The sequence below is a fragment of the Streptomyces sp. NPDC005866 genome, assembly GCF_040629895.1.
Lineage (GTDB): Bacteria > Actinomycetota > Actinomycetes > Streptomycetales > Streptomycetaceae > Streptomyces.
On the sequence record NZ_JBEXWP010000003.1, the window covers coordinates 1 to 55,979 of the forward strand.

At 70.8% G+C, this 55,979-nt stretch carries 53 protein-coding genes and 3 pseudogenes (1 of these 56 running past the window's edge); 14 read left to right on the forward strand and 42 right to left on the reverse strand.

Annotated elements, in window-relative coordinates:
• Nucleotides 1–200 precede the first annotated feature (200 nt).
• The gene (locus ABZ396_RS04655) at nt 201–1,484 is read right to left on the reverse strand and encodes an adenylosuccinate synthase (RefSeq protein WP_358920233.1); all 1,284 of its coding nucleotides are present in this window, start codon (nt 1,482–1,484) and stop codon (nt 201–203) included.
• 197 nt (nt 1,485–1,681) lie between these two features.
• Here ABZ396_RS04655 and ABZ396_RS04660 point away from each other — a divergent pair, with 197 nt between their 5' ends.
• Both ABZ396_RS04660 and ABZ396_RS04665 read left to right on the forward strand, forming a co-directional pair.
• A complete protein-coding gene (locus tag ABZ396_RS04660; protein WP_358920235.1) occupies nt 1,682–2,509 on the forward strand; it encodes a diacylglycerol kinase in 828 nt (275 codons plus the stop codon).
• A gap of 178 nt (nt 2,510–2,687) precedes the next feature.
• Nucleotides 2,688–3,041: pseudogene (locus ABZ396_RS04665) on the forward strand (ABC transporter permease); the annotation flags it as partial.
• A 10-nt stretch (nt 3,042–3,051) separates the two neighbouring features.
• Here ABZ396_RS04665 and ABZ396_RS04670 read toward each other — a convergent pair.
• From ABZ396_RS04670 to ABZ396_RS04725, 12 genes are all read right to left on the reverse strand, one after another.
• Nucleotides 3,052–3,645 (reverse strand): Uma2 family endonuclease, encoded by a 594-nt coding sequence (locus ABZ396_RS04670; RefSeq protein WP_358920237.1) that lies wholly within the window; start codon nt 3,643–3,645, stop codon nt 3,052–3,054.
• A gap of 87 nt (nt 3,646–3,732) precedes the next feature.
• Nucleotides 3,733–4,938 (reverse strand): cytochrome P450, encoded by a 1,206-nt coding sequence (locus tag ABZ396_RS04675; protein ID WP_358920238.1) that lies wholly within the window; start codon nt 4,936–4,938, stop codon nt 3,733–3,735.
• Nucleotides 4,939–4,989: 51 nt separating this feature from the next.
• A complete protein-coding gene (locus tag ABZ396_RS04680) occupies nt 4,990–5,475 on the reverse strand; it encodes an RICIN domain-containing protein (RefSeq protein ID WP_359183857.1) in 486 nt (161 codons plus the stop codon).
• Nucleotides 5,476–5,740: 265 nt separating this feature from the next.
• A complete protein-coding gene (locus ABZ396_RS04685; protein WP_358920242.1) occupies nt 5,741–6,406 on the reverse strand; it encodes a response regulator transcription factor in 666 nt (221 codons plus the stop codon).
• The gene (locus tag ABZ396_RS04690) at nt 6,403–7,740 is read right to left on the reverse strand and encodes a histidine kinase (RefSeq protein ID WP_358920412.1); all 1,338 of its coding nucleotides are present in this window, start codon (nt 7,738–7,740) and stop codon (nt 6,403–6,405) included. The genes ABZ396_RS04685 and ABZ396_RS04690 overlap by 4 nt, the downstream gene beginning before the upstream one ends.
• Nucleotides 7,741–7,887: 147 nt before the next feature.
• Nucleotides 7,888–8,586, reverse strand: coding sequence for a response regulator transcription factor (locus ABZ396_RS04695; RefSeq protein WP_358920244.1), 699 nt, complete (start codon nt 8,584–8,586; stop codon nt 7,888–7,890).
• The gene (locus ABZ396_RS04700) at nt 8,573–9,976 is read right to left on the reverse strand and encodes a sensor histidine kinase (RefSeq protein WP_358920246.1); all 1,404 of its coding nucleotides are present in this window, start codon (nt 9,974–9,976) and stop codon (nt 8,573–8,575) included. Before ABZ396_RS04700 ends, ABZ396_RS04695 begins: the two co-directional genes overlap by 14 nt.
• Complete coding sequence (locus tag ABZ396_RS04705) at nt 9,969–11,177, reverse strand: acyltransferase (protein ID WP_358920248.1); 1,209 nt, start codon at nt 11,175–11,177, stop codon at nt 9,969–9,971. The genes ABZ396_RS04700 and ABZ396_RS04705 overlap by 8 nt, the downstream gene beginning before the upstream one ends.
• Complete coding sequence (locus tag ABZ396_RS04710) at nt 11,170–12,138, reverse strand: alpha/beta hydrolase (RefSeq protein ID WP_358920250.1); 969 nt, start codon at nt 12,136–12,138, stop codon at nt 11,170–11,172. The genes ABZ396_RS04705 and ABZ396_RS04710 overlap by 8 nt, the downstream gene beginning before the upstream one ends.
• 206 nt (nt 12,139–12,344) lie before the next feature.
• On the reverse strand, nt 12,345–13,220 hold the full coding sequence (locus tag ABZ396_RS04715) for an alpha/beta hydrolase (protein ID WP_358920252.1): 876 nt from the start codon (nt 13,218–13,220) through the stop codon (nt 12,345–12,347).
• 233 nt (nt 13,221–13,453) lie between these two features.
• Complete coding sequence (gene kynU / locus ABZ396_RS04720; protein WP_358920254.1) at nt 13,454–14,677, reverse strand: kynureninase; 1,224 nt, start codon at nt 14,675–14,677, stop codon at nt 13,454–13,456.
• Complete coding sequence (locus ABZ396_RS04725; RefSeq protein WP_358920256.1) at nt 14,670–15,518, reverse strand: tryptophan 2,3-dioxygenase family protein; 849 nt, start codon at nt 15,516–15,518, stop codon at nt 14,670–14,672. Before ABZ396_RS04725 ends, kynU begins: the two co-directional genes overlap by 8 nt.
• A 261-nt stretch (nt 15,519–15,779) precedes the next feature.
• On the opposite strand from ABZ396_RS04725, the gene ABZ396_RS04730 reads away from it, so the two are divergent.
• On the forward strand, nt 15,780–16,199 hold the full coding sequence (locus ABZ396_RS04730; protein ID WP_358920258.1) for a DUF3151 domain-containing protein: 420 nt from the start codon (nt 15,780–15,782) through the stop codon (nt 16,197–16,199).
• Nucleotides 16,200–16,235: 36 nt separating this feature from the next.
• Here the strand turns inward: ABZ396_RS04730 and ABZ396_RS04735 are convergent, their stop codons facing one another.
• The 9 genes from ABZ396_RS04735 to ABZ396_RS04775 all read right to left on the reverse strand — a co-directional run bounded on the left by ABZ396_RS04735 (nt 16,236) and on the right by ABZ396_RS04775 (nt 25,539).
• Entirely contained in the window at nt 16,236–17,675 is a 1,440-nt protein-coding gene (locus ABZ396_RS04735) for an MFS transporter (RefSeq protein WP_358920260.1), read from the reverse strand.
• Between the two features lie 73 nt (nt 17,676–17,748).
• A complete protein-coding gene (gene fbaA, locus ABZ396_RS04740; RefSeq protein WP_358920261.1) occupies nt 17,749–18,780 on the reverse strand; it encodes a class II fructose-bisphosphate aldolase in 1,032 nt (343 codons plus the stop codon).
• A gap of 162 nt (nt 18,781–18,942) precedes the next feature.
• Nucleotides 18,943–19,491 carry an orotate phosphoribosyltransferase gene (gene pyrE / locus ABZ396_RS04745; protein WP_358920263.1) on the reverse strand — a complete coding sequence of 183 codons (549 nt, stop codon included), beginning with the start codon at nt 19,489–19,491 and terminating at the stop codon, nt 18,943–18,945.
• 10 nt (nt 19,492–19,501) lie between these two features.
• The gene (locus ABZ396_RS04750) at nt 19,502–20,290 is read right to left on the reverse strand and encodes an aldose 1-epimerase (protein WP_358920265.1); all 789 of its coding nucleotides are present in this window, start codon (nt 20,288–20,290) and stop codon (nt 19,502–19,504) included.
• 125 nt (nt 20,291–20,415) lie between these two features.
• Nucleotides 20,416–21,138, reverse strand: a complete 723-nt coding sequence (locus ABZ396_RS04755) for an SRPBCC domain-containing protein (protein ID WP_358920267.1) — start codon at nt 21,136–21,138, stop codon at nt 20,416–20,418.
• A 316-nt stretch (nt 21,139–21,454) separates the two neighbouring features.
• A complete protein-coding gene (locus ABZ396_RS04760; protein WP_358920269.1) occupies nt 21,455–23,089 on the reverse strand; it encodes a polyamine aminopropyltransferase in 1,635 nt (544 codons plus the stop codon).
• Nucleotides 23,090–23,174: 85 nt separating this feature from the next.
• On the reverse strand, nt 23,175–23,705 hold the full coding sequence (locus tag ABZ396_RS04765; protein WP_358920271.1) for a DUF2617 family protein: 531 nt from the start codon (nt 23,703–23,705) through the stop codon (nt 23,175–23,177).
• A 389-nt stretch (nt 23,706–24,094) separates the two neighbouring features.
• Nucleotides 24,095–24,379: a hypothetical protein gene (locus tag ABZ396_RS04770; protein ID WP_358920273.1), complete on the reverse strand. Its 285-nt coding sequence runs from the start codon at nt 24,377–24,379 to the stop codon at nt 24,095–24,097.
• 236 nt (nt 24,380–24,615) lie between these two features.
• Complete coding sequence (locus ABZ396_RS04775; RefSeq protein ID WP_358920275.1) at nt 24,616–25,539, reverse strand: ABC transporter substrate-binding protein; 924 nt, start codon at nt 25,537–25,539, stop codon at nt 24,616–24,618.
• A 164-nt stretch (nt 25,540–25,703) separates the two neighbouring features.
• Between ABZ396_RS04775 and ABZ396_RS04780 the strand changes: the two genes are divergently transcribed.
• Complete coding sequence (locus ABZ396_RS04780) at nt 25,704–26,891, forward strand: pyridoxal phosphate-dependent aminotransferase (RefSeq protein WP_358920277.1); 1,188 nt, start codon at nt 25,704–25,706, stop codon at nt 26,889–26,891.
• Between the two features lie 21 nt (nt 26,892–26,912).
• On the opposite strand, the gene ABZ396_RS04785 is transcribed toward ABZ396_RS04780, so the two are convergent.
• Complete coding sequence (locus tag ABZ396_RS04785) at nt 26,913–27,506, reverse strand: DUF402 domain-containing protein (RefSeq protein WP_358920279.1); 594 nt, start codon at nt 27,504–27,506, stop codon at nt 26,913–26,915.
• Between the two features lie 276 nt (nt 27,507–27,782).
• On the opposite strand from ABZ396_RS04785, the gene ABZ396_RS04790 reads away from it, so the two are divergent.
• Complete coding sequence (locus tag ABZ396_RS04790; protein WP_358920414.1) at nt 27,783–28,847, forward strand: hypothetical protein; 1,065 nt, start codon at nt 27,783–27,785, stop codon at nt 28,845–28,847.
• Nucleotides 28,848–28,853: 6 nt separating this feature from the next.
• Here the strand turns inward: ABZ396_RS04790 and ABZ396_RS04795 are convergent, their stop codons facing one another.
• The 3 genes from ABZ396_RS04795 to ABZ396_RS04805 all read right to left on the reverse strand — a co-directional run bounded on the left by ABZ396_RS04795 (nt 28,854) and on the right by ABZ396_RS04805 (nt 32,873).
• The gene (locus ABZ396_RS04795) at nt 28,854–29,384 is read right to left on the reverse strand and encodes a YbjN domain-containing protein (protein ID WP_358920281.1); all 531 of its coding nucleotides are present in this window, start codon (nt 29,382–29,384) and stop codon (nt 28,854–28,856) included.
• A gap of 102 nt (nt 29,385–29,486) precedes the next feature.
• The gene (gene clpB / locus ABZ396_RS04800) at nt 29,487–32,132 is read right to left on the reverse strand and encodes an ATP-dependent chaperone ClpB (RefSeq protein ID WP_358920283.1); all 2,646 of its coding nucleotides are present in this window, start codon (nt 32,130–32,132) and stop codon (nt 29,487–29,489) included.
• Between the two features lie 444 nt (nt 32,133–32,576).
• Nucleotides 32,577–32,873 (reverse strand): (2Fe-2S)-binding protein, encoded by a 297-nt coding sequence (locus ABZ396_RS04805; RefSeq protein ID WP_358920416.1) that lies wholly within the window; start codon nt 32,871–32,873, stop codon nt 32,577–32,579.
• Between the two features lie 334 nt (nt 32,874–33,207).
• Here ABZ396_RS04805 and ABZ396_RS04810 point away from each other — a divergent pair, with 334 nt between their 5' ends.
• The 3 genes from ABZ396_RS04810 to ABZ396_RS04820 are packed head-to-tail and all read left to right on the forward strand — an operon-like array spanning nt 33,208 to nt 36,211.
• On the forward strand, nt 33,208–34,239 hold the full coding sequence (locus ABZ396_RS04810) for a helix-turn-helix transcriptional regulator (protein WP_358920285.1): 1,032 nt from the start codon (nt 33,208–33,210) through the stop codon (nt 34,237–34,239).
• Entirely contained in the window at nt 34,236–35,234 is a 999-nt protein-coding gene (locus ABZ396_RS04815) for a helix-turn-helix transcriptional regulator (RefSeq protein WP_358920287.1), read from the forward strand. The genes ABZ396_RS04810 and ABZ396_RS04815 overlap by 4 nt, the downstream gene beginning before the upstream one ends.
• Nucleotides 35,231–36,211 (forward strand): helix-turn-helix transcriptional regulator, encoded by a 981-nt coding sequence (locus tag ABZ396_RS04820; protein WP_358920288.1) that lies wholly within the window; start codon nt 35,231–35,233, stop codon nt 36,209–36,211. Before ABZ396_RS04815 ends, ABZ396_RS04820 begins: the two co-directional genes overlap by 4 nt.
• Here ABZ396_RS04820 and ABZ396_RS04825 read toward each other — a convergent pair.
• A pseudogene (locus ABZ396_RS04825) lies at nt 36,174–37,224 on the reverse strand (helix-turn-helix transcriptional regulator). The gene ABZ396_RS04820 and the pseudogene ABZ396_RS04825 overlap by 38 nt on opposite strands.
• A 391-nt stretch (nt 37,225–37,615) precedes the next feature.
• Here ABZ396_RS04825 and ABZ396_RS04830 point away from each other — a divergent pair.
• Together ABZ396_RS04830 and ABZ396_RS04835 are read left to right on the forward strand one after the other, a co-directional pair.
• Nucleotides 37,616–37,770 (forward strand): annotated as a pseudogene (locus tag ABZ396_RS04830) (circularly permuted type 2 ATP-grasp protein); the annotation flags it as partial.
• 427 nt (nt 37,771–38,197) lie between these two features.
• Nucleotides 38,198–38,326: a circularly permuted type 2 ATP-grasp protein gene (locus ABZ396_RS04835; RefSeq protein ID WP_358920290.1), complete on the forward strand. Its 129-nt coding sequence runs from the start codon at nt 38,198–38,200 to the stop codon at nt 38,324–38,326.
• 319 nt (nt 38,327–38,645) lie between these two features.
• Here ABZ396_RS04835 and ABZ396_RS04840 read toward each other — a convergent pair whose 3' ends face one another.
• From ABZ396_RS04840 to ABZ396_RS04865, 6 genes are all read right to left on the reverse strand, one after another.
• The gene (locus tag ABZ396_RS04840) at nt 38,646–39,758 is read right to left on the reverse strand and encodes a substrate-binding domain-containing protein (RefSeq protein ID WP_358920292.1); all 1,113 of its coding nucleotides are present in this window, start codon (nt 39,756–39,758) and stop codon (nt 38,646–38,648) included.
• A 320-nt stretch (nt 39,759–40,078) separates the two neighbouring features.
• Nucleotides 40,079–40,525, reverse strand: coding sequence for a helix-turn-helix domain-containing protein (locus ABZ396_RS04845; protein ID WP_358920294.1), 447 nt, complete (start codon nt 40,523–40,525; stop codon nt 40,079–40,081).
• 5 nt (nt 40,526–40,530) lie between these two features.
• The gene (gene dnaJ, locus ABZ396_RS04850) at nt 40,531–41,703 is read right to left on the reverse strand and encodes a molecular chaperone DnaJ (RefSeq protein WP_358920296.1); all 1,173 of its coding nucleotides are present in this window, start codon (nt 41,701–41,703) and stop codon (nt 40,531–40,533) included.
• Between the two features lie 45 nt (nt 41,704–41,748).
• Nucleotides 41,749–42,405 (reverse strand): nucleotide exchange factor GrpE, encoded by a 657-nt coding sequence (grpE, locus tag ABZ396_RS04855; protein ID WP_358920298.1) that lies wholly within the window; start codon nt 42,403–42,405, stop codon nt 41,749–41,751.
• The gene (gene dnaK / locus ABZ396_RS04860) at nt 42,402–44,243 is read right to left on the reverse strand and encodes a molecular chaperone DnaK (protein WP_358920300.1); all 1,842 of its coding nucleotides are present in this window, start codon (nt 44,241–44,243) and stop codon (nt 42,402–42,404) included. Before dnaK ends, grpE begins: the two co-directional genes overlap by 4 nt.
• 93 nt (nt 44,244–44,336) lie before the next feature.
• Complete coding sequence (locus ABZ396_RS04865; RefSeq protein ID WP_358920302.1) at nt 44,337–45,356, reverse strand: MraY family glycosyltransferase; 1,020 nt, start codon at nt 45,354–45,356, stop codon at nt 44,337–44,339.
• Nucleotides 45,357–45,589: 233 nt separating this feature from the next.
• On the opposite strand from ABZ396_RS04865, the gene ABZ396_RS04870 reads away from it, so the two are divergent.
• Entirely contained in the window at nt 45,590–47,872 is a 2,283-nt protein-coding gene (locus ABZ396_RS04870) for a (Fe-S)-binding protein (protein ID WP_358920304.1), read from the forward strand.
• Between the two features lie 82 nt (nt 47,873–47,954).
• On the opposite strand, the gene ABZ396_RS04875 is transcribed toward ABZ396_RS04870, so the two are convergent.
• Nucleotides 47,955–48,170: a DUF4177 domain-containing protein gene (locus ABZ396_RS04875; protein WP_352222334.1), complete on the reverse strand. Its 216-nt coding sequence runs from the start codon at nt 48,168–48,170 to the stop codon at nt 47,955–47,957.
• A gap of 116 nt (nt 48,171–48,286) precedes the next feature.
• On the reverse strand, nt 48,287–48,904 hold the full coding sequence (locus ABZ396_RS04880) for a TetR/AcrR family transcriptional regulator (protein WP_358920306.1): 618 nt from the start codon (nt 48,902–48,904) through the stop codon (nt 48,287–48,289).
• A gap of 109 nt (nt 48,905–49,013) precedes the next feature.
• Between ABZ396_RS04880 and ABZ396_RS04885 the strand changes: the two genes are divergently transcribed.
• The gene (locus ABZ396_RS04885; RefSeq protein WP_358920308.1) at nt 49,014–49,784 is read left to right on the forward strand and encodes an SDR family oxidoreductase; all 771 of its coding nucleotides are present in this window, start codon (nt 49,014–49,016) and stop codon (nt 49,782–49,784) included.
• A 127-nt stretch (nt 49,785–49,911) separates the two neighbouring features.
• On the opposite strand, the gene ABZ396_RS04890 is transcribed toward ABZ396_RS04885, so the two are convergent.
• Nucleotides 49,912–50,826, reverse strand: coding sequence for an AraC family transcriptional regulator (locus ABZ396_RS04890; protein ID WP_358920310.1), 915 nt, complete (start codon nt 50,824–50,826; stop codon nt 49,912–49,914).
• 409 nt (nt 50,827–51,235) lie between these two features.
• On the opposite strand from ABZ396_RS04890, the gene ABZ396_RS04895 reads away from it, so the two are divergent.
• Nucleotides 51,236–51,415 (forward strand): hypothetical protein, encoded by a 180-nt coding sequence (locus ABZ396_RS04895; RefSeq protein WP_358920312.1) that lies wholly within the window; start codon nt 51,236–51,238, stop codon nt 51,413–51,415.
• 240 nt (nt 51,416–51,655) lie between these two features.
• On the opposite strand, the gene ABZ396_RS04900 is transcribed toward ABZ396_RS04895, so the two are convergent.
• The 4 genes from ABZ396_RS04900 to ABZ396_RS04915 are packed head-to-tail and all read right to left on the reverse strand — an operon-like array spanning nt 51,656 to nt 54,197.
• On the reverse strand, nt 51,656–52,702 hold the full coding sequence (locus tag ABZ396_RS04900) for an iron-containing redox enzyme family protein (RefSeq protein WP_358920314.1): 1,047 nt from the start codon (nt 52,700–52,702) through the stop codon (nt 51,656–51,658).
• A complete protein-coding gene (locus ABZ396_RS04905) occupies nt 52,699–52,920 on the reverse strand; it encodes a CDGSH iron-sulfur domain-containing protein (protein WP_358920315.1) in 222 nt (73 codons plus the stop codon). Before ABZ396_RS04905 ends, ABZ396_RS04900 begins: the two co-directional genes overlap by 4 nt.
• On the reverse strand, nt 52,904–53,584 hold the full coding sequence (locus tag ABZ396_RS04910) for a HemK2/MTQ2 family protein methyltransferase (protein WP_358920317.1): 681 nt from the start codon (nt 53,582–53,584) through the stop codon (nt 52,904–52,906). Before ABZ396_RS04910 ends, ABZ396_RS04905 begins: the two co-directional genes overlap by 17 nt.
• Nucleotides 53,585–53,594: 10 nt before the next feature.
• The gene (locus ABZ396_RS04915) at nt 53,595–54,197 is read right to left on the reverse strand and encodes a flavodoxin family protein (protein ID WP_358920319.1); all 603 of its coding nucleotides are present in this window, start codon (nt 54,195–54,197) and stop codon (nt 53,595–53,597) included.
• A 406-nt stretch (nt 54,198–54,603) separates the two neighbouring features.
• On the opposite strand from ABZ396_RS04915, the gene ABZ396_RS04920 reads away from it, so the two are divergent.
• The gene (locus ABZ396_RS04920) at nt 54,604–55,086 is read left to right on the forward strand and encodes a flavin reductase family protein (RefSeq protein ID WP_358920321.1); all 483 of its coding nucleotides are present in this window, start codon (nt 54,604–54,606) and stop codon (nt 55,084–55,086) included.
• 60 nt (nt 55,087–55,146) lie between these two features.
• On the opposite strand, the gene ABZ396_RS04925 is transcribed toward ABZ396_RS04920, so the two are convergent.
• Together ABZ396_RS04925 and ABZ396_RS04930 are read right to left on the reverse strand one after the other, a co-directional pair.
• Nucleotides 55,147–55,548 (reverse strand): hypothetical protein, encoded by a 402-nt coding sequence (locus tag ABZ396_RS04925; protein WP_358920323.1) that lies wholly within the window; start codon nt 55,546–55,548, stop codon nt 55,147–55,149.
• A gap of 263 nt (nt 55,549–55,811) precedes the next feature.
• Nucleotides 55,812–55,979, reverse strand: partial view of a metallophosphoesterase gene (locus ABZ396_RS04930; protein ID WP_358920325.1) — the end only. The gene runs 816 nt beyond the window's last position; the window shows 168 of its 984 coding nt (coding positions 817–984); the start codon falls outside the window, past its right edge; it ends in the stop codon at nt 55,812–55,814.

Here is a 55,979-nt window from a genome sequence, read left to right on the forward strand (position 1 = left end):
CCGCGATCTGGCACAACAACGCAACCAACGCACCGATCACCCGGTCACTGATCGCCTACGACCACTGACCGGACATCGGACTTACTCGTCTAGGGGCTCCGTCCGCCGAGGATCTCGTTGTGAACGTCGCCGCCGCCACACGTGACCGCGCCCCCGGTACGGCTTGACCGGAGGCGCGGTGGACGGACTAGCGGGCAGCTCTACAGGAACGAGTTGATCTCGATCGTCTCGTCGCGGCCCGGGCCCACGCCGATCGCGGAGATCGGGGCGCCGGACATCTCCTCCAGTGCCTTGACGTAGTTCTGCGCGTTCTTCGGGAGGTCGGCGAAGGACTTGGCCTTGGTGATGTCCTCGGACCAGCCGGGCAGGGTCTCGTAGACGGGCTTCGCGTGGTGGAAGTCGGTCTGGGAGTAGGGGAGTTCCTCGACGCGCTTGCCGTCGATCTCGTATGCCACGCAGACCGGGATCTGCTCCCAGCCGGTGAGGACGTCCAGCTTGGTGAGGAAGAAGTCGGTCAGGCCGTTCACGCGGGTCGCGTAGCGGGCGATCACCGCGTCGAACCAGCCGCAGCGGCGGTCCCGGCCGGTGGTGACACCCCGCTCGCCGCCGATCCGGCGCAGCGCCTCGCCGTCCTCGTCGAAGAGCTCGGTCGGGAACGGGCCGGCGCCGACGCGGGTCGTGTACGCCTTCAGGATGCCGATGACCCGGCTGATCTTCGTCGGGCCCACGCCGGAGCCGGTGCAGGCACCGCCCGCGGTCGGGTTCGAGGAGGTGACGAAGGGATACGTGCCGTGGTCGATGTCCAGGAGCGTGCCCTGCCCGCCCTCGAAGAGGACGACCTTGTCCTCCTCCAGGGCCTGGTTGAGGACCAGGACCGTGTCGGAGACGTACGGGGCGAGCTTGTCCGCGTAGCCCAGCAGTTCCTCGACCACCTGGTCCACGGCGATCGCGCGCCGGTTGTACAGCTTGGTGAGGATCTGGTTCTTGACCTCGAGGGCCGCCTCGACCTTCTGGGTCAGGATCGACTCGTCGTACAGGTCCTGGACCCGGATGCCGACGCGGTTGATCTTGTCCGCGTAGGTCGGGCCGATACCGCGCCCGGTGGTGCCGATCTTCCGCTTTCCGAGGAAGCGTTCCGTCACCTTGTCGACGGTGACGTTGTACGGCGTGATGATGTGCGCGTTTCCGCTGATGAGGAGCTTGGACGTGTCGACGCCACGCTCGTTCAGACCGCTCAGCTCGGAGAGCAGGACCGACGGGTCGACGACGACGCCGTTTCCGATGACGGGAACACAAGTAGGCGAGAGGATTCCGGAAGGGAGGAGGTGGAGCGCATACTTCTGGTCGCCGACGACGACCGTGTGGCCGGCGTTGTTGCCACCCTGGTAACGCACCACGTAGTCGACGGATCCGCCTAGCAGGTCCGTCGCCTTTCCCTTGCCTTCGTCACCCCACTGAGCACCGAGCAGCACAAGTGCGGGCACGCGCGTACACCCCTTCCGGGCGGGGCATGTCCAAGGTCAGAGGCGTACGCGTAAGGTTCGGCGCCGCGTACCACCGCGACCGTCTTTGGCCGCACAACCGTCGGACCGGATGCCCCGGAATAGACGAAGCCCCTGGCGCAATAGCGCAAGGGGCTCTTGCACAGTGATGCTACCCGAGGAAGCGAGGCACGACCGAGGTGGCGACATTCGCGAGGTCCGATCAGCTGCTGGTGATCATCGATCCGGCGGCACGGCAAACGGACGGTGAATCCGTCCGGATCGCGAAAGACGTGCTCAGCGCGGGTGCGACCACGAAGGTGTGTCTGCCGGACGGCCCCGAGGAATTCGTCCGCGCGCTGGAGCGGCGCGGCTCGCGGCGGCCGGTGGTGGTGGGTGACGACGCCGCGCTGATCCGCGCGGTGACCTTTCTGCACCGGCAGCGGGAGCTGGCCGAATGTGTGCTGTCCGTGGTCCCGGTGGGGGGCGCGCTGAGCGTCGCGCACGCACTGGGGGTGCCCACCGGTGCCGTGGCGGCGGCGCGGGCGGTTCTGGACGGGGTGGAGCGGCGCCTGGACCTGCTGGTCGACGACAGCGACGGGGTGGTGCTGGGCGTGCTGCGGATCCCGCCGGTGGCGGCGATGCCGGAGGCTGCGCAGCCCGTTCCGGGGTGGTTGCGGCCGTACCAGACCCTGGTACGGTCCCTGGCCGCCCGCCCGGCCCAGGTCGTGCCGCGCCCCGGTCCTGCTCGGCTGCGGGTCGAGGTCGACGGGGAGACGGTGGTGGACCTGGACCAGCCGGTGGAGGGGATCTCGGTGATCCCGGGCGGCCGGGACGGGCTGGCCGAGGTGGAGGTGCGTCCGCTGTCGGTGGGCGCGGAGGCGACCCCGGTACGGGCCGCCGGGCGGACGGTGACGGTGACGGGGACGGACTTCCGGTACCGGGCCGACGTGGGCGTGACGGGTCCGGTACGGCGGCGGACCTGGCGGGTGGTGGAGGGGGCGTGGGGGCTCACGGTGCCGGGCTGAGCCGGCCCACCCCGCCGGATCCAGCACCCCTCCCTAATGGTCTGGTTGACACACCCCGACGATGGCGGCGATCGTCGCCCAGCTGACGGAGAGCGCCCGCCTGGCGAGGGGCCTGACGTCGGCGGTCCTGGGCGCGGCCTTCGTGCTGCGCGCGGCGGCCGACTCCGATACGACGGACGGCTCGGGCTTCGCCGTCGGCTACGGCAAGGAGACGGGCCCGATCCTCGGCGCGTGCCTGGTGCAGCTCCCGGCGGTCTGGGTGATCGGCGGTCTGACGCTGCTGCTGTACGGCGTCGCACCTCGCCTGGCCCCGGCGGCCTGGGGAGTGGCGGTGGCGGTCCTGCTGATCGGCTGGGTGGGCCCGGCCCTGGACGCCCCCCAACTCGTCCTGGACCTCTCCCCCTTCGGCCACCTGCCCAAGCTGCCGGGCGTGGGGATGGAGTGGGGGCCGGTGACGATCCTGCTGGGGCTCGCCGTGCTGCTGGCAAGCAGCGGGCTGGCGGGGTTGCGGAGGCGGGACCTGACCAGCTGAGGGTTGCCTCTCAGTCGACGTACTGCTTGAGGTCCTCGGTGTTGAGTTCGATGCCGACGGGGTCGGGGAGGACCGCCTGGCCGCCGAGCCGGACCACGTGGATGTCCCGGTACCCGTCCTCCAGGTCTGGGTCGCTGTGCACGAGGATCGAGAGGTTGTCGCGGTCGATCAGCAAGTAGACCGGGACACCGGCCTCGGCGTAGGCGCGGGGTTTCTCGACCCGATCCCGCTTATGGGTGTCCGAGTCGTGCGAGGTGATTTCGACGACCATCAGCACTCCACGGGTTTCGGCCCAGTCTCCCTGTCCCGCGAAGTGCCCCACCGGTGCCAGTACGCCGTCGGGACGGGCCCGCCCCTTGCGGTACGCCTCCACTTTCAGCCCCTGTGTCGGGTTGAGGTCCAGCTCCGGCCGGGCCTGCATGCACTGGCGGATCAGCCACATGATGATCGAGCCGTGGTTGCCGTCCGTCACCTTCTTGACCCCGATCCGTCCATCGATGAACTCGAAGCTGACGGTGTCGTCAACACGCTCGGCGAATTCCGCGATCCGCTCGAACACGTCCACCGGCATCTGGGACGAGGTGCGCTCTGCCATAACCGTCATCGTGCCTCCCTTCGCAGGCAGGCACCAGCTTGGTGAACCGCTGAGGCGCATATGCCGGATCACCCTTCTGATCATCCGAACGGGTGGTCACCCCACCTCGACGCTCAGCCCCTCCAGCCCCCTGATAACGAAGTTCGGCTTCCGCCGCGGCTCCGCCGCCGGACTCAGCGTCGGAGCCCGTTCCAGCAGGGCCGTCATGGAGGCCGCCAGCTCGATACGGGCGAGCGGGGCGCCGATGCAGTAGTGGATGCCTGCGCTGAAGGAGATGTGGGGGTTGTCGCGACGGGTCAGATCGAGTTCCCCGGGATCGTGGAACACGTCGGGGTCGTGGTTGGCGGAGCCGAAGAGCATCGCGATCTCCGCGCCCCTCGGGATCGTCGTGCCGTCGATCTCGATCTCGTCCAGCACCCAGCGTTCGAAGAGCTGGAGCGGAGTGTCGTAGCGCATCAACTCCTCCACGGCGGTGGGGACCAGGGAGTGGTCGGCGCGGAGGGCGGCGAGCTGGGCGGGGTTGCGGAAGAGGGCGTACCAGCCGTTGACCGTGGCGTTGACGGTCGCCTCATGGCCGGCGTTGAGGAGCAGGACGGCCGTGGAGATCATCTCCTGCTCGGTGAGCCGGTCGCCCTCGTCGTGCGCGGCGATCAGCCCGGAGATCAGGTCCTCGCCCGGCTCCTTGCGCCGCTCGGCGATCAGGTCCCGCAGATAGTCGGAGAACTCCACCGAGGCCCTGACCGCCCGCGCCGCCGTCTCCTCCGACGGGTTCAGCTCGTACATGCCGCAGATGTCCGCCGACCAGGGCCGCAGCGGGGCGCGGTCCGCCTCCGGGATGCCCAGCATCTCGGCGATGACGGCGACGGGAAGCGGTTCGGCGACATCGGTGAGCAGGTCACCGCCGCCCTGGTGGACCAGCCCGTCGACGAGCTCTCCGGCGAGCTGGGCGACGTACGGCTTGAGCTGCTCGACCGTGCGCGGGGTGAACGCCTTCGACACCAGGCGGCGGATGCGGGTGTGGTCCGGCGGTTCGAGGTCGAGCATGCCCTGGTCGTTGAGCGTGTGGAACGGCTCGTGCTCCGGCGGGGGTGCGGTCCGCCCGAAGTCCTCGTGCGTGAACCTGTGCTCGTACGTCCGTCCCAGCCGCCGGTCCCGCAGCAGCGCAGAGACGTCGGCGTGCCGCGGGATCAGCCACTGGTGGGTGGGCTCGAAGTAGTGCACCCGGCCCCGGGCGCGGAGCTCGGTATAGGAGGGGTACGGGTCGGCCAGGAAGTCCGGGTCCCAGGGGTCGAAGGCAGCCATGGACGGACGTTAGACCGACGATCCCCCTCCTGACCAGGGGTGTCTCAGGGCTTACGGGTTGGGCAGGGTCCACCACTGCCAGGTGTTCGAGCCGCAGTCGCGGAGGTTGATGCCCGCGTGCTCGCGCTGGTCTCCGTTGTTCTGGATGCTCAGGCACTGGTTGCTGACATCGGTGCGCAGCCAGCCGCCGTCCTTGACCCAGCGCTGGTCGGCCAGGCCGTGGCAGTCGCCGACGAGCTGGGCGGGGGCGTTGAGCTCGCCGTTGCGGACGTCCAGACAGTGCGATTCGGCGCGGTTGACCAGCTTCTTGTCCTCCCAGTACCAGAGCTGGTTGCCGACGGGCCGGGCGCTGCAGGCCTGCACCTCCACGTTGTCGCCGTTGGCGGCCAGGCACTTGCCGTTGAGCTGCGTGGTGATCTTGAAAGCCTCCGGCGCCGGGGCGGCGGGGACGGCCGCGTGGCCGGCGGGCGCGGTCACGAGAAGGGGCAGAGCGGTCAGCGCGATCCCGGTCAGGCCGCGCCCCATGTGCTTGATCATGACTGTTGGTGTAGCCACGCCGCCTCCCCCGCCAACGGGCACCGAGCAGGGGGCCACCCGACTGGCGGAGCGGTTTCACGGGCTTGAGGCGATCGTTGCGGGGGCCACCGAGCGTGGTGCTGCTCCACGGACTACGAACAGCTCGGCGCCTGTCCGGACCGCGCGTGGGCAGTCACGGACGCCGAAGGTCTCTTCGCGGGTCCCAGCGTCTGACCTCGCCCTCTCACGAGTTCTGAGTGCCCAGCGCCCAGGTGGTCGGCACCCCCTACCCCGGCGTCACCAGTCGTGCCTCGTATGCGAACACCGCTGCCTGGGTGCGGTCGCGTAAGCCCAGTTTGACCAGGATGCGGCTTACGTGGGTTTTGATCGTGGACTCGGCCACCACCAGGCGTTCGGCCATCTCCGCGTTCGAGAGGCCCTGGGCGATGAGGATCAGGACCTCCGTCTCGCGGTCGGTGAGGTCGCCGTAGGCCGCGTGAGCCGTGGGCATCAGGCGTGGGGTGCCGGAGAGTTTGGAGAACTCCGTGATCAGGCGTTTGGTGACCGAGGGGGCGAGTAGGGCTTCGCCCGCGGCCACTACCCTTACGCCGTCCGCCAGTTGGCGGGCCGAGGCGTCCTTGAGGAGGAAGCCGGAGGCTCCTGCGCGCAGGGCCTGGTAGACGTACTCGTCCAGGTCGAAGGTCGTCAGGACCAGGACCTTCGCCATGCTGTCGGCGGCCACGATCTCCCTCGTCGCCTCGATGCCGTTCAGCTCGGGCATGCGGATGTCCATCAGGACGACGTCGGGGGCGAGTTCCCGGACGCGGTCCACCGCCTCACGGCCGTTGACCGCCTCGCCGACGACCTCGATGTCCGGCATCGCGTTCAGCAGGACCGAGAAGCCCTCGCGCACCATCATCTGGTCGTCCGCGATCAGTACACGGATGGTCATGCATCACCTTCGGTGGTGGAGGCGGCCGGCAGGAACACCGTCACCTCGTAGCCTCCCTCGGCCGTCGGGGCCGCCGTCATCTCGCCGTTCAGCATGGACACGCGTTCCCGCATGCCCGTGATGCCGTGGCCGGCGCCGGGAGAGGGCTTGAGGAGGGCGGGCTGGGGCTGGGGGCCGTTGACTATGCGCAGGCCCAGGCCGCCGAGGACATAGCCGATCTCCACCCGGGCGGGCGCGCCCGGCGCATGGCGCAGGGTGTTGCTCAGTGCCTCCTGGACGATGCGGTACGCCGACAGCTCCACGCCCTGCGGGAGTTCACGGACCGCGCCGGTCACCGCCTTGTCGACGCTCAGGCCCGCCTCGCGCACATTGGCGAGCAACGCGTCCAGGTCGGCGAGGGTGGGCTGCGGGGCGTCCGGGGCCTCGTAGTCCTCGGCGCGGACCACGCCCAGGACGCGGCGCAGTTCGGTGAGCGCCGCCACCGCGTTCTCGCGGATCGTGGCGAACGCCTTCTCCAGCTCCGGTGGCGGGTTCTCCACCCGGTACGGGGCGGCCTCCGCCTGGATGGCGACCACCGACATGTGGTGGGCCACCACGTCGTGCAGTTCGCGGGCGATCGTGGTGCGCTCTTCGAGAAGCGTGCGCCGGGAACGCTCGTGCGCCGTCTCCGACTGCTGGGCTGTCACCGTCTGTTCGGCCTCCCGGCGGATCTGCCGGACGGTGACGGTCAGCAGGGCTATCGCGGAGACGACCAGCATCGAACCGACGTCGTTGTCGTAGTGCCCCGCGCCGAGGACCGAGACGGACGCGAAACCGTAGAACGCGGTGATCGCCCACATCCAGGCCGCCGTGCGCGGACGGGTCCGCGCGGCGACGACCGTGAGCACGACCAGGTGGGAGATGAAGTTGCCCGGCGCCCAGGGCCAGCCGTCCCAGGCACTCATCAGCAGCGAGCCGGCCCAGGTCGCGGCGAGGGACAGCCAGAAGGCGGCGACCGGGCGCGCCAGCGTGAGCAGCACCGGCGCCAGGGCGAGCAGACCGGCCAGCAGGGCGCCTGCCGGCCCCTGCGGCTGGTCCGCGAAGGACGCCAGCAGCGCCACCCCGCCGGCCGCGGCCACCGCGAGATGCGGGGTCCAGACCGCGTACTCCCGCATGCGGCCGGACAGGCGGCGGATGCGCGGACCGTCGCTGCTCAGCGGGGGCAACGGCCGGTAGGCGAAGGCAGCCTGGAACAGGTCCTGCCGCAGCCTGCGCAGGGCGTCCAGCGCCGCCCGGATCTCCGGGCTGCGCGGTTTGTACGGCTCGAACGCGCTGTCCGGTGGCTGCGGTGGCATCGTGTGCGTCTGGGTCGTCTCGGTCACGTACACGACGGTATGCGGAGGGGAGGGGCACCGTCGTCACCGGTGAGACGGGTCCTTCGGTATCCCTCTCAGGTACTACGAGGGTTGCCACAGGGGTCCGCCCACACGGCTCCGGGACCGTCAGTATCCCGACGGCCGTACCAGTCCCGACTCGTACGCGAACACCGCCGCCTGGGTGCGGTCCCTGAGGCCCAGCTTCACCAGGATGCGGCCCACGTGGGTCTTCACGGTCTGCTCGGCGACGACCAGCCGCTCGGCGATCTCCGCGTTCGACAATCCCTGCGCGATCAGCGCGAGGACCTCCGTCTCGCGCTCGGTCAGGTCGCCGACGCGTGTCTTCAGCGGGGCGCGCACCCTGCCGCCGTCCAGCTGGGAGAACTGGGCGATCAGCCGCCGGGTGATGCCGGGCGCGAGCAGCGCGTCGCCGGCCGCCACCACCCGGACCGCCTCGGCGAGCTTGTCGGCGGACGCGTCCTTGAGCATGAACCCGGACGCCCCGGCACGCAACGCCTCGTACACGTACTCGTCCAGGTCGAAGGTGGTGAGCACCAGCACCTTGATGTGCGGGCGTTCGCCGACGATACGGCGGGTGGCCTCGATGCCGCCGAGCTCGGGCATGCGGATGTCCATGAGGACGACGTCCGGGGTGAGTTCGGCGACCTTGGCCACCGCGTCCAGTCCGTCCACCGCCTGGCCGACCACCTCGATGCCGGGCTGGGCGTTGAGCAGCACGGTGAAGCCCTGCCGGACCATCTGCTGGTCGTCGGCGATGACCACGCGGACGGCGCCGCCGCTGCTTCTGCTGCTACTGCTCGTCATGCGGGGCGTCCTTCGGTTCGGTCAATTCGGTGACGTCGGGGGCGGGTGCAGGGGCGTAGACGTCGCCCAGGCCCGCGGCGGGCACGCTCGCGGGGAGGCGTGCGAAGACCTGGTAGCCGCCGTCCGGCCGGGGTTCCGCCGTCAGCGCGCCGCCGAGCATCCCCGCCCGCTCCCGCATGCCGAGCAGTCCGTGCCCGGCGCCGGGCGACGCCGGGGCGGGCCGGGTCGGGCGCGAGTTCCTGATGTACACCAGGAGTCCGTAGGGGATGTACTCGATCTCGACATGGGCGGTGGCCCCCGGTGCGTGCCGCAGGACGTTGCTCAGCGCCTCCTGCACGATCCGGTACGCCGACAGCTCCACGCCCGGCGGCAGCGGGCGGCGGTCGCCGACGATCCGCGCGGTGACCCCCAGACCGGCCGCCCTGGTGTTCTCGACCAGCGCGTCCAGCCGGTCCAGGGTGGGCTGCGGGCTGTGCGGGCCGGGGCCGGCGTCGTGGGGCGCGTCCTCGTCGGGGCTCTCCGAGCGCAGCACGCCCAGGACTCTGCGCAGTTCGGTCAGCGCCTCCAGCGCGTTGTGCCGGATGCCGTCGAGGTTCTCCCTGAGCTCGTCCGGAGGGTTGTCGACGAGATACGGGGCGACCTGCGCCTGGATCGAGATGACCGACATGTGATGGGCGACCACGTCGTGCAGTTCGCGGGCGATCCGGCTGCGTTCCTCCAGCAGGGTGCGCCGGGCCCGCTCCTCGGCGGTGAGCGTGGCCTGGTGGCCGAGTTCCGCGCGTGCCTCGCGACGGCCACGCAGGGCGATGCCGAGCATCACGACGGCCGTGGACAGGGCGAGGGTGAGAAACCCGGTGGGCTGATAGCGGGCACCGCCCCACAGGCCCTCCAGGACGTAGGTGACCAGTGCGGTCAGAACCAGCGCCTCGAGAGACACCCTGGTGCGCACCCGCAGCGCGAGCAGCAGCAGTACGAGCAGTTGGGCGATGATCCCGGCCGAGGTCCAGGGCCAGGTGAACTCGTCCCCGGGGTCCCGGCTCAGCAGGCCGTGCAGCATGGCGGCGCCCACCAGCGAGGCCCCGGTCGACAGCCACCACGCCGGAATGGGCCGCCACAGCGCGAGGACCACCGCGCCGCCCTTCGCGAGCGCGATCAGGAAGGCCCACCCGAAGCCCAGATGGGCGTGGACCGGGGCCGCGTCGCCGAGCGTGATGCCGAACGCGGCGAGGCAGACCATGCCGTGCGGCAGCCACCGCAGCCATACGAACAAGGGGAGCGGATCCGCCCTGACCGTCCAAAGGTCGTCGCGCAGCGTCCGCAGCCACGGCAGGACGCGGTCCACGAACGCCTGGTGCCTCCCCGTTGACGTCACGCCGGCCAGCCTAGACATGGCGGGCCCCGGTCGGTGCCGCCCGGTCGGACGAGCGGTGCGTCCGCACGACGCGCGAGGGGGTGCGGCGGCCGCCGGTCCGCTCGTACACGTGGAACGCCGCCCAGCAGACGGCGAGCGTCAGGGCGAACGCCGGGAGCCAGATCAGGCGGGCCGCGACCCAGGTGAGGTGGTCGGGGGGTGTGTGGAGGCCGGGGAGGTGGCCGAACAGGAGACCGGTCGCGGTGGTCGCCATCAGGGCCGTCTGGTGCCACAGGAAGATCGTCATCGCGGAGAGGTTCACGAAGGCCACCGCCGCCCAGGCGAGCGGGCGGCGCATCGTACGACGCAGCCGCTCGCGCAGGAGCAGGGCCAGGCCGCACTGGGCGAGGCCGAAGGTGACGGCGGCCAGGGTCGGCGGGTTGAGGTTGGAGACGGACGCGCCGGGAACGCCGACCATCGAGGCCGGGTAGCCAGCCCACGCGACGAGCCCGGCCGTCGCCGCCGTACCGGCGGCGAACAGGACCCAGCCGGCGAGCGGGCGGTCCAGTTCGCCGCGCGTCCAGGCGGCACCCAGGGTGTACGGCACCAGCCAGCCGGCGGCCAGGTTCACCCAGCCGACGCCGGCCGGCGCGCCGAAGGCGAAACGGAGAAGGTCCACGTGGAGGACGACGGCCAGCGGCCACAACGGGTTGAGCCGGGTGACCAGCGGCGTCGCCGCCGTGAGTGCCGCGAAGACCACGAGGAACCAGAGCGGGGACAGGGCGAGTTTGGCGAGGGTGCGAACGGTGGTGAAGTCGGTCCCGGAGAGGAGGAGGGCGATGGTCGCGATGGTCCAGAGGGTCAGGACCGCGGCGACCGGTTCGAAAAGGCGGGACAGGCGGGCCGTCAGCCAGCGGTGGTACGGCGTGCCGTTGGCCTGGGCGCTGGCGTAACTGCGGCTTGCCACGTGGCCGCCGACCAGGAAGAACACGGCGAGGGTCTGGAAGAGCCAGGAGACCGGGGCCAGCCAGGGCAGGTGCTGGAGGGGGCTGCTGGTGTGCAGATCGCCGCCGTCCGCCACCAGCGCGGTGACCAGCCAGTGGCCGAGCACCACACCGAGGATGGCGAACGCACGGAGGGCGTCCACGGCACGGTCCCGGTCGGGTGGGGTGGCGCTGTCGATGCGGTGGGCGAGATGACGTATGCGGTTCTGGAGGCGGGGCGATGGTGGCTTAGGCACGGGTGACCTCCGTGGTCTCGCCGAGGACGATCCGGGCCAGGTTGACCAGGGGGACCGAGCCCGGGGTGAAGTAGTCGCTGTGACCGCCCGCGCCCGCCGCGAACACGCGGGCGCCGAAGGCCGGGGACAAGGGGTCGGTGCCGAGGCCGACGGTCGTGCCGAAGAGGCCGGCGTGCAGGTGCGGGACGTCGGCTATCCAGTCGCCGGCTCCCCGGGCCGCCCAGATGCGGGCCGACGTGTGCAGGGCCGCGGCCGAGTCGGCCCCGGTGCCGGGGCTGCCGACCAGCGCGATGTCGGTGACGCCGAGACCCGTGAGGGTGGGGGCGGCGCGGGCGCAGACGACCGTGCCGTAGGAGTGGCAGAGGAGGGAGACGGCCGCCGGCCCGGGAGCGGTGAGGGCGTGGAGTGCGCGGATGAACTCGCGCAGCTGCGGGGCCGCCTGGTCGGCTCGGCCCGGGGTGAGGACCGTGGTGCTGATCGTGGCGGGGGCCTTGTAGCCGAGCCAGGCGACGACGGCGGTGGGGGTATGTGGCCGCTCGTGGATGAGGCGTCGGTAGAGGGACTGGGCCGCGGTGTGGAAGCGGGCGTATGTGTCGAGGGTGGTGTCCGAGCCCGGGACGAGGACGGCGATGCGGGTGGCGTGCGGCAAGTCGCCCAATGCCTCGGTGGCCTGGCCGGTGCCCCGGGCGTCGAAGTGGAGGAGACGGCGGGAGGGGGAGGCGAGGGCGCGGTCGGCTACGGCGCGGGAGATGTCGCCGTGGGCGGCGGCCATGCGGGCGGCTTCGGCGGCGTTCTCGCGGTTGGCCCTGTAGGCGGCGGTGAGGGCGGCCGGGGTGAGGGGGGTGGCGGGAGTGGCCGGGGGTGGGGCGGGGATCTGGGGCCGGGTGGCCGCGGAGAGGGGCAGGACCACTGCCGCGGTGAGAAGGGCGGCGAGGGTGGTGCGGCGCAGCCTTCGGCGCAAGCCCCCGCGCCCACGAACAGCCCTCTCCCGCTCCCCCGTCATGGTCGGCCCCTCCCCGTTCAGCTCGCCCGGCCATCGGGCTTGTCTGATCGGGAAATTACGGAGCGGGCGGTGTCGTCCGCGTCCCGCCAGGGAGCGAACCTGGGAGGTAGCTCTCAGGTACTACGGGTATGTGGGGGCGACTCAGTAGGGGGAAGGGCGGGCTGTCACCAGGCCAGTTGGGCGATCTCCTCCGCCACCACCGCGCACGCGTCCGCCGCCGGGTCGATCAGCGGGAAATGGCCGACGTCCTCCAGCAGCGTCAGGCCCACGACCTCGCCCGCCTTGGCCGCCGCCTCCGCGTAGGACTCGGCGACCGCCTGCGGGACGACGATGTCCGTGCGGCCCTGGACCAGGGTGGTCGCGATGCCCGTGGGGAGCAGAAGCGCCGGGTCGGCGTAGCGCCGGCGGTCGGTGAAGTGGTCGTTTCCGCCGAGTAGTTGGAGTGCGGCGTGCCCGCAGACCTCCAGTTTCTCCGCCACCGCGAGGTCCGCGATCGGGGCCAGGGCCACCACGCCTCGCAGCGACGCCGGGCCGGACGTGCGCCACGCGGCGTCCGCCGGGAGGAGATGCCGGGCCGCCGCCCACAGCGCCAGGTGGCCGCCCGCCGAGTGGCCGGTGAGCACCGTGCGGCGCAGATCCGCCTGGGGCAGTGCCGCGCGGGCCAGCGCGGGCACGGCGTCCAGCGCCGCAGCGATGTCATCGAAGGTGTCCGGCCAGCGGCCGGCCACCGGGGCCGAGCCGCCCTGCGCGGGGAGCGTCGCACCGCGCCGGTACTCGACGCTGGCCACCGCGAAGCCGCGCCGGGCCAGAAAGTCGGCGAAGGGAGTGAGGTGGCCGCGGTCGTACGGGGCCCGCCACGCACCTCCGTGCAGGACCACGACCAGCGGGGCCAGGGTCTCGCCGCCGCGCGGGACATAGAAGTCGATCACCTGGTCGGGGTGGTCGCCGTAGACCGCCGTGGAGTCGGGCGCTACATGCGGGTGCGAGAGGGCCGACTCCTCCTCGGCGGTGGCCCGTTCTACTGCGGCGTCGTCCGGCATGCTCCAACCTCTCAGCGACGATGGGGGGGTACCTCCCAGGCTTTCGGCACTGGGGGAGATATTGGCGGACCAGGTGGGGAATTCGCCGTTGGCCGGGACGGTATCAGGCCGGTGACGTGCGGGGACACGTGGATGTCACGCACGGTGAGGATTAAACGGATCTGTACCGTCCCGGCCTTTCCCACCCCGGTCACTATGTCGCCATGTCGCTCAGCACAGCCCTCGTCATCTCGCTAGACGACGGCCGTTCCCGCCACCTCGCCGAGCACCCGGGCCGCCCGCTCCACGTCCGCGAATCCGACGTACAGCGGGGTGAAGCCGAAGCGGAGGACGTCGGGATGCCGGAAGTCCCCGACCACGCCCCGCTCGATCAGCCGTTTCATCACGTCCCCGGCGTCCGGGCAGCGCAGCGCGATCTGGCTGCCGCGCTCCTCGTGCGCCACCGGGGTCACGCAGTCGACGCGGCCCGCCGGCAGGTACGCCTCGACGCACTCCAGGAAGAAGTCCGTCAGGGCGAGGGACTTGGCGCGTACGGCCGCCACCGGCACCCCGTCCCAGACCTCCAGCGCCGCCTCCAGGGCCAGCATGGAGAGGATGTCCGGGGTGCCGACGCGGCCGCGCACCGCGCCCGGGGCCGGGGCGTAGGCCGGGCTCATGCCGAAGGGCTCGGCGTGCGAGTTCCAGCCGGGCAGGGGGGAGTCGAAGCGGTCCTGGAGGTCGCGGCGGACGTACAGGTACGCGGGTGAACCCGGGCCCCCGTTCAGGTACTTGTAGGTGCAGCCGACCGCCAGGTCGACCCCGTGCTCGTCGAGGCCGACCGGCAGCGCGCCCGCGCTGTGGCACAGGTCCCAGACGGCCACGGCGCCGGCCGCGTGGATCGCGGCGGTGAGGGACGGCAGGTCGTGCAGCCGGCCCGTGCGGTAGTCGACATGGTTGAGCAGCACGGCGGCCGTACGGTCGCTGAGAGCGGCGGGCACGTCCGCCGGGGCCACCGGCCGCAGCGTACGGCCCGTGAGCCGGGCCGCCGACTCGGCGATGTAGCCGTCGGTGGGGAAGGTCGTCGCGTCGACGAGGATCTCCGTACGCCCCTCCCCCGCGAGCCGTACCGCGCCCACAAGTGCCTTGAAGACGTTGACGCTTGTGGAGTCGCCGACCACGATCTGCCCGGCGGCCGCGCCGACCAGCGGGGCGATCCGGTCGCCGATCCGCTCCGGCGCCGTCCACCAGCCGCTCTCGTCCCAGGACCGGATGCGCAGTTCGCCCCACTGCCGCCGGACGACGTCCTCGATCCGGCCGGGGACGTTCGCGGGCAGCGCGCCCAGCGAATTGCCGTCCAGGTAGACGCCCGCCGCGCCGGCCGCGTGCTCGGACACCGTGTCGAGGACGAAACGGGAGCGCACCCCGGCGAGCTCGTCCTCCGCATCCAGTTTCCCGGCGCGCAGGGCCAGTTCAGACATGGGACCTCGCCGTCCACAGCTCCGGGAACACGTTCTTGCCGGCGCGCTTCTCCAGCCAGGCGACCCCGGCCGAGCCGCCGGTGCCGGACTTGGCGCCCATCGCGCGGCGGGTGGCGACCAGGTGGTCGTTGCGCCAGCGCCAGACCAGTTCGGCGACGTCGGTCAACGCCTCGCCGAGCCGGGCGAGTTCGGCGTCCCCGTCGCCCGAGTAGACGGTGGTCCAGGCGGCCTCGACGGCGTCCGAGGCCTCGTACCGCCGGGACACGTCACGCCGTAGCACCGCGTCCGGAATCGGATGTCCGCGACGCGCGAGGAGCCGTACCACCTCGTCGTACAGGCTCGGCTCGTGCAGGGCCTTCTCCAGTTCCGCGTGGACGCGGGGCGCGCCGCGGTGCGGGACGAGCATGGACGCGGACTTGTCGCCGAGCAGGAACTCCATCCGCCGGTACATCGCCGACTGGAACCCGGAGCCCTCGCCCAGGGCGGAGCGGTAGGAGTTGAACTGGGCGGGGGTGAGCTGGCCGAGCGGTTTCCAGGAGGCGTTCAGCGCCTCCAGCTCACGGATGGAACGTTTGAGCGCGGCGACCGCGGTGCGGACGTCGTCGCCGCGCAGGGCGGTCGCCGCGGTCTCCCACTCGTGGACGATGACGGTGAACCACAGCTCCATGACCTGGGTCGTGACCAGGAAGACCATCTCTCCGGGATCGTCGGAGAGGGTGTGCTGGAGGTGGGTGAGCACGTCCGCCTTGACGTAGTCCTCGTACGGTGTCGTGCCGGCGAAGTCGAGATGCGGGGTCTCGGGCTCGGCGGCCTCGTCAGGGAGGTGAGCCGGTTCGGACATCGCTGTCTCCTGCTGTGTTCCGGGTAGCGGTCCGCCCCTGCCGATGCCGACACGGGGGCCCCGGTCCCCACCGGCATCTTCCGCAACGTACCCCGGCCACGGCAAGGCCCGCCTGCTGCCAGACGGACCACACCGGTCCCCGCCGGGGCCGGATCACCCGGCCGGCCGAGCGCTCCGCGGCGGACTCCAGGTCGGGGCCGGGGTCCGCGGGCGGGCGGTGTTCCCTCCGGGATCCCCCGCCCCGAGTGGCAGACTGGCGCCATGACGACGCACAAGAACCTGCTCGGCGGCCCGGAGCCGACCTATCTGCCGGAGAACGAAGAGGCGTACCGCCTGCTGGGCGAGGAGTCCCTGGCTCCGGTCGAGGTGGCGGCGAAGTACCCGACGTTCTCGCTGGCCTGGGCACTGCTCGCCGACGACGCGTTCGAGCGCGGCGCGGTCGTCGAGTCGTACGCCTATGCGCGCACCGGCTACCACCGTGGGCTGGACGCCCTGCGCCGCGCCGGGTGGAAGGGACACGGCCCCATCCCCTGGGACCACCGGGCCAACCGCGGCTTCCTGCGCTGCCTCGCCGGGCTCGCCCGCGCCGCCGGTGAGATCGACGAGAAGGACGAGAAGGAGCGGTGCTGGCAGTTCCTGCAGGACAGCAGCCCGGAGGCGTACGCGGAGCTGAAGGGATAGCACAGCCGTAGGGGGGAGGGGAGGGGCTCTACCGACCTACCGGCCCTCCGCCTCCAGCGGCGGCGAGGTCACGTTCCCGTGGGTACGGCACTCCGGGCGGACACAGCCCGGGGCCGGCCTGCGGACCAGCGCGAACGCCAGGGCCGACCCCGCCACCAGCACCCCCGCGCAGATCGGCATCGCCCGGTCGAACGCCGCGTTGAACGCCGCTGGCGACCGGTAGGCCTCCGGGCCCATCCCCGCGAGCAGCGGCAGTGCCGCCACCGCGATCAGGCTCGCCGCGCGGGCCGCCGCGTTGTTGATGCCGCTGGCGATACCCGCCCGGGCGGTGTCCACGGAGGCGAGGACCGAGGCGGTGAGCGGGGCCACCAGGGTGACCATGCCGGTGCCCATGACCAGGACCGCCGGGAGGACGTCCGTCAGGTAGTCCGCGTGCTCGCCCACCCGCAGCATCAGCAGCAACCCCGTGGCGCAGAGCAGCGGGCCGACCGTGAGCGGGAGCCGGGGGCCGATACGGTCCGCGAGCGCGCCCGAGCGGGCCGAGAAGAGAAGCATCAGCACGGTGGTGGGGAGCAGGGCCGTGCCGGCGGCCAGCGCGGAGTAGCCCGCCACCACCTGGAGTTGGAGCGCGGTGAGGAAGAAGTAGCCGCCGAAGGCCCCGTACACGCACAGCGTGACCACGTTCAGCGCCGTGAACTGGCGGGAGGCGAAGATGTCCAGCGGGAGCATCGGGTCCCGGCGGCGCTTCTCGACGTACACGAAGGCCACAGCGGCCGCGACGCCCGCGACGGCGAGCAGCGACGTGGTCCCGGCCTCGATCAGCGCGTAGGTCACGAACCCGAGCGCCAGGGCCGCCAGCACCGCGCCGAGGATGTCGAAACGGCCGTGGGCCCGGCCGTCGGCGGACTCCGGGACATGGCGCAGGGCGACGGGGACGCAGAGCAGGGCCAGCGGGACGTTCAGCAGGAACACCCAGCGCCAGCCGGGGCCGTCCACCAGCCAGCCGCCCAGGAACGGGCCGATGGCCGCGCCGATGCCGCCGAAGCCGGACCAGAGGCCGACCGCCTTCGCCCGGTCGTCGGGATGGAAGGAGGCCTGGATGAGGGCGAGGGAGCCCGGTGTGAGGAGGGCTCCGCCGATGCCCTGGAGGGCGCGGGCGGCGATCAGGACGATGTCGTTGGGAGCCAGGCCGCACAGCAGCGAGGCGGCCGCGAACCAGACGACCCCGATCACGAAGATCTTCCGGCGGCCGTACTGGTCGCCGAGCGAGCCGCCGAGCAGGATCAGCCCGGCCAGCGTCAGCATGTACGCGTTGACCGTCCACTGCAGTGCCGAGAGGCTGGTGTCCAGGTCACGGCCGATGCGGGGCAGGGCGACGTTGACGACCGTCGAGTCCAGCAGGGCCATGCTGGAACCGAGGATCGTGGTGAGCAGGATCCACTTGCCCTGGGATGAGGCCAACCGGACGTCGGGCATGGGTCAAGGTATACAGCGGACCCGGCGCCGTAGACAGCCGTCAACAGATGCCGGGCCCATACCGTAATACGACTTACTTGATCTTGTTGCCCGCCGAGCGCAGGTTCTGCGCGGCCTCGACGACACGCGCGGCCATGGACGCCTCGGCCGCCTTGCCCCAGGTGCGCGGGTCGTAGGCCTTCTTGGAGCCGACCTCGCCGTCGACCTTCAGGACGCCGTCGTAGTTCTTGAACATGTGGTCGGCGACCGGCCGGGTGAAGGCGTACTGGGTGTCGGTGTCGAGGTTCATCTTCACCACGCCGTTCTCCAGCGCGGTGGCGATCTCCTCCTCGGTGGAGCCGGAGCCGCCGTGGAAGACGAAGTCGAACGGCTTCGAGCCGGCCGGCAGACCGAACTTGGCGGCCACGCCGTCGGCCAGCTCCTTGAGCAGCTCGGGGCGGAGCACGACGTTGCCCGGCTTGTACACGCCGTGCACGTTGCCGAAGGAGGCGGCCAGCAGGTAGCGGCCCTTCTCGCCCAGGCCCAGGGCCTCGGCGGTGCGGATCGCGTCCTCGACGGTGGTGTAGAGGGAGTCGTTGATCTCGTGGGACACGCCGTCCTCCTCGCCGCCGGTCGGGGTGATCTCGACCTCGAGGATGATGTTGGCCGCGCGGGCCTGCTCCAGCAACTCCTGCGCGATCGCCAGGTTGTCGGCGAGGGTCTCGGCGGAGCCGTCCCACATGTGCGACTGGAACAGCGGGGGCAGACCGGCTTCGACGCGCTTCTTGGAGATCGCGAGCAGCGGACGTACGTACCCGTCGAGCTTGTCCTTCGGGCAGTGGTCGGTGTGCAGCGCGACGTTGACCGGGTACTTCTCGGCGATGACGTGCGCGAACTCTGCGAGCGCGACCGCGCCGGTCACCATGTCCTTCCTGTACTGACCGCCGAGGAACTCGGCACCACCGGTAGAGATCTGGACGATGCCGTCGCTCTCCGCCTCCGCGAAGCCGCGCAGCGCCGCATTCAGGGTCTGGCTCGAGGTGACGTTGATGGCCGGGTAGGCGAACTTGCCTGCCTTCGCCCGGTCGAGCATCTCGTTGTAGACCTCGGGGGTTGCGATGGGCATCTGTCCGCTCCTTGAGTGTGCGGGTCGGCGTACTGCTGTTTCTCTACGGCCCTGACCTAGACCTTGAGGCACGACATCATCGTCGTCCCCATCTTTCCAGACATGGACCGATGCTCCGGGCTCCGGTCGGATCCGGGTCGATCCCACTCGTCAACCGGGGTGTCAGTCCAGCCCCAGTTCATCCTTCGAGAAGGCGAACACATACGGCACGCCCGCACCTTCGCGGATCTTCTGGTCGGCGCCGGTGGCCCGGTCGACGATGGTCGCGACGGCGACGACCTCGGCGCCGGCCTCCCGCACGGCCTCCACGGCGGCGAGCGGGGAGCCGCCGGTGGTGGAGGTGTCCTCCACCACGAGCACGCGCCGGCCCTTGATCTCCGGGCCCTCCACGCGGCGCTGCAGCCCGTGCGCCTTCGCCGCCTTGCGGACGACGAAGGCGTCGAGCCGACGGCCCCGCGCGGCGGCCGCGTGCAGCATCGCGCCGGCGACCGGGTCGGCGCCCATGGTGAGGCCGCCGACGGCGTCGTACTCCAGGTCGGCGGTCAGGTCGAGCAGTACCTGCCCGACCAGCGGTGCGGCCTCACCGTCGAGGGTGATGCGGCGGAGGTCGACGTAGTAGTCCGCCTCCAGCCCTGACGACAGGGTCACCTTGCCGTGCACCACGGCCTTGTCCTTGATCTGTTGCAGCAGCTCAGCGCGTACGTCCGTCATGCCGACCAGCTTAGGGCCGCGTCCAGGTCCAGGTGGTCGTGGCTTCCAGCGGCTCCAGTGGCGTGACGAGCCTCGGGAGCGTGTTGAGGCCGTTCGGCGGGCCGGTCTGCGGCTCCACGCACACGGCCGCCTCCTGCTCGTCGTAGACCACGACCCACTGCTCGCGGCTGGCGACCCTCAGCTCCAGCTGTCCCGGCCAGGTGAGGGTGACGTCGACCCCGTCCGGCATGCCGAAGCAGTCGTCCCAGGGACCTGGCTTGGGGTCGGCACGGTTGCCGGTGGGCAGGTGGTCCGCGCCACGCTCCTCCTGCCAGGCCGCCGTGAAGTCGAGGCGGACGTCCTGGCCGCCGAGGTTCCGGTTGAACCACGGATGCCAGCCGATCTGCGCAGGGAAGGAGTCGTCGTACGTCTCCACGGCCATCGTCAGCGTCAACGAGTCCTCGGCGAGCCGCACGGCGTGCGTGACGCGGGCGGCGTACGGCCAGGGGTCGACGAGCTCGTACGTGATCACGGCCTCGTCCGCCGAGCGGCGCGCGGTGCGCCAGGCGCCGTCGCGGGCGGTGCCGTGGATGGCGTGCGGCGGGGAGTTGAGGGGCATCTGGACGACGTTGGCGCCGTCGCGGAAGCGGCCGTCCCGGATGCGGCCGCACCAGGGCACCATCGGGAAGCAGCCGAAGCGGTCGCCCTGGCGGAGGAGTTCGAGGGAGCCGACTTCGAGTCCGGCGATACGTCCGCCGTTGCCGGGGTGCAGGTGAAGGGTCGCGTCGCCCGCGGTCAGCGTGATGTCTTCGGTACTCACGGGATGACACTACTCACTCAGCCGCGGGCGGTCGTGCGGCTGGGGCGGCACGGGTGGGCGCTGGGGGACTCCCTTGGGGGAGGCACCTGCCGGCGCCGGTGAGCGACACTCCCGGCCGGCGGACGTCAGCGGCGTCTGCGCAGCGCCCTCGTCACCACGATCGCCGACGCCAGTGCCAGCGCCGCCGCCGGCGCCGCCCACCGCAGCGCCGAACTCGCCGCCACCGTCTGCGGTACCGGCACCGGCGCGTAGCGGCCGCGGGGCGGTGCGTGGTCGACCTCCTCCGCGCTGCGGCCGATCATCGTGCGCCGGGCGTGGGCCGCCTCGGCGAAGATCTCGGGCAGGGGCTCCTCGACCGGTTCCGACGCCAGAGACGGCGGCGGGACCTCCGCCTCGAAGATCGGCACCGTTTGGTCCGGAGGCTCGGGCCGCTCCTCCCCCAGGCCCTCCACGAAACGGTTCAGCAGCCTCGTCGCCGCCGACTCCACGGCCTCCGCCGGCAGCTCCGCGACCCGCCCGTCGGCGGAGGCCGTGCCGGTCACCGTGACCTCGCAGCCCTCGTCCGTGTCCGCGAGGCGGAGCGTGAGCGCCAGCTTCACCGTGCCGGTGCCGCGGGCCTCGGTCGCGTCGCTGTCGACCGCGTACGAACCGTCGTCACGGGCGCTGACGCGCAGGGAGCCCCGATAGGTGATCGAGTGGCTGCCGATACGGACCTTGACCCGGCCGGTGCCGAGGGCCGCGCCCGCGTCCTGCTGGAGGCCGGGGACCGCCCGGGCGACCCGCGCGGGGTCGGCCAGCGCCCCCCTGAGCCGCGAGGCCGGGGCCGGGACGTACACCTGGTGCTCCATGCCGACTGAGCCTACCCAGGAGTCAAGCCGGCATACCCCTCTCGACGCACGGCACGTTGCCGAGGTGTGGGCCCCTGGCTGCCGAGGCGGGGCTAGGGCCTGTTGCGAAAGTCCCGCCTGCCCCGCGACGCCCGGCACGCACTCTCGCCGCACCGGGCACAAACCCATGTACGTCCACTACGAGGGCTTGCACCCGGCACTCCCCCAGCCTCCGGCCGGGGGGACCCCCAGAGCACGCACCGGACGCCGCGGGGCCCGCCCTCCGGGCGGATGACGGGACCTTTGCAACAGGCCCTAGTTGAGGGTGGGTCTCTGCTCAGTACCGCGGATCCACCAACGTAGAAGCCGGTGGTGCCGTCACCGGCGTCTCCAGTGCGTCTCTCTCCAGGTCCCTCTGCGTGAGCGTGCGCGGTTTCGGGCCGTCGGCCGGCAGCCGCAGCCGCGGGGCGTGGCGACCCGTCGCCGCCAGGATGAAGCCCCAGTCGTGCGGGGCCCTGGACTCGCCCGCCACGCGGTCGGGGCCCGCGGTGAAGCCACGGTCGTGGCCGAGGACCCGGTAGGGGGTCGTGGCCAGGCCGGCGGCCCGCATGGTCGCCGCCACCGTCCAGAAGACCCGGGCGTGGGCCTGGACCGGGCCGGCGTGCACGACCAGGCGGCCGCCGGGGGCGAGGGCGCGGCGGGCCAGGCCGTAGAACTCCTCGGAGTACAGCTTGGTGCTGGCCGTGATGCCGGGGTCGGGCAGGTCAGCGATCACGACGTCGTACGCGGCGGGCTGCGCTGCCCGGCGCAGCCAGCAGAAGGCGTCGGCGGTGACCACGTGGACGTGCGGGTCTTCGTAGGCGTGGCCGTTGAGCGCGGAGAGGGCGGGGTCGTGACGGGCGAGGCGGACCAGGCCCGCGTCGGGTTCCACGACGTCGACGTGGTCGACGCCGGTGTGGCGGAGCACCTCGCGCACGGCCATGCCGTCACCGCCGCCGAGGATCAGCACGCGCGCGTGCGGACCGCTCAGCGCGGGGTGGACGAGGGCTTCGTGGTACCGGCGTTCGTCACGGCCGCCGACGCGCAGCCGGCCGTCGAGGAAGAGGTCGAGGGGACGGCCCCGGGTGCCGCCGGTGAGGACGATCTCCTGGACGTCTGTATGGAGGGCGACCCGGACGTCGTCGCCGTAGACCGCGTGCCGTGCGGCCCGTTCGAAGTCGTCGACGTGGACGGCGGCGGAGGCGAGGAGGCCGAGGACGGTCACGTTGGCGACGAGGAGGATCCAGCGGGCCCGGCGGGACAGGTCGCGGCGGAACAGACCGAGGACCAGGGCGCCCCCGGCCACGACGTTGACCGTGCCGGTGAGCAGGGTGCCCGTCAACTGGCCGAGAAAGGGCAGCAGGAGGAAGGGGAAGGCCAGCCCGCCGACCAGCGCGCCGACGTAGTCCGCCGCGAACAGGTCGGCCACGGCGCCGCCCGCGTCCTGGCGGCGGATGCGCTGGATGAGCTCCATCAGCAGCGGCACCTCGGCACCGATCAGCAGACCGATGGCGAGGGAGAAGGCGACCAGGAGGCAGCGCGGGCCGGCCGGCCACGGGCCGCCCCAGCCGCCGGTCCAGGCGAAGACGGCGTACAGGGCCATGGCGCTGCAGCCGCCGATCAGCGCCAGCGTGGCCTCCACCGCGCCGAATCCGGCCGCCGCGCGCCAGCGCAGCCGCTTGGCGGCCAGCGAGCCGACTCCCATCGCGAAGACCATCACGGACAGCACGACGGAGGCCTGGGTGACCGAGTCACCGATCAAGTACGAGGCGAGGGCGACGAGTTCGAGCTCGTACACCAATCCGCAGGCAGCACAGACGAAGACGCACGCCAGTACCAGGAACCGTCCCGTCCCCGGCCGCACGGGCAGCGGCGCGGGGGCACCCCAGGACGGCGGCGCGCCCGGAGGGGCGGGTGCGTGCGGATCGATCACTCTGCGACGTTACGTCACTCGCTCGGTACGCCTCGTCACCCACACGTGTGGAAATCGGCCGCCCTTGACGCCTCGTTGGTTTATGTCATCCGGGGAAGCGCTGGGGCACCGGAACCCTTGCGCCGACCCTGGTCCGGGTCGCCACCAACTGGCCGTCCTGCGGGTAGGCGTGCCAGGTCCGCCAGTGCACCTGGCCCTCGTGCCGCTGGGCCAGCATCGCCGTGAACGCGTGCGGGCTGCCCGGGAAGACCCCGGCGAGGCCGTGCGGATGCTCGGAGACGAGGGCGAGCAACTCCTGGGCGCGGCCCGCGAAGGAGCCCGGTGACAGCACCTCGACGCGGGCCGCGAACTCGTACTCCCAGTCGCCGACGCGCTTGGCGACCCCGAGCGGCAGTGGGGTGCTGGACCCCGGGATGCACGCCACCGTCTCCGAACAGCAGCCGCACTCCTCCTCCAGGAGCACCTGGTGGGACGCTCCCAGCAGTCTCAACTGCAGCTTCGCCCCGGTCAGTTCCAGATCGAGGGTGGCCAGGGCGGGCAGCGGTTCGCGTCCCAGGGCCCAGGCGAGGTCGGCCGCGCGCGTATCGGTGTAGCTGGTGTTCAGGGTCGTGAGCATGGATCGGCTCCGCTAACACGCAAAAGGGGAGGAGTGTGGTCCGGCGCACCTCGGTCGACACCGGGAGGTCGGCGCGGCCGGCCCAGCCAGGGGAGGGGTGTCGTCAGGACGTCCGAGGCGCTGCTTTGGTGATTTAGAGGGAATCATGAACTGTGGCATTGCCACAGCGTTTTTACCCAACTTCGTGCGGTTTCCATCCCTCAGAGGGCTCCACAGCTCAACTGTTCAACCATTTTGTGCGCCGGGCTCCATCCGGCGCACGCCGGGGCGCCCGCGGAGAGCTCCTCGCTCTCCGGCCGGACGCCCCGGTTCCCCCCTGTGCCCGAATCCCCCGTATCGCTCGGGTCTCTCGGGTCTCTTGGACCCCCCAGTTCTCCCGGATGCCCCGGTCAGCTGCCCCCGCCGCAACCGCCCCCGCCGCCGCACGACGAGCCGCCGCCGCAGGAGGAGTGCCCTCCGCCGCAGGAGTGACCCCCGTGCCCTCCGTGGCCCCCGTGGCCCCCGTGCGAGGGCGACGACGATCCCGAGTCCCCGGCCCACCAGCTGCCGGAGCCGTCGTAGGAGGAGCCGCCCCGGCCGGACGCCCCCTTGGTCAGCCCGCCCCTGTGGGCCGCGGTCCCGACGATCACGAAGCAGACGATCACGGCCGCCACCACGATGAAGACGATGCCCATGGCGTCACCTTCTTTCGGTTCGCGCGGAGCGGCCCCCCGTGGGCGCCCCGGCCGCCGCGTGAGCGCGGCGTGAGCTGGGGATGCCCGGCCCTGCCGGCGGCCAAAGCAGAGTTGAGGAACTTCTGAGGGTCCACGCACGAAAACGGCCCCTGACCTGCGCAGGCGGCACGATCCCACGCCCGCCGACACCACCACCGTGCCGGACCCACATGATCAAGTCACCAGGTACGGCTGCCCTAGGGACCGGCCGTCCACAGGTGCTGGAACTGGGCGGCGACGACCTGTTCATACGGAAGTGGAGCCGACAGCCGGCCGATGGACCGCGCGAACCGACAAGCTCCCTCGATGGCATCGGGTGAGACGGCGGGATCGAAGAACGGCGCGTCGCGAGCCACCAGCGCCCCGATGAGCTCCGTCTCCTCGGGCGGGAAGATCCGTCGCGCCGCCTCGGTGGCCAGCGACGGGTCGGCGCGCAGCGCCCGCTGGGTCTTCACGACGGCGCGGACAGCTGCCGCCGCGTCGTCGGGGCGCTCGGTGACCAGCCTCTCGGAGGCGACGAGCGCCGGAAACGTATAACCGCGGGCGACATCGGGCCCATCCCCTCGGCGGACGTCGAGCAGCATCGTGGCCATGCCCAGGCGGATCGCAAGCTCCGCTCGCATCGCGTTGCCCCAGAAGGCATCCGCGCTGCCCTCGGTCAGCGCCTGGATCCCGACCCTGGCCAGGTTGTCCAGCCCCTCGGGCGGCCGAGGAGCGGGAACCACCCGCACCTCGTCCCGTTCGAAGTCGAGGCAGCCGTCGACGAGCAGCTTTCTCAGCAGAATGCCGGGCTGACCGGAAGCGCTGATGCGGAGACCCTTCAGCGCGCTCATGTCGCCCTTGACCGCGCCCAGGTCGGCGCGCACGGCGAGGAACCAGTAGGTGTACTGCGACAGTGCGCACAGGACTTTGCCACCGCGCCACTGGTCAAGACATTCGAACGCGACGTACGGGGAGGCGCCGTAGAAATCCACGTCGCCGTCGACGAGTACGCGCCCCGGGTCGACGGGAGGAAAGACGAACTCGGCGTCGAGCCCCTCCGCTTTGAAGAAGCCGAGCTCGACCGCGGCCGTGAGCGGGAAGTACGAAGGGGAGATGACATCGGGGACCGTGACACGCATCGCGTTCCTCCTCCCGGTGAATTTTACGCCACGACCGGCCGGCCGGCGTGCGCATCGCGCCGGTCCGGGGAGGCACCAAGCGTCGTTGCCGATGGTCTCCACGGCGAGCCCCGCTGGCACTCGCCCTTGAACGCAAGTTGAGGACTCCGGAGCTTGGGCGCAGGATGACCGGCATGACCTCCAGCGAGCGCCCCCTCCTGAACCGCCGGCTCCTTGAGTTCGGGACCACGATCTTCGCCGAGATGTCCGCCCTGGCGCTCAGCACCGGGTCCATCAACCTGGGACAGGGCTTCCCGGACACCGACGGCCCAGAGGAGGTCAGGGAGGCGGCCGTGCGCGCGCTGCGCGAGGGGCGCGGCAACCAGTACCCGCCGGGGCCGGGCGTCCCCGAGCTGCGCACCGCGATCGCCGCGCACCAGGAACGCTGGTACGGGCTGTCGTACGACCCGGACGCCGAGGTCCTGGTCACGGCGGGCGCGACGGAGGCCATCGCGGCCGCCCTGCTCGCCCTTGTGGAGCCGGGTGACGAGGTCGTCGCCCTGGAGCCGTACTACGACTCCTACGCGGCCTGTATCGCGATGGCCGGCGGCACCCGTGTCCCGGTCACCCTCCGCCCGGACGGCGCCACCTTCCGCCTCGACCTCGACGAACTGCGCGCCGCCGTCACCCCCCGCACCCGCCTCCTCCTGATCAACACCCCGCACAACCCGACCGGCACGGTCCTCACCCCCGCCGAGCTGACCGCGATCGCCGAGCTGGCGGTCGAGCGTGACCTGCTGGTCGTCACGGACGAGGTGTACGAGCACCTGGTCTTCGACGAGGCCGGGCACCTCCCCCTCGCCACCTTCCCGGGTATGCGCGAGCGCACGGTCACCATCGGCTCGGCCGGCAAGACCTTCTCGTTCACCGGCTGGAAGGTCGGCTGGGTGACCTCGACTCCGGAACTGGTCACGGCGGTGCGCTCGGCGAAGCAGTTCCTGACGTACGTCTCCGCGGGACCCTTCCAGTACGCGGTCGCAGAGGCCCTCGCCCTCCCGGACGCCTACTTCGAGTCCTTCCGCGAGGACATGCGGACCAAGCGCGACATCCTCGCGGCGGGCCTCACGGAGGCGGGCTTCAAGGTCTACGACACCGCCGGCACGTACTTCATCACCACCGACATCCGCCCGCTGGGTGAGACCGACGGCTTCGCCTTCTGCCGTTCGCTCCCGGAGCGGGCGGGGGTCGTCGCCATCCCGAACGCGGTCTTCTACGACCACCGGGAGGCGGGGGCGCCGTTCGTGCGGTTCGCGTTCTGCAAACGCACCGAGGTACTGGCGGACGCGACGGAACGGCTGCGGAAGCTGTCGTAGGCTCCCAGGAAGGGGAGGGGCCTACAGGGCGCTCAGGGGCACCGCCCCCGGCACCGCCCACCCTTCCGGCGCCCGCCAGTCCCGCCACCGCTCCCACCAGCCGGCGCCCCGCTCCACCAGCTCCACGACGGAGGCGGCGGCCTCCCGCACGGCTGCCGCCTCCGCGTCGGTGAAGCCGCCGGTGCGGTGCCGCTCGGCGAAGTGGTCCTCGTCCTTCCAGCGGTACGGCGACCCGTCCGCCGGCAGCAGCAGGTCGAGTTCCTGGTCGAGGGTGTCGAAGCCGTGCTCGGTGCGGAGCATCGGCTCCTGGAAGTTGACGTACCAGCCGGTGAACTCGCCGCCGGCGTAGCGCGCCCAGACCGAGTACCCGTCCCCGGGCCGCTGCAGTTGCAGCACCCCTTCCGACTGCCAGAACGGCTCGAAGGCGGTCCACGGGTGCGGTCCCCAGCGGAACGGGCCGGGGCCGAAGGTGAGCGGGGTGCCCTGGGCGAGGTGGACGGCGAGCAGGTCGCCGGTGTCCTCGACCACGCGCACCGGGTAGACCATCCACTCACGCCCGTCGAGGATCTCCCGGCGGACGATCACCTCGTGCGCGGAGAACAAGCGGTTTCCCATGATCGCGACCGTAGCAGCCGCGCCCGATATCACTCCCGGGCCCGTCGGCGCCCCGCGCCACGCCTGGAGCCGTGCCCGTCCGCTACCCCATCGGGCGCATATTTCTCGCACATCACCTCGGTCCCCCGGCAGGGTGCCAGTGTGAGCCACGCCAGCACCACCGCCAGCACGACCACCGGCACCCCCGCCCTCGCCCCGCCCGTCGCGCCCGGCACCCGGCTGCCCCTCCTCACGGCGGGCGGCGTCGCCGTGGGGCTGTTCGCGGCGGCCCGGCTCATGGGCATGGCCGTGGTCGCGCTGGCCGCCTGGGGCGGCGGCAGGCATCCGCTGACCCTGCTCGGCCGGTCCTGGGACTCGGCCTGGTACCTGGGCATCGCGGCGCACGGCTACGGCCGCACCCTGTACTTCGGCCCCGACGTCGTCCACAGCGACCTGGCGTTCTTCCCGCTCTACCCGGCCCTGATCCGCACCCTGACGGCCGTCACGCCGCTGAGCGGGGCGGGCGCGGGCCTGCTGGTGTCCTGGACGGCCGCCGCCGTCGCCGCCGCCGGCATCTACGCGGTGGGCGCCCGTCTGCACGACCGCGCGGTGGCCACGGCCCTCGTGCTCCTCTGGGGCCTGCTTCCGCACTCCGTCGTCCTGTCCATGGCGTACACGGAACCGGTCCTGACCGCGTTCGCCGCCTGGTCCCTCTACGCGGTCCTGGCCGGGAACTGGCTGTGGACGGGCGCCCTGGCCGCCCTGGCCGGCCTGTCCCGGCCGAACGGCTTCGCGGTCGCGGCGGCCGTGCTGCTCGCCGCGGGCTGCGAGATACACCGCACCCACGGCCGGGTTACCCACAGGCTGTGGACGGGCGCGGCACTCGCCCCGCTCGGCTGGACCGGGTACGTCCTCTGGGTGGGCCGCCGCACCGGCGATCCGCTGGGCGGCTACTTCGACGTACAGCGCCTGTGGGGCTCACGCTTCGACTTCGGCCGGGGCTCGCTCCGCTACGTCCGCGGCCTGCTGCTGCGCGGCGACCGCGTCGTCTTCCCGATCGCCCTGGTGATCGTGGCGGCGGCGGTGGTCCTCTACGCGCTCCTGCTGCTGGACCGGGCTCCCCTCCCCCTCCTCGCCTACACCGCCGTACTCCTCCTGATCACGCTCGGCGGCTCGGGTTTCTTCGAGTCGAAGCCGCGCTTCCTGCTGCCCGCCTTCCCGCTGCTGCTCCCGCTGGCCCGGGCGCTGGTCCGCACGGCGAGAGCCCGGCCCTGGCACGCGACCGTGGTGGTCGCGGCCCTGGCCGGGCTCTCATTCGGCTACGGCGCGTACCTCGTCGTGAACGCCGGCACGCCTCTGTAGAACTGCTTACTCCTCGTCGTCCTCGGGCTTGTCGGCCTCGTTCACGGCATCCTCCAGGCCGAGCTGCTCGACGAGCCACTTGTCGAACTCGATGGCGGCCCGCACCCAGCTGACCGTGGACGACACGAAGTGGTTGATGTCGACACCCGTGCCGATCAGCATCTGCGCCTCACCGATGAGACGGACGGTGCCGTCGTCGTGGGTGTGGGTGTAGACCTTGGGCCACAGGGTCCGCCGGTTCCAGTCGTCGATGGACTCCAGCAGCAGCGGCTTCTCGTCGATCTTGTGGGGGCGGTCGTAGAACGTCCGTACCGAGAAGACCGACTGCTCGTCCTCGCCGCGGAACATGAAGTACGTACGGAACTGCTCCCACGGCGCCGCGAGGTCGCCCTCGTCGTCGACGACGTACTTGAGCTCCATCTGGTCGAGGAGCTGCTTCACGAGATCCTGATCCGGGACGACGGGGCCCGCCGGTCCTTGGGGCTGCGGCTCGGGCTGGCCCCCGAAGTTCGGGATCGAGGACGGGTCGATGGTCACCGTGAATTTCCCTTCGTCTGGACTCCGCCATCCTCCCCCATCCGGGGAGGGGGGTGGCAACCCCCGCCCCGGCGGGTTCATCTCCCTTTGGCGGAATTCCGCTCAGAGCGTCTTTCCGGTGCCCTGACCGGTGCTTTCGACGGCTCCCCCGGCCGTCGCCGGGCCCACGATCAAACTCTCCCCGAAGGCGTCCACCCGGATCGTGTCGCCGTCCTTGACCTCGCCGGACAGGATCTCCTTGGCCAGGCGGTCGCCGATGGCGGTCTGGACCAGTCGGCGGAGCGGGCGGGCGCCGTACGCCGGGTCGTTGCCCTCCTCGGCGAGCCAGGCCAGAGCCTCGGGCGTGACCTCCAGGGCGAGGCGGCGGTCGGCCAGGCGCCTGGCCAGCCGGTCGATCTGGAGCCGGGCGATCCGGGCCAGCTCCTCCTTGGCCAGGGCGGAGAAGACGACCAGGTCGTCCAGGCGGTTGAGGAACTCCGGCTTGAAGGAGCGCCGGACGACGTCGAGGACCTGCCGCTTCTTCTCCTCCTCGCCGAGCCCCGGGTCCACCAGGTACTGGCTGCCAAGGTTGGACGTCAGCACCAGGATGGTGTTGCGGAAGTCGACCGTGCGGCCCTGGCCGTCGGTGAGCCGGCCGTCGTCCAGCACCTGGAGGAGGATGTCGAAGACCTCCGGGTGGGCCTTCTCCACCTCGTCCAGGAGGACCACGGTGTAGGGGCGGCGGCGGACCGCCTCGGTCAGCTGGCCGCCCTCTTCGTAGCCGACGTATCCGGGCGGGGCGCCGACCAGCCGGGCCACGGTGTGCTTCTCGCCGTACTCCGACATGTCGATACGGACCATCGCCCGCTCGTCGTCGAACAGGAAGTCGGCGAGGGCCTTGGCGAGTTCCGTCTTGCCGACACCGGTCGGGCCGAGGAAGAGGAAGGAGCCGGTGGGGCGGTCCGGGTCGGCGATGCCGGCGCGTGAACGTCGTACGGCGTCGGAGACCGCTCGTACGGCCTCGGCCTGGCCGATCAGACGGCGGCCCAGCTCGTCCTCCATGCGGAGCAGCTTCTGGGTCTCGCCCTCCATCAGGCGCCCGGCGGGGATACCCGTCCAGGCCGCCACCACATCCGCGATGTCGTCGGAGCCGACCTCGTCCTTGACCATGGTGTCCCGGGCCGTCTCCTCCTCGGCCTCGGACGCGGCCTCCAACTCCTTCTCCAGCTGCGGGATCTCGCCGTACAGCAGCTTGGAGGCGGTGTCGAAGTCGCCGTCGCGCTGGGCGCGTTCGGCGGTGCCGCGCAGTTCGTCGAGCTTCTCCTTCAGCTCACCGACCCGGTTCAGGGACTGCTTCTCGCGCTCCCAGCGGGCGTTGAGGCCGCGCAGGTCCTCCTCCTTGTCGGCGAGGTCGCGGCGCAGCTTCTCCAGGCGCTCCCGGGAGGCCGGGTCGGTCTCCTTCTCCAGCGCCAGCTCCTCCATCTTCAACCGGTCGACGGAACGCTGGAGTTCGTCGATCTCCACGGGCGAGGAGTCGATCTCCATACGCAGCCGCGAGGCCGCCTCGTCGACCAGGTCGATCGCCTTGTCGGGGAGGAAGCGGGAGGTGATGTAACGGTCGGAGAGGGTCGCGGCGGCGACCAGCGCGCTGTCCGCGATCTGCACCTTGTGATGGGCCTCGTAACGGCCCTTCAGGCCACGGAGGATGGCGATGGTGTCCTCGACGCTCGGCTCGGCGACCAGCACCTGCTGGAAGCGCCGCTCCAGCGCCGGGTCCTTCTCGATCCGCTCCCGGTACTCGTCGAGCGTGGTCGCGCCGACCATGCGCAGCTCACCGCGGGCCAGCATCGGCTTCAGCATGTTGCCGGCGTCCATGGCTGAGTCACCGCCGGCTCCTGCGCCGACGACCGTGTGCAGCTCGTCGATGAAGGTGATGATCTGCCCGTCGGAGTCCTTGATCTCGGCGAGGACGGTCTTGAGCCGCTCCTCGAACTCACCGCGGTACTTCGCGCCCGCGACCATCGCGCCCAGGTCCAGCGCCACCAGCCGCTTGTCCTTCAGCGACTCGGGCACATCCCCCTTGACGATCCGCTGGGCGAGCCCCTCGACCACGGCGGTCTTGCCGACGCCGGGCTCACCGATGAGTACGGGGTTGTTCTTGGTACGGCGGGAGAGCACCTGTACGACCCGGCGGATCTCCTGGTCCCGTCCGATGACCGGGTCGAGCTTGCCGTCCCGGGCGGCGGCGGTGAAGTCCGTGCCGAACTTCTCCAGCGCCTTGTACTGGCCCTCGGGGTCGGCGGTGGTCACCCGGCGCCCGCCGCGCGCCTTCCGGAACGCTTCCGCCAGCTTCTTCGCGGTGGCCCCCTGCCGGTCGAGCACCTCGCCGGCCGCGCCGCCCTTCGCGGCGATGCCGATGAGCAGGTGCTCGGTGGAGAGGTAGTCGTCGCCGAGGTCCCGGGCGCGGTCGGCCGCGTCGGCGAGAACCGCGAGCAGTTCGCGGTTGGGCTGCGGCGGCGCGACCGTGGAGCCGGTCACGCTGGGCAGCGCGGCCAGCGCGCGCTCGGCGCCCTGGCGTACGGCGGCCTGGTCGGCGTCGACCGCCGCGAGCAGGTCGGTGATGTTCGCGATGTCCTGCCGCTGGCCTTGCCCCTGAAGCAGAGCCAGCAGCAGGTGGGCGGGCGTAAGGTCCGCGTGTCCCTCGGTCACGGCCCGGTTGGTGGCCGCGTTGATCGCGTCCCGGCTCCTGTTGGTCAGCTCGGCGTCCACGTTCGCGTTCTCCTCCTCGGCGTCGTTCGGCTGACTCAGCCAACGTACACAAAGTTGAGTCTATTTCACTCAAGATGGGGAACGGGAGGCCTTCCGGGGAGCAGCTTCGTGACACATCTGACGGGCGCTGCGCGCCTCGCGCGGCCGGGCGGTTCCGGTCGATCTCGCATGATCGCGGACAAGTCGGGCGATCACGCCCAGCCGAGCACGAAGGCGGCCGGCCGGCCGGGTGTCGGTAGAGGGGATCGAGCAGGTGCCCCGGGGTGTCCACCCTGTTCCGCCGACGTCTCATCGACGGGTTTCAGCCACCGTGAGTCTTGGCCGAAACCGGCCGATACCTCGAAATGTCCCCAGAAAACTGCAGCGGCGTCACCGTGTTCAGGTCACGGTGACGCCGCTGCGGGGGGAAGTACCTGAGCGATCTTTTACGACGGGGGAATCGCGTCAGGCACTGCGGGGGGTGGCTGAAATGGTCCGCACGTCCGGAACATCCGGCTCAGCCAGCCGGTGGTCCCGTTGGTCCAGATTCACAAAAATCATTCCGTACCGGACCGCACACCGCACGGGCTGCGGCGCACCCCGGGGCTTGCGCAGACACCGGTACGCCCGTACGTCCTCTTCCTCGTCCCGCGTGACGACGACCGGCTCTCCGAAAACGGTCACCATCAGCGAGTCACCACTGTGGGGGATGGCGGTGACCAGGTCGATGAAGTGCCAGCCGGAGCGATAGGCGGTGGCCATCTCGCGGCGGAAGGATCGGTCGTCGGGTGGGGTGGTCACTTCAGCTCCCGGCTCCATCGGTCGCGGAATCAGCAGTGCCGGCAGTCTCGGAGTCCGCGACCACCGCAGGCCAGGTGCTGTTGGCGTGAACCTCACTCCCCCCTGCGGCCGAAAAGCCACTGAGCACCCCGAGGGCTGCAACGGCGGAGAAGGCAGCGACAAGCACCGAGCGAAGCAGTCTGTTACGCATGTTCGGCTTCGTCCTCACTTGTAAGGTCCCCTCTTCCCCCGTCAGGTACGACGATGGCTCATTCGGGCACGTCATGGCCACACAATCGGTGCATCATGTTCCTGCATGTTCAGGACCCTGGGGGGTGGAGTTTTGGTAACAAGTCACTCGAATACGACACATCCCCACGCCTCGAACGAACTGTGCGCGGAGGGTAGTCGTCTGTACGCGGCCGCTCTGCGCGCGGGACGCATTGCCCGCGCGGACGCGGAACCGGCTCCCTGCCTGATGGATTCTGCCCTGCTGCACCCCGATCCCGACGATCCGAACTGGTTGCGCCCGGTGCCGCCGGCGATCGCACTGGCCCAGCGTCTCAATCCCATCGAGCGCGAGATCAGCGCACGCCGTCAGCTGGCCACCGACATCGCCGGCACCTTCGAGCACTTCCTGTCCATCGGCGGTCAGTCGGCGTCGGGCGGCGGCTCGATCACGGTGCTGGAGGGCGGCGAGCGCATCAACGCCGCGCTCAACCTGGCCACGGCCCAGTGCCATACGGAGATGCTCACCGTCCAGCCGAGCGACCGCGTCTCCGAGCAGAGTGTGCTGCGTGGGCTGGAACGCGACAAGCCGCTCATAGAGCGCGGTGTACGGATCCGGACGCTGTACCAGCACACCGCCCGCTACAGCCAGGAGAAGCTGGCCTACGCGGCACAGCTCGCCGACGGCAAGGTGGAGTACCGCTCCATAGACGAGTTGGTGGAACGCCTCATCATCTGTGACGAGACCGTCGCCTTCATACCCATCCGGGACGACCAGCAGGTCGCCCTGGAACTGCGCCACCCGGGCTTGGTCCGCTACCTGGTCAAGGTGTTCGAGTTCATGTGGTCCAGAGCGGTTCCGCTGAGCGCCGGCACCCCCTATGAAACAGCTCCCGACGGTATCACCGACATCCAGCACTCGATCGCGAAGCTGCTCATCGAGGGGCACGTCGACGAGGCCATCGCACGTCGGCTGGGCATGAACGTCCGCACGTGCCGCGCCCACATCGCCAAGCTGGCCCAGGTGCTCGGCAGCGGCAGCCGCGCGCAACTCGGCTACCTGATCGCCCAGTCCGGGATCCTGGACCGGAAGCTCCCCGGGGAGGGCGGTGTCCGGTGACGCCGGCCCCGCACACCGAGCACGACATCGAGGACCTGTGCACCGCGGGGACGGAGCTGTACGAACGGGCCCTGGGTGAAGGGCACATATCTGCCCGGGACGCCGCCGAGGCGCGCTGTCTCGTCGACCTGGGCCTGCTGCACCCGGCGCCGGACGACCCCGGCCGGCTGCACCCCGTGGCCCCCGCCGTGGCCCTGAACCGGCTGCTGCGCGGTGGCCGTGCCCGCATCGCCGAGGCGTGGCTGCGGGACGAACGCCTGGTGGAGTTCCTCGAACCGCTGACCCGCGTCGAACGCCGGCCCACCACGACGGCCGACACCCCGGCACTGCGGCTGCTGAGCGGCACCCGGCGGATCAACCAGGCCATCGACGAGGCCATGGCACAGGCCCGGCGGGAAGTCCTCTGCATCCAGCCGCACGCGGGCATGGTCGGCGAGCGCGGCACCGCCGCGTACTCCGCCGCCTACGGCCGCGACAAGGCTTTCCTCGACCGCGGCGGCCGGTTCCGCACGCTCTACCAGCACACCCTGTTCCATGCGCCGAACGTGTACGCCCATGCCGAGGAGATGACGGGCGACAACGTGGCCCGGGGCCTCGACGAGGTGCCCGGCCGGCTGTTGGTCATCGACGGCACGGTCGCCTTCCTCCCCGCCGACGACCACGGGAAACTCGCCCTGGAGGTCAGCCACCCGACGCTGATCACGTACTTCGTCACCACCTTCGACCGCCTCTGGCGCCTGGCCACCCCGATGTTCCCCAAGGCCGAACTCCGTCCCACCGTCAAGGGTGTGACACCACGTCAACAAGCCATCGCCGCCCTCCTTGTCGAAGGCCACACCGACGCCGTCATAGCCGAGCGCCTCGGGATGAACATCCGCACCGCCCGCGACCACATCGCCAAGCTTGCCGCCACCCTCGGCAGTGAGAGCCGGGCCCAGCTCGGCTATCTCATCGGGCGGTCCGGGATCCTCGGGGAACGGGAGAGCGGGCTGTGAGCCGGTGCGAGCACGGGGTCGAGGCACTGTGCGCTGCCGGGGCGAGGGCGTACGAGCAGGCTCTGCGCACGGGCTACATCAGGGCCCGGGACGTGGTGGACGCGCCCTGCCTCACCGACCTCGGTCTGCTCCACCCGGCTCTCGACGACCTGGACCGGCTGGAGCCCGTGGCCCCCGCCGAGGCCCTGCACCGGCTGCTGCGCTCTTCCGCCGCCCGGGTCGCCGACGCACGCCGGCGTGAGGAACGACTGGTGGAGCAGTTCGAAAGGTTCATCGGCGGCACCGCGAAGAACGTTGCGGGCACCGGCACCCCCACGCTCCGCCTGCACAGCGGCACGCGCCCCATCAACCAGGCCATCACCGACGCCATGGCCGAAGCGAGCCGGGAAGTGCTCGGCATCCAGTCGCACGCCGGTCTCACCGGCGCCCGCGGCCGGTCCGCCGCAGCGACCGCCCGTGACCGGGACCAGGCGATCCTCGACCGCGGCGCCCGAATCCGCGCCCTCTACCAGCACACCCTGCGCCATGTGCCGTCCGTGTACGGCGGCTTCGAGCAGCTGCGGGGCGACATCGAGGTGCGCGGTCTGGACGAACTGCCGGACCGGCTGTTCGTCATCGACCGCGCCATCGCCTTCCTGCCGGCGGCCGACGACGGCAGCCTGGCCCTCGAAGTCCGTCATCCCGCGCTGATCACGTACTTCGTCACCGCCTTCGACCGGCTGTGGCGGCTGGCCACTCCCATCTACCCGGACCTGGAGCACCGCCCCACCGTCAACGGCGTCACCCCCCGCCAGCACGCCATCGCCGCCCTCCTCGTCGAGGGCCACACCGACGCCGTCATCGCCGAACGCCTCGGCATGAACATCCGCACCGCCCGCGACCACATCGCCAAACTCGCCGCCACCCTCGGCAGCGACAGCCGCGCCCAACTCGGCTACCTCATCGGACGCTCGGGGATCCTTGATCAGGAAGGCTGATCACGGGCGGCGCCCCGCTCGCCTCGCCCGGCGGCCGGTCCAGCCCCACCTGCGCTATCCGCACGCCCAGTTGGGTACGGCTGGCCGCGCCCAGCGTCTCCGAGAGGCGGGCGATGTGGGCGCGGCAGGTACGGACGCTGATGCCCAGACGTTCGGCGATGACGGCGTCCTGGTGGCCCTCCGCCAGCAGCGCCGCGATGGACCGCTCCCGGTGCGAGATGCCCTCGATACCGGTGTCGGGGAGAGGGGCGGTGAGGGGGATCGCCAGCCGCCACAGCCGTTCGAAGACGGTGACGAAGTACTCGACCAGGGCCGGGTGGCGCAGCTCCAGGGCCATCGTGCGGTCGGCGTTCGCGGGAATGAACGCCACCGTGCGATCGAAGAGGATCAGCCGGTCGATGACCTCGTCGAGCGTCCGGGCCTCCACCGCGTCGCCCATCAGCTCCAGGTAGTTGAGCAGGCCCTGGCCGTGCCGGGCGACATGGGTGTACAGGTCCCGCATGCGCACGCCACGGGCGCAGGGCGACCGCCCGATGCAGTCCCTCGGTCAGTTCGGACTCACGGCGGATACCGCCCGGCTGCACGGTCAGCACCTCGCTCGTGCACGCCTCCGTCGCCTCGTCCATCGCCGCCTGGATCCGCGACAGCCCGTCCAGGACCCGGATCGCCGCCGTGCCCTCGGCGGAGGCCGACACGACCTGCAACGGCCGTCCCAGACCGGCGTACCACTCGAAGGCCGCCACGGCCGAGCCCACCCGCCGCTGGCTGTCGGTGACCTCGTCGTAGAGCCCGCGCAGCAGCCGGGTCATGACCTCCTGCGGGGAGGTCGGCACCAGCCAGTCCATGTCGTCGGGGTCCGGGTGCAACAGTGCCAGCTCCAGCAGGCAGGGCACCGCGTCGGCGTCCGTGCGCAGCACCCGGCCCCGGCGCACGGCACGGGAATACACGCGATCCCCGGCGGCGCACAGTCGGTCGGCACCGTGTGGATGCTTCTCCGTCCCGAGCCCGGCCATCGCCCATTCCACCCCCGGTTTGCTGCCTCTTCCGCAGCGCAACTATGAGCGGTCCGGACCGTGTCCGCAACACGGCTCCCCTCGCACCGGGCGTCTTAATGCACCGTTACGCCCCGCTATCTTCCGGCCTCCGCAGCCCGCGCTGCAACAAGATGACGGTGGTGGCGGCGGGGTCACGGGGGCATCGTGGGTGTCGCTTCCCACGGGTGTTCGCCGGACACTCGGGGGGTCCCGGACCATCCCCCCGATCGGACCGGGGCCCCCGCAACGCGCCCACGGGGGAGGCGCGTTGTGGGAAGGGCCGCTCACAGGCACGTGACGCGGCAGACCTGGCGAATCCCCGAAATTCGCCGGTGACCACCGCGTCACGTGCTCACTCCGACGTCCCTTCATGGCACTTCAGCCGATCGAGCCGAGTGAAGTGCGCTCCGACCAGGTGGCCCGCGCCTTCACCGACCGTGCGTGACCTACGTCTTCGCGGGCGTGGAGCGGCCGTGGCCGCTGGACTTGGTGCCCCGCATCCCCGACGCCCCGGAATGGGATCTAGGGCCTGTTGCGAAAGTCCCGTCGTCCGCCCGGAGGGCGGGCCCCGCGGCGTCCGGTGCGTGCTCTCGGGGTGCCGGGTGCAAGCCCTCGTACTGGACGTACTCGGGTTTGTGCCCGGTGCGGCGAGAGTGCGTGCCGGGCGTCGCGGGGCAGGCGGGACTTTCGCAACAGGCCCTAGTACGAAGAGGCTTCGCCCGGCGGGTCCGCGCCCTGGAGGCCAGTCTCGACGACGCATACGGGCAGGCCCGGGCCTTCGAGGACGGGGGCCCTGCAGCTGCTCGCCGCTCGCCGCGCCGCCGCACCCAGAGGGGCGGTGAGCGACCCCCGGGTCGTCGTCCTCACCCCGAGGCCCGGCCGCGCGGCCTGCATCGAACACGCCCTGCCGGCCCGGCTGGTGGGCGTGTAGCTGGTCGCGGGCCACGACCTGGTGTGCCGCAACAAGCGGGTGTGGATGCGGGCGACGCGCGGCAAGGTACCCGTGTACGTCGTATACCGGCGCCTCGACGACGACTTCCTCGACTCGCTCCGCTTCCGGTCCGGCTCGGTGATCGGCTGACCGCGGCATCCTGGGCAATCGCCGGTCAGGTCACTCGGGAACGCCGTCGTCAACGGCATCGCCGACGACCAACCGTCGACGGCGCCGGCGAACAGGGCAGCGTGAAACGGGCCGAAGGCCGACGCCGAGAACCTGGAACGCACTCGTAAAGCAGTCGTCGCCGGCCCGCGCGGCTTCATCGCCCGGCGTCCGGTCGCCGTCCGCACCTCCCCCACCCCCGCGGGTGAACGCGTGGCGACGCGCCACATTGACCCGCGCCCGTTCGCCGTGAACGACGGCGACGACATCTGGGTGCGCGCTGACCGACCCGCGGCGCGGCCTACTTGAGGCCGGCCGCCGCGCAGGCCGTCTTGTACTCGGCGGTGCAGATCTGCGAGACCTTGTAGATGCCGTCGACGATGACGGTGTCCTTGATCTTGCTCTTCGTCATGGCGCTGACCTGCACCAGCTGGGACGGGATCTTCTTGGTGGTGGGGCTGTCGACCTTGTCCTGGGTGAGCGCGTCGAACCGGATGTCCTTGCCCTGCACCTTGTAGACGGCCATCTGGGCGGCGGCCTCGGCCTCGTCCGGGTAGGGCTTGTAGACGGTCATGTACTGCAGGCCGATGAGGATCCGCTGCACGGCTTCGAGGTCCGCGTCCTGTCCGGTGATCGGCGGCATGTTGGTGAAGCCGGCCGCCTTGAGGGCCTTGACGATGCCAGCCGCCATCGCGTCGTTCGCGGAGTAGACGGCGGCGACGTTGTCCTTGCCGATCGCGTTGATCGCCTTGGTGGTCTCCTGCTCGGCGATGACCGGGTCCCAGTCCTTGGTGTCGAACGAGGCCGCGGGCGGGACCGTCACCTTGCCGTTCAGCTCGGACAGGGCGCCCGTCTTGAACTGCTTGGCGTTCGGGTCCGTCGGCGAGCCGTTGATCATGATGACCTTGTCGGAGGTGTCGGCGTTCGGCCCGAGGCCCTCCAGCAGCGTACGGGCCTGCACCTCGCCGACCAGCTCGTTGTCGAAGGAGACGTAGGCGTCGATCGGGCCCTCGGACAGGCGGTCGTAGGCGATGACCGGGATGCCCGCGTCCTTGGCCTTCTTCACCGTCTCCGCGATGGCGTGCGAGTCGACGGCGTCCAGGATGATGACGTCGACCTTGTCGTCGATCATCTTCTGCATCTGCCCGGCCTGCTTGGGGCCGGACGACCCGGCGTTGGAGTAGTCGACTCTGCCCTGGCCGTTGGTGAGCTCCGCGATCTTGGACTTCATGATCGGGTAGTCGAAGGTGCTGTACCGGGTGTTGACGGTGTCCGGCATCAGCACACCCACCGTGATGTCGTTGCCCTTGGCGGGGCTCGCGGAGCTCGACGATCCCGTCGCGTTGAGCACGCCGCAGCCGGCGAGCGAGAGGGTCATCGTGGACGCGGCCACAAACATGGCTGTACGACGCATAGAGGGCTCACTTCGAGTGCGTTCCGGACGTGGGCTGCTTTGCGACCCAGATGTCTGGAAAGACAACGCGCACGCCACACCCGGCGTCAAGCGAAACTACTTAACGAGTCCGCAACACCACGCTCAGGTGCACCTGTGAAGGAGAAGCGGAACCACCTCCAAACGCCCGTTACGGGCCCTCCATGCAAAGGGAGTTCACAGCCAGGCAAAGATAAGCACAAGCAAAGCCCTTTCCTCGTAATCGACATCGGGGACGGGGTCGTGACGCGCGAGGGCCCGGAGGCTCTGCCGAACCTCCGGGCCCTTCACATCGAACGCGCCTAGTCCTTGGCCTTCTTGGGCCGCCACACCACCAGCGCGCTGGTGTGCTGGACTTCCTGATACGGCACCAGGTCACGGCGGTACGACGCGTGTACCGCCGCTTCCCGCTGCCGCATCGCGGCCGCCGCGCCGTCCAGGGCCGCTTCCATCTCCGCTACGCGGGCCTGGAGCGCGGCGACCTGGTTCTCCAGTTCGATGATGCGCTTGATGCCGGCCAGGTTGATGCCCTCGTCCTGCGACAACGTCTGCACCTGGCGGAGCAGTTCGATGTCGCGGGCTGAGTAGCGGCGGCCCCGCCCGGCCGTGCGGTCCGGGGAGACCAGGCCCAGGCGGTCGTACTGGCGCAGCGTCTGCGGGTGCAGTCCGGAGAGCTGGGCCGCCACCGAGATGACGTAGACCGGGGTCTCCTCGGTCAGTTCATACGGGTTACGCCGACGGCCGTCCATCCCTGTCATGCTCCCTTCGCGGCCTCGAACAGCTCGGCGCGCGGGTCTTCGCCCGCGGTCGCCTCGCGATACGCCTCCAGCGCGTCACGAGCATTCCCCGACAGGTCCTTCGGGACACTCACCTCGACGGTGACCAGGAGGTCGCCGCGGGTGCCATCCTTGCGGACCGCGCCCTTGCCACGGGCGCGCATGGTGCGGCCGTTGGGCGTGCCCGGGGGCAGCTTCAGGGTGACCGGCGGACCGCCCAGGGTGGGGACCCTGACCTCGCCGCCGAGCGCCGCCTCGGTGAAGGTCACCGGGACGGTCACCGTGAGGTTGTCCTCCTTGCGGCCGAACACCGGGTGGGTGTCGACGTGGACCACGACGTACAGGTCGCCCGCCGGGCCGCCGCGTTCGCCGGGCGCGCCCTTGCCGCGCAGGCGGATGCGCTGGCCGTCGGTCACCCCGGCGGGGATGCGGACCTGCATGGTCCGGGACGACTTGGCGCGGCCGCTGCCCTTGCAGTCCGGGCAGGGGTGCTCCGCGATCAGACCGCGGCCCTTGCAGTCCGGGCAGGGGTCGGTGAGGGAGAAGCCGCCTCCGGATCCCCGCGCCACCTGGCCGGTGCCGACGCAGGTCGGGCACACGCGCGGTGTGCCGTTCTTGTCGCCGGTGCCCGAACAGGCCTTGCAGGGGGCCTGCGAGGACATCCGCAGCGGGACCGTGGCACCCTCGATGGCCTCCGTGAAGCTGAGCGTGACCTCGGACTCGATGTCCTGGCCGCGCCGGGGCTGGGTGCGTGTGCCCGCGCCGCCGCCCCGGTTGAACAAGCCCCCCAGGACGTCGCCGAAACCGCCGCCGAAGCCGCCTCCGCCCTGTTGCGGGTTCCCCCCGAAGAGGTCGCCCAGGTCGAAGTTGAAGTTGCCGCCGCCCGCGCCCGGCCCCGGGCGGAAGCCGCCGTTGCCGAAGAGGGCGCGCGCGTCGTCGTACTCCTTGCGCTTCTTGGGGTCGCCGAGCACGTCGTTCGCCTCGGAGATCTCCTTGAAGCGCTCCTCGGCCTTGACGTTGCCCTTGTTGGCGTCCGGGTGGAACTCGCGGGCGAGCTTCCGGTACGCCTTCTTGATCTCGGCCTCGGTGGCGTCCTTGGGGACGCCGAGGACCTTGTAGTAGTCCTTCTCAATGAAGTCCTTGGTGCTCATCCTCGACGCGCCCCCTTTCCGGTGTTCCGCTCAATCTCTACGACTTCAGCCCTCCTCAGGGCCGTTGTCCTTCTCGTCGCCGGCCGGCGGGGCCTCGTCGGTCCCCTCGGCCTTGACCGCCTGCGCTCCTGGCTGCGGTTCGGCGACCGCCACCCGCGCGGGGCGGATGGTGCGCTCGCCGATGCGGTACCCGGGCTGCAGAATCGCCACGCACGTCGTCTCGTTGACGTCCGGCGCGTAGCTGTGCATCAGCGCCTCGTGGATCGTCGGGTCGAAGGGCTCGCCCTCCTTGCCGAACTGCTGCAGGCCCATCTTGGCCGCGACCGTCTCCAGCGACTCGGCCACCGACTTGAAACCGCCGACCAGTTCGCCGTGTTCCCGCGCGCGGCCGATGTCGTCGAGCACCGGCAGGAGTTCGGTCAGGAGGTTCGCGATGGCGATCTCCCGGACCGTGATCCGGTCGCGCTCCACTCGGCGGCGGTAGTTCTGGTACTCGGCCTGGAGGCGCTGGAGGTCCGCGGTGCGCTCGCCGAGCGCGGTGCGCACCTGGTCCAGCTGTGCCGTCAGACCGGTCAGCTCTGCGTTTGCGTCCCCGGCCGGGGCCGCCCCCTGGGTGGGAGCGGCCTTCGGCTCGGCGTCGTCGGAGGTGGCGCCGGAGGGGACGTCGGGCTTCTCCTCGAAGCCCGGGGTCTCCTCCGTCACGCGGCACCGTCCTTGCGCTCGTCGTCGACGATCTCGGCGTCCACCACGTCGTCGGCGTCACCGGCACCGTCAGCGGCGGCACCGCCGGCGGCGGCCTGCGAGGCCTGGGCGTCGGCGTACATGGCCTGGCCCAGCTTCTGGGAGACGGCCGCGACCTTCTCGGTGGCGGTGCGGATCTCGGCGGTGTCCTCGCCCTTGAGCTGTTCCTTCAGCTCGGCGACAGCGGCCTCGACCTCGGTCTTGATCTCGCCCGGGACCTTGTCCTCGTTGTCCTTGAGGAACTTCTCGGTCTGGTAGACGAGCTGCTCGCCCTGGTTGCGGGTCTCGGCGGCCTCGCGGCGGCGGTGGTCCTCCTCCGCGTACTGCTCGGCCTCCTGGCGCATCCGGTCGACCTCGTCCTTCGGCAGCGAGGAGCCGCCGGTGACGGTCATCTTCTGCTCCTTGCCCGTGCCCAGGTCCTTCGCGGTCACGTGCATGATGCCGTTGGCGTCGATGTCGAAGGCGACCTCGATCTGCGGGACACCGCGCGGGGCCGGCGGCAGACCGGTCAGCTCGAACATCCCGAGCTTCTTGTTGTACGCCGCGATCTCGCGCTCGCCCTGGTAGACCTGGATCTGCACGGAGGGCTGGTTGTCCTCGGCGGTGGTGAAGATCTCGGACCGCTTGGTCGGGATCGTCGTGTTCCGCTCGATGAGCTTGGTCATGATGCCGCCCTTGGTCTCGATACCGAGGGACAGCGGGGTCACGTCGAGGAGCAGGACGTCCTTGACCTCACCCTTGAGCACACCGGCCTGCAGGGCGGCGCCGATGGCGACGACCTCGTCCGGGTTGACGCCCTTGTTGGCATCCTTGCCGCCGGTCAGCTCCTTGACGAGCTCGGCGACGGCGGGCATACGGGTCGAGCCGCCGACGAGGACGACGTGGTCGATCTCGCCGAGCTGGATGCCGGCGTCCTTGATGACGTTGTGGAACGGCGTCTTGCAGCGCTCAAGCAGGTCCGCGGTCAGCTGCTGGAACTGAGCGCGGGTCAGCTTCTCGTCCAGGTGCAGCGGGCCCTCGGCGGACGCGGTGATGTACGGCAGGTTGATCGAGGTCTCGGTGGACGAGGACAGCTCGATCTTGGCCTTCTCGGCGGCCTCGCGCAGGCGCTGGAGGGCCATCTTGTCCTTGCCGAGGTCCACGGCGTGACCGGACTTGAACTGCTGGACCAGGTAGTCGACGATGCGCTGGTCCCAGTCGTCACCACCGAGGTGGTTGTCGCCGTTGGTGGCCTTCACCTCGACGACGCCGTCGCCGATCTCCAGGAGGGACACGTCGAAGGTGCCGCCACCGAGGTCGAAGACGAGGATCGTCTGGTCGTCCTTGTCGAGGCCGTAGGCGAGCGCGGCCGCGGTGGGCTCGTTGACGATACGCAGGACGTTCAGACCGGCGATCTCGCCGGCCTCCTTCGTCGCCTGGCGCTCGGAGTCGTTGAAGTAGGCCGGGACGGTGATGACCGCGTCGGTCACCTTCTCACCCAGGTAGGCCTCCGCGTCCCGCTTCAGCTTCTGCAGGATGAACGCGGAGATCTGCTGCGGGTTGAAGTCCTTCCCGTCCAGCTGGATCTTCCAGTCGGTGCCCATGTGACGCTTGACCGACCGGATGGTGCGGTCCACGTTGGTGACCGCCTGGCGCTTGGCGACCTCGCCGACCAGAACCTCGCCGTTCTTGGCGAAGGCGACGACGGACGGCGTGGTCCGGGCGCCCTCGGCGTTGGTGATGACGGTGGGCTCGCCGCCTTCAAGAACGCTGACGACAGAGTTAGTCGTGCCCAGGTCGATGCCGACCGCACGTGCCATGGTGAATCCTCCAGCTGACTTGAGTGGAACGGACTCAAGTGTGCATCAAGCCCCGCCACGGGTCAACGGACCTGAGTCGTATGGGCTCAACTCTTATCCGTTCCTTACGCGCAAGTGCCCACTGACCTGCGTGGATTCCATACGACGGGGCCCATAGACCGGCACCCGAAGGAGTAGCAGTACGACGCTGACGGTGACGCAGGCGACGCATGTGGCGCCCGTCCGCCCGATCCAGCCGCCGTGCACGAGCACCCCGACGAATACCGCCGCGAAGGATCCGGCACCGAGGACCACGGTCGCGCCCGGCGGGGTGAGGCCCAGCCGCCGCAGCCGGTGGGCGAGATGGTCGGGGCCGCGCCGCAGCACCGGACGCCCGGCAACGAGCCGCGACAGTACGACGAGCAGCACGTCGGCGCTCGCGACGGCGGTGAGCGCGAACAGCACGCCCGCGCTGGCGACGGGATCGTGGCCCGCCCGGGTGATCAGCGCGGCCGCGGCCAGCACGAACCCTGCGAACAGCGAGCCGGTGGCACCGAGGGCGATCCGCGCGGGATGCCAGTTGTGCATCAGGAACCCGGTGAGCGCGGCCGCGAGCACGCTCAGCAGCACGGCGAGCCCGTCCATGACCTCGGCGGTGGCACAGGCCCCGACCCCGAAGGCCGTGACCACTCCCACGGTCCCGGCCAGCCCGTCCGCGTGGTCGAGCCCCTTGAAGGCGACGGCGACAAAGGCGATCCATCCGACACCGAGCACGCCTTCCGCCACACCGAACTCCCCGTACGGCACCACACACGCGGCCGCCACGGCCGTACCGAACAACAGGAACCGCGTCTTGAGCCGCCACACGTCGGCGACCACTCCGAGCAGCGCCACGGCGCCCCCGGCGACCAGCAGTTGCCCGACCCCGGTACCGAGCGGGGCGACACCGCTCCAGTCGCCGGCGCCCGCGACCAGGCAGGTGGCACCCACCACGGCCAACCCGCCCAGCACCGGCACAGGCCGCGCGCGCCGGCGGTCGACGAGCCGCAGCCGCAGAGCGAGCGGCCGGATCAGCGCGGCGAGGAGGGCGGCGAGCAGCAGGGCGGTGGTGGCGGCGGCGATCCCGTAGAGCACGGGTCTAAATTAGACCTGAATGTAACCATTCCGTACAAATAACACGAATAACACGATTACTTTGCCACCGCAGGGCCGTGGCGGGCCAGGCCCACCTCAGCGACTCAGATCACCCCGTGCCTGACTACAGTGCGGGTAAAGATGCGGGTAGTCTCAGACCGACTGCATAAGTTACCGCTTAGTAATTTCGGGAACCTCTCGTAAGAGACCCCTCGCAGGCCCGAGGAGCCCCCATGCAACTCGCCGCGATCATCGTGTCGCTGGTTCTGATCGTGGTCGGCGTGGCGTTGTTCGCCCGCGCCGTCCTGCAGATCTACAACTTCATGCGGCTCGGCCAGAACGTGCCCGCCGGCACCCGTACCGACGAGCCCGTCCAGCGGACCGTCACGGTGGTCCGGGAGTTCCTCGGCCACACCCGGATGAACCGCTGGGGCATCGTCGGCGTGGCGCACTGGTTCGTCGCGGTCGGCTTCTTCTCGCTTCTGCTGACGATCGTCAACGCCATCGGCCAGCTCTTCCAGGCCGACTGGCTCCTGCCGGTCATCGGCGAGTGGGCGCCGTACAACGTCTTCGTCGAGTTCATCGGCACGATGACGGTCCTCGGCATCCTGGTGCTGATCGTCATCCGCCAGCTGAGCAAGCCGAACCGGCCGGGCCGCAAGTCCCGCTTCGCCGGCTCCAACTTCGGCCAGGCCTACTTCGTAGAGACGGTCATCCTGGTCGTCGGCGTCTGCATCTTCATGCTGCACGCCCTTGAGGGCGCCCAGCATCACGTGGAGTCGTACGAGGCCTCCTTCTTCATCTCGTACCCGGTGGTCTCCTGGCTGCGGGGCATGGACGTCGCCACGCTCCAAAACCTCACCTACTTCTTCGCCGGTCTGAAGATCGCGACCTCCTTCATCTGGATGATCGTGGTCGCCCTGAAGACCGACATGGGTGTCGCCTGGCACCGCTTCCTGGCCTTCCCGAACATCTGGTTCAAGCGGAACGCGACGGGTGAGACCTCGCTGGGCGCGCTGCTCCCGATGACCTCCGGCGGCAAGCCGATCGACTTCACCGACCCCGGTGACGACGACGTCTTCGGCGTCTCCCAGGTCGAGCAGTTCTCCTGGAAGGGCCTGCTGGACTTCTCGACCTGCACCGAGTGCGGTCGCTGCCAGTCGCAGTGCCCGGCCTGGAACACCGGCAAGCCGCTCTCCCCGAAGCTGCTGATCATGTCGCTGCGCGACAACGCCCACGCCAAGGCGCCCTACCTGCTGGCGGGCGGCGGCAGGACCATGGAGGGCGAGGAGAAGGCGTCGGCCGAGGCCCTCAAGGACGTCCCCGCCGCGGCTCTCGCCGAGGCCGAGCGGCCGCTGATCGGCACCGCGGAGGAGAACGGCGTCATCGACCCGGACGTCCTGTGGTCCTGCACCACCTGCGGCGCCTGTGTCGAGCAGTGCCCGGTGGACATCGAGCACGTCGACCACATCGTCGACATGCGCCGCTACCAGGTGATGATCGAGAGCGCCTTCCCCTCCGAGGCGGGCACGATGCTCAAGAACCTGGAGAAGAAGGGCAACCCCTGGGGCCTGGCCAAGAAGCAGCGCCTGGAGTGGCTCAAGGAGGTCGACTTCGAGGTTCCGGTCGTCGGCAAGGACATCGAGGACCTGACCGAGGTCGAGTACCTGTACTGGGTGGGCTGCGCCGGCTCCCTGGAGGACCGCGCCAAGAAGACCACCAAGGCCTTCGCCGAGCTGCTGCACATCGCGGGCGTCAAGTTCGCGATCATGGGCGGCGACGAGAAGTGCACCGGTGACTCCGCCCGCCGCCTGGGCAACGAGCCGCTCTTCCAGGAGCTCGGCATGGAGAACGTCATGGCGCTCAACATGGCGTTCGGCGAGGAGACGGACGACGACGGCAAGGTGACGCCGGAGTCGAAGAAGCCGAAGTCGGCGAAGAAGATCGTCGCCACCTGCCCGCACTGCCTCAACACGATCGGCAACGAGTACCCGCAGCTCGGCGGCGACTACGAGGTCATCCACCACACCCAGCTGCTCCAGCACCTGGTGGACGAGGGCAAGCTGGTCCCGGTCACCCCGGTCGAGGGCATCATCACCTACCACGACCCCTGTTACCTGGGCCGCCACAACAAGATCTACACGCCCCCGCGCGAGATCATCGCGAGCGTCCCCGGCCTGCGCAACGAGGAGATGCACCGCCACAAGGAGCGCGGCTTCTGCTGTGGCGCCGGCGGTGCCCGGATGTGGATGGAAGAGCGCATCGGCAAGCGCATCAACAACGAGCGCGTCGACGAGGCCCTCTCCGTCAACCCCGACATCGTCTCGACCGCCTGCCCCTTCTGCCTGGTCATGCTGACCGACTCGGTCAACGGCAAGAAGAACGACGGCAAGGCCAAGGAGTCCATCCAGGTGGTCGACGTGGCCCAACTGCTCCTCGACTCGGTCAAGTCCCCGGTCGACCCGGCTGGCGAGGCGGAGCAGGAGAGCGCGCCGGAACCGGAGCCGGTGAAGTAACCCGTCTGCACGCGGAACGTCCCCCGGCCCACTGCGGGCCGGGGGACGTTCGGGTTTCGTACGCGGTGGTGCGCTTCGTCGGTCAGCCGCGGGGGCGCTCGAAGGTCAGCAGCAGGCCCTCGACGGCTCCGGGACCGATCCGGCCCTTGACGTCGGCGGAGGTGATGGCCTTGAGGCCCCAGCCGTCCTCGGCGTGCTTGTTGAGGACCTTCTCCAGCTTGTCGCTGTCCAGTGCGTCGCCGATCAGCGACTCCCGGAAGGTGACGACCTTGTACTCGTACGCGTAGGCACTGCTCATGACTGCGGTGTCCTCCTGCCGGCGGGGCCGGGTAGGGGTGGGGTTGCCGGGGCCAGACAATCATCCCGGGGCGCCGCAACACATCGCGGGACCAGAATTACGCGGCGACGGTCGGGTCAGGCCGCGGTGGTGTTGCTCGACGTCGAGTGGCGCAGGTGCTCGATGCCGGTGTCGAGCGCCGCCTTGAGGTGGGTCGAGTCGCCGGTGGACATCATGATGGTGACACCGCCCTGGATGCCCGCGAGCAGCGCGGCGGCCGTCCGGTCGATGTCGAGGTCCGGCGACACCAGCCCGTTCGTCCGCAGGGCGCGCATACCGCGGGCGAGTTGCCGCTGCCATTGGCGCATCAGCTCCGTCACGATCGCCCGGGCGCCGGGGCTGGACCGCCCGACCTGGAGGAACAGTGCCCCCAGCGGGCACTGGTCGCCCTGGAGTTCGTAGCGTGCCACCACCACGTCCCGCCACTGCCGCCAGGACTCCCAGGAGTCGAGCTGCCCCAAGTGCGGCTGCTGGTCCTCCAGGACGCGGTCCGCCTCGAACCGGGCCACCGCGAGCAGCAGGGCGTCCTTGCCGTCGGGGAAGTAGTGGAAGAGCTGGCTCTTGCTGGTGCCGGTGCGGCCGCGGATGTCGTCGAGCGTGGTGGCGGCGACACCCTGCGCGCGCAGCACCTCGGCGGCCCCCTCGACGATACGGGCCCGGGTGGCGCGCCCCTTCGCGGTCAGCGCTTCCGACATCCGACGCCTCCTTGCGGTCCGACTTTCTGGACTTGCCGGTCCATTTTATCCGACGCACAGTGGACCGCACATCGCCCATCACGGGAGACGGACTTAGGGAGACTGCGTCATGAGTGAACGGCTGCGGAACAAGACGGCCCTGGTCACGGGGTCGACCAGCAACATCGGTCAGGCGATCGCCGTGGCGTTCGCCGCCGAGGGGGCACATGTCATCGTGTCCGGGCGCAATGCGGAACGGGGTGCAGAGGTCGTGGCGGGGATCCGGGCGTCCGGTGGCCGGGCCGACTTCCTGGCGGCCGACCTCGACGGCAGCCCGAAGGCCTCCCAGGACCTGGCCGCCCGGGCCCGGGAGACCCTGGGCGGGCGGATCGACATCCTGGTGAACAACGCCGGTGTCTATCCGGCCCCGGGCACCACCGCCACCGACGAGAAGACGTTCGACGAGGTCTACGGAGTGAACGTCAAGGCGCCGTTCTTCCTCACCGCCGCCGTGGTCCCGGCGATGACGGAGGCCGGCGGCGGGGTGATTGTCAACCTCGGCTCGTGGATCACCCGTCTCGCCGTCCCTCTCGGCGCGCTCTACAGCTCCACCAAGGGGGCCATGGAGACCCTCACCCGGGCCTGGGCGGCTGAGTTCGGCCCCCAGGGCGTGCGGGTCAACGCCGTCTCACCTGGCGTGATCCTGCCCCCGGCGCGGGCGGGTGCGGAACCCCACCCGGGCGAGATCATGATGAAGGGCACCCCGGCCGGCGAGGTCGGCACCCCGGACGCCATCGCCCATGCCGTGGTCTGGCTGGCCAGCGACGAGGCGTCCTTCGTGCACGGGACCGTGGTGGATGTCGACGGGGGCAGGACCGGGGTCGCCGTCATCGCCGCATAGCGCGGCCACGGCGGGACAGACGGATCCGGATGCGGATACGAAGCGGCCACGACCCGGTCGTCGCCGTCCGTCCGGTCGGACAGTCCCCCGTACCGTCCGACCGGCCGTCGGTTGTACGAGCGGGACGCTATCGGCCGGCGCTCGGCGCGGTCTTGGACGAATTTGCACTCGCCGAGAGAGCCAACGCCCCTTCCACCCGGCGGGCGGCCAGCATCTGTCCGGGCGTGGTACCGGCGATGGCCCGGAACTCGCGGTTGAGGTGGGCCTGGTCGTAGTAGCCGCAGGCCGTCGAGATCTCGGACAGACTCGCCGCCCCGCGGCCGAGCAACGCCATGGCGTGCCGGAACCGCAGCACCCGGGCCGACGCCTTCGGGGTGAGCCCGATCTGCTGGGTGAACCGCCGGATCAAGTACCCCTGGCTCCAGCCGACTTCGGCGGCGATACGGGCGATCGGAATCGCGCCTGCGCTGCGGTACAGCAGGCGCCAGGCGTGACCGACCTCGGGCGCGGGCTCCGGGCCGCTCCCCAGCCGGGCCAGCAACGCCGCGTCCAGCAGGTCGAATCTGGCCGCCCAGTCCCCGGTGGCCGCCATGCGGTCCACCAGCCGGCCCGCGTCGGGTCCCAGTACGTCCTGGATCTCGACGGCCAGGTTCGTCAACTCGCTCATCGGCATGCCGAACAGCCGGTACGCGCCCAGCGGCGTGAACTCGACCCGGATCGCCTCCTGGCCGCCGGGGTGCACACAGATCGCGGGACGGTCCTCCACGCCCACCACCAGCGAGCCGATCGTCCCGCTGCCCCCGCCCGGTAAGCCCAAGCGCCGGACCTGCGAGAACGGCTCCGCGAGGCTGATCACCAGCGTCGCCCGCCCGGTCGGCACCAGCCGTACCTGGTACGGCGAGGTCACCGCCTCCCAGTAGCCGACGTAGCTGCGCAGGTATGGCCGTAGTCCCGGATGCCAGGGCCGCGTGACCCGCCACCGACCACGCAGCCGCGAGACCTGGACCGCACCGGCCGTGCCGAGACGTGCACCATGATCCACCGAGAGGCTCCCCTCACCCCCAGGGGTCATTCCGTATGTTCCACAGTATCCGCGCCGCCGTCTCCAACCCGCGGAGCACGCGGTGAAGTTGCGGTGTGGGCGGTGCGGGTCCGGTGACGGGCGGCGGCCGGTGACGGGACGGGTCCGGTGACGGGTTTCTCGGCCGCTACCGCAGACCGATCGCCGCACAGTCCGGACGGACTCCTCTGACGGGCGGCGGCCGGGCCAGGCAAGCGGGCCGCCCGGGCGCCACATTGATCGCCTCCGGGGGACGGGTGTCCGAACAACTCCCCCGGCGGGGAATCCCGGTGCCGGACGCCGGGTGGCCGCTGCCTCCTCGGCGTGCCGCTCCCAGGCCGGCGGCGGTTCGCGCCGAGTGTCAGCCCGGCGGATGGCACCGAGAGCGCACATGACGTCCTGGATCGCCGCGCTGGACGACCCTGCCCAGGCCGCCGTCACGATCAGGCGCTTCGGCGCACTGACCAGATCCACACCCTCCCTGCGGGCCTGTCACCGCGACATGACCGACCGGCTCGTCGCAGCCGCCGCCGAGCTGAAGCAGGAGGCCGAGGCCCAGACCGCCAAGTAACGCGCACCCCCGGGAAGCGCGCCGAGCCCCGCCCGCATCCCCCGCGGGCGGCCCTCCTCATGCGTCAGGCCACCTGGTCGTCCCGGGTCGGAGGGCGGGGGGCGTACGACCGGCCGGCAGCCGCTCGACCAGACCCCCGGGATAGGCGGAGTCGCTGACGTTCCTCACCCGCCGCTCCCGGGCGTCGCCGTCCAGGCCGACTGCGGTGCGCACCAATCCGGTTGACCGGACGCCGGGCTCCTAGGCCGAGGGGCGGATGTGGTCCGGTGGCGGCGTTTTTCCGCGCAGCACCGTGCTGCCCTCGTGCCAGGCGCCGAGGAGTCTGGCCGCCAGGCTGTCTTCGAGGTGGGTGGTCGCGCGGATCCCGAAGACCACGTCGGTCTCCAGGTGCGGTTCGGCCGCCAGGAGTCCGCCGACGACGTCGTGGCGTACGACCTGTTCGTGGACCGCGTCCGCTTCCACGTGCTCGGTGTAGAACCGCACGGCCGCCGGGCCGGCGTCCACGCGGCGCAGTGCCTCGGCCAGGCGGCGGGAGGCGGGGGAAGAGGTCACCTCGACGGCGGCGAAGTGACCGACGAGCGCCGCGCGCAGCGCCCGGTGCAGACCGAACAGGGACATCAGATTGACGGTGGCCAGTGCCTCGGGCGGCGCCGCGTCCAGGTAGTACCCGTAAGTCGTGTCCAGCCCGAGGTCCGCCATGAGGTCGGCGAACAGCTGCGCGTGGATCTCGTCGGCACGGCCGCCGCCGAACTCGTCGAACTCCACGGCGACCATGGCCGCCTTGGCCCGCCCGTACAGCCTGGGCAGGACCCAGGCGTGCGGGTCCGCTTCCTTCAGGTGGTACAGCGAGCGCAGCGCCGCGTACTCGCGCATCTGGTCGAGGCTGCCGTGGTCACGGAGGAAGTGCGAGACGCTGCCGGAGCCGTCCACCGGTTCGACCTGGAGTTCGTCCAGCGCCTGCCGGGCCGTGTCGGTGCCGTCGATCGGTACGTCCTCGCGCAGCGCGCCCAGGAAGCGGTCCTCGATCGCACCGCGGCAGGCCAGCAGACGGCTGTCCCACTCCAGGTCGTCGCTCACGCCCTCGAAGCCCTGGTAGTGCAGCTCGTAGAGGACGTAGAGGGCGAGTTGCAGGTCGTCGCCGTACGGCGAAGAGCGCGACGGGGAGGGCATGCTCCCGGGATCCGCTCCCCGCAGCATGGCTGTCACGGCGGCGGAGAGCTCGCCGCGCGGCTCGGGCAACGGCGGAGGCCGCAGCCGCGACTGCTGTTGGACAGGGGAGCTGTTCACCCGGCCTCGCCTTCGCCGGGCCGCCTGTCGCGGCGGCGGTGGCTGGTGTCGCACCAGGGGAAGATACGGCTGCGGCGGCAGGTGCAGACAGCCACGTTGAAGCGCTTCGAGACGATCACCTCGCCGTCCTCGCCCACCACTTCGACCGGCCCCTCGATGAGCAGGGGGCCGTCGCGCTGGACGCGGACGCGGCGGGGCCGTTCAGATGTGTTGGGCACGGATCACCACCAGCTCCTCTGTTGTCGCACCGTCCGCCGTCAGTCCCTGCTCGCGCAGCCAGGTGAGCCGTGAGCGCAGTACGCGGCCGTAGGGCAGCCGGGCCCGGTCGACGACCTCCGCGCGCAGACCGGCCTCCTCCAGGCGGGTCAGCGTGGTGCCGGTACCGCACAGGTGCGAGTGCACGATCAGGAGCGTTCCCGCCGGCCGCAGCACCCTCGGCGCGGTGTCGCAGATGCGGTCGATCAGCAGCCGCCCGTTCGTTCCGGCGTCCCAGGCCCGGGCGGGGCCTCTCATCGGCAGAGGGCCGGGGGCGGGCACATAGGGCGGGTTGGAGATCACCAGGTCGAAGCGGCGGTCGGGCACGGCAGCCGCCATGTCGCCGTGGCGCACGCGCAGGGTCTGGCCGTTCAGCATCGCGTTCAGCCAGGTGGCGGCGATCGCCCGCCAGGAGATGTCGACCGCGGTGACCCGTCCGCCGAGGCGGGCGGCCTCCACCGCGAGCATGCCGCTTCCGGTGCCCAGATCCAGTACGTCCGTCTCCGCGCCGACCCCCTCGCGGTGCAACGCCCGTACCAGGAGCCGGGTGTCGGTCTGGGGGCGGTAGACGCCCGGGGGGACCCAGCAGCGCAGGCGCGGGGCAGCGGTGAGAGCTTCAGCCGTCATGACGCCTCCCTCAGCCGGACGTCTGCAACGGCAGGGCGGACAGCGCCCGTGCGACCCCGCACAGGTTGTCGGCCATGGTCCGGCCGGTCTGATGCGCCCACTCGCGTCCCTGTTCCTCCTCCAGGTAGTCGGGCCCGGGACCGGGCCCGAGGTGCCAGTACGTCCACGCCTGGCCCGGGATCGTGTAACCGATGTCCGCCAGGGCCCCGGAGATCTCGCTGATGACGTGGTGCGCGCCGTCCTCGTTCCCGGTGACCACCACGCCGGCCACGCGGTTGTAGGCGACCGGGCGGCCCTCGTCGTCCGTCTCGGACAACATCGCGTCCATGCGCTCCAGCACGCGCTGCGCCACCGAGGACGGCCGGCCCAGCCAGGTGGGCGAGGCGATGATCAGGATCTCCGACTCCAGGAGCTTCGCGTGGATCTGGGGCCACTCGTCGCCGTCGCCCGCGTCCGTCACCACGCCGGGGGCGAGGTCGAGATCGACGGCCCGTACGGAGACCACCCGCACGCCGTGTTCGGCGAGCCGCTGCATGACCACGGAGGCCAACGCCTCGGTGTTCGACGGCTCAGGGGATCTCTTGAGGGTGCAGTTGAGGACGAGTGCTTTCACGATCGCTCCGAGGGTCGGGGACAGGTGTCGCTGCGCGGGAATGACCCGACAGCGGCTCACGAGTACCCCCTGGCCGCAGACGTAACGAGGGAGATCGAACAGCCCTCGCCGCTCTGCCCGGATCGGGCGGAACCCCGCCGCCCCTCGGTGATCGTGTTCATGTGCTGAACTGATACCGATCGGATGGCGGGACGGACGGATAGGGCCTGTCGTTCGGATCAGGCCGCAGGTCAGTGGCGGTGCAGTTCGATGCCGGGGAGCGGGGACTGGTGCGTGTAGCTGCAAGGAGGAGGAGGGAGTCGACGCGGAGCTTCGGCGACCGACGACAACGCGGCAGATGCGCGTGCCAGCCCCCGCGTCTGCGGAGTGATCCAAACGAGAGGCCCTAGGACGGGAGTGATGCCACGTGCCCGAGGTCGAGGGGTTCGTGAGCCGGCTGAATACCGAGATGTGTGTGGTCACGGCCGCGGCGGGCGAGGAGCGGTCGGGGTGTCTGGTGGGGTTCTTCTCGCAGTGTTCGATCCGGCCGGTGCGGTTCACGGTGTGGCTCTCCACGGCCAACCACACCTACGAACTCGCCCGCACCGCTGACCATCTCGCCGTTCACCTGCTGACGCGTGAGCAGCACGAACTGGCCGCCCTGTTCGGCGGGGAGTGCGGCAGGCAGGTCGACAAGTTCGCGCACGTGCCCTGGACGCGGGGACACGGCGGCGCGGTCGTCCTGGAGGACGCGGCGGCCTGGTTCGTCGGCACGATCGAGCGGCAGGTCGAGGGCGGTGACCACGTCGGGTTCGTCGTCGCACCCGTGCAGTGGGGCGAGCGGACCGGCGGCCAGGTGCTGCGGCTCCATGAATGCTTGGGCATCACTCCTGGACATCCGGTGGATTGAGCCGGCCCCGGACTGGCTCACCGTCGCCGGGGCGCCGCAAGGTCTACGCCGATCACGTCATCACGCGGCCTCGGTCCGCCCCGGGCAGAGCAGACCGACGAGTCCGGGGCGGTGCAGGTCGGAGACGGGCGCCAGAAGGTCCGGGTGACGCAGAAGCGCGGCCGCCCGCAGATCCCGTACCTCGGGCTCGACGAGACGCCGGAAGCCGGCCGCCGGCCCCGTCGGGCGTGCGCCGGCCGCCGGCGCGGTGACCGCTGTGCCGGCCGGCTCCCGGTCGGAGAGCAGACAGGCCGCCCAGCTCGCCAAGACCTCGTCCACCCAGGTCCGCCAGGCGTCCCGGTCCGGATCGTGGGGCACGCTCTCGTCGGCCGTCGCGTCGGCGCCCGTGGTGCAGTCGAGCCGTGCGGAGCCATGCGCCGGCCCGACGACGGCACTGCCGACCGGCTGCCTGGGCATCTCCATCAGCCCCACGACGTACTACGGCGCCGGGGACCACGCCCCGCCCCGGGGCATCAGGCTCTGCCTGGGCAACGCCGCCGGCATCGGCACCCTCACCACCCGCCCTGCGCACCCTGGCCGACGGCCTGGAACGCGGTCGGCCGGCCTGGTCCTCGGGCACGCACGCCCGAGACCCCCTCGGGCGACAGCGGCCGGCTGACCAAAGGGCCGACGGCCGGTCGGATCCGTACGCTTCCCACCGGCCGTCGGACGTCGCCCCGTGTTGGTCAGGAGGTGAAGGGCACGCGGGTCCAGTTGAGGACCTGGGGGCTGCGGGGGTCGACCGTCACCTTGAGGTAGTTGGTGGCGTTGCCGGACCCGTCGATGGTGACGCGGTGCAGGTTGGGCACAGCGGCCGTCTGCTTGTAGAACGACAGCCACTTGGAGCCGGTGGC

Coding starts and splice junctions, on each gene's coding strand:
- ABZ396_RS04870 (WP_358920304.1), top strand. CDS start 45,590: ATGCAACTCGCCGCGATCATCGTGTCGCTGGTTCTGATCGTGGTCGGC.
- ABZ396_RS04885 (WP_358920308.1), top strand. CDS start 49,014: ATGAGTGAACGGCTGCGGAACAAGACGGCCCTGGTCACGGGGTCGACC.
- ABZ396_RS04675 (WP_358920238.1), bottom strand. CDS start 4,938: ATGGCTGCCTTCGACCCCTGGGACCCGGACTTCCTGGCCGACCCGTAC.
- ABZ396_RS04790 (WP_358920414.1), top strand. CDS start 27,783: ATGGGCATGGCCGTGGTCGCGCTGGCCGCCTGGGGCGGCGGCAGGCAT.
- ABZ396_RS04810 (WP_358920285.1), top strand. CDS start 33,208: ATGTTCAGGACCCTGGGGGGTGGAGTTTTGGTAACAAGTCACTCGAAT.
- kynU (WP_358920254.1), bottom strand. CDS start 14,677: ATGTCTGAACTGGCCCTGCGCGCCGGGAAACTGGATGCGGAGGACGAG.
- pyrE (WP_358920263.1), bottom strand. CDS start 19,491: ATGACGGACGTACGCGCTGAGCTGCTGCAACAGATCAAGGACAAGGCC.
- fbaA (WP_358920261.1), bottom strand. CDS start 18,780: ATGCCCATCGCAACCCCCGAGGTCTACAACGAGATGCTCGACCGGGCG.
- ABZ396_RS04690 (WP_358920412.1), bottom strand. CDS start 7,740: ATGCCACCGCAGCCACCGGACAGCGCGTTCGAGCCGTACAAACCGCGC.
- ABZ396_RS04755 (WP_358920267.1), bottom strand. CDS start 21,138: ATGGAGCACCAGGTGTACGTCCCGGCCCCGGCCTCGCGGCTCAGGGGG.
- ABZ396_RS04895 (WP_358920312.1), top strand. CDS start 51,236: ATGACGTCCTGGATCGCCGCGCTGGACGACCCTGCCCAGGCCGCCGTC.
- ABZ396_RS04775 (WP_358920275.1), bottom strand. CDS start 25,539: ATGCGTGTCACGGTCCCCGATGTCATCTCCCCTTCGTACTTCCCGCTC.
- ABZ396_RS04875 (WP_352222334.1), bottom strand. CDS start 48,170: ATGAGCAGTGCCTACGCGTACGAGTACAAGGTCGTCACCTTCCGGGAG.
- ABZ396_RS04700 (WP_358920246.1), bottom strand. CDS start 9,976: ATGTCTAGGCTGGCCGGCGTGACGTCAACGGGGAGGCACCAGGCGTTC.
- ABZ396_RS04685 (WP_358920242.1), bottom strand. CDS start 6,406: ATGACCATCCGTGTACTGATCGCGGACGACCAGATGATGGTGCGCGAG.
- ABZ396_RS04880 (WP_358920306.1), bottom strand. CDS start 48,904: ATGTCGGAAGCGCTGACCGCGAAGGGGCGCGCCACCCGGGCCCGTATC.
- ABZ396_RS04680 (WP_359183857.1), bottom strand. CDS start 5,475: ATGATCAAGCACATGGGGCGCGGCCTGACCGGGATCGCGCTGACCGCT.
- ABZ396_RS04925 (WP_358920323.1), bottom strand. CDS start 55,548: ATGGAGATGCCCAGGCAGCCGGTCGGCAGTGCCGTCGTCGGGCCGGCG.
- ABZ396_RS04725 (WP_358920256.1), bottom strand. CDS start 15,518: ATGTCCGAACCGGCTCACCTCCCTGACGAGGCCGCCGAGCCCGAGACC.
- ABZ396_RS04765 (WP_358920271.1), bottom strand. CDS start 23,705: ATGCTCACGACCCTGAACACCAGCTACACCGATACGCGCGCGGCCGAC.
- ABZ396_RS04805 (WP_358920416.1), bottom strand. CDS start 32,873: ATGGCCACCGCCTATCGCTCCGGCTGGCACTTCATCGACCTGGTCACC.
- ABZ396_RS04785 (WP_358920279.1), bottom strand. CDS start 27,506: ATGGGAAACCGCTTGTTCTCCGCGCACGAGGTGATCGTCCGCCGGGAG.
- ABZ396_RS04910 (WP_358920317.1), bottom strand. CDS start 53,584: ATGACGGCTGAAGCTCTCACCGCTGCCCCGCGCCTGCGCTGCTGGGTC.
- ABZ396_RS04670 (WP_358920237.1), bottom strand. CDS start 3,645: ATGACGGTTATGGCAGAGCGCACCTCGTCCCAGATGCCGGTGGACGTG.
- ABZ396_RS04730 (WP_358920258.1), top strand. CDS start 15,780: ATGACGACGCACAAGAACCTGCTCGGCGGCCCGGAGCCGACCTATCTG.
- ABZ396_RS04845 (WP_358920294.1), bottom strand. CDS start 40,525: ATGGACGGCCGTCGGCGTAACCCGTATGAACTGACCGAGGAGACCCCG.
- ABZ396_RS04840 (WP_358920292.1), bottom strand. CDS start 39,758: ATGCGTCGTACAGCCATGTTTGTGGCCGCGTCCACGATGACCCTCTCG.
- dnaJ (WP_358920296.1), bottom strand. CDS start 41,703: ATGAGCACCAAGGACTTCATTGAGAAGGACTACTACAAGGTCCTCGGC.
- ABZ396_RS04770 (WP_358920273.1), bottom strand. CDS start 24,379: ATGGGCATCGTCTTCATCGTGGTGGCGGCCGTGATCGTCTGCTTCGTG.
- ABZ396_RS04780 (WP_358920277.1), top strand. CDS start 25,704: ATGACCGGCATGACCTCCAGCGAGCGCCCCCTCCTGAACCGCCGGCTC.
- dnaK (WP_358920300.1), bottom strand. CDS start 44,243: ATGGCACGTGCGGTCGGCATCGACCTGGGCACGACTAACTCTGTCGTC.
- ABZ396_RS04715 (WP_358920252.1), bottom strand. CDS start 13,220: ATGCCGGACGACGCCGCAGTAGAACGGGCCACCGCCGAGGAGGAGTCG.
- ABZ396_RS04695 (WP_358920244.1), bottom strand. CDS start 8,586: ATGACGAGCAGTAGCAGCAGAAGCAGCGGCGGCGCCGTCCGCGTGGTC.
- ABZ396_RS04735 (WP_358920260.1), bottom strand. CDS start 17,675: ATGCCCGACGTCCGGTTGGCCTCATCCCAGGGCAAGTGGATCCTGCTC.